Annotated in this window: 56 protein-coding genes and 1 pseudogene (1 of these 57 cut by a window edge); 34 read left to right on the forward strand and 23 right to left on the reverse strand. The window is 73.7% G+C overall.

The window, feature by feature from the left end; genetic code table 11:
* Positions 1-28: 28 nt before the first annotated feature.
* From ACFY00_RS24355 to ACFY00_RS24365, 3 genes are all read right to left on the reverse strand, one after another.
* Positions 29-370 (reverse strand): hypothetical protein, encoded by a 342-nt coding sequence (locus ACFY00_RS24355; RefSeq protein ID WP_388033652.1) that lies wholly within the window; start codon positions 368-370, stop codon positions 29-31.
* A gap of 247 nt (positions 371-617) precedes the next feature.
* Entirely contained in the window at positions 618-1,256 is a 639-nt protein-coding gene (locus ACFY00_RS24360; protein ID WP_388033653.1) for an HAD-IA family hydrolase, read from the reverse strand.
* Positions 1,257-1,286: 30 nt separating this feature from the next.
* Positions 1,287-2,489: a helix-turn-helix transcriptional regulator gene (locus tag ACFY00_RS24365; protein ID WP_388033654.1), complete on the reverse strand. Its 1,203-nt coding sequence runs from the start codon at positions 2,487-2,489 to the stop codon at positions 1,287-1,289.
* Positions 2,490-2,696: 207 nt separating this feature from the next.
* Between ACFY00_RS24365 and ACFY00_RS24370 the strand changes: the two genes are divergently transcribed.
* Positions 2,697-3,164 carry a hypothetical protein gene (locus tag ACFY00_RS24370; protein WP_388033655.1) on the forward strand — a complete coding sequence of 156 codons (468 nt, stop codon included), beginning with the start codon at positions 2,697-2,699 and terminating at the stop codon, positions 3,162-3,164.
* Between the two features lie 811 nt (positions 3,165-3,975).
* Here ACFY00_RS24370 and ACFY00_RS24375 read toward each other — a convergent pair.
* Positions 3,976-4,881, reverse strand: a complete 906-nt coding sequence (locus ACFY00_RS24375; RefSeq protein ID WP_388033656.1) for a helix-turn-helix transcriptional regulator — start codon at positions 4,879-4,881, stop codon at positions 3,976-3,978.
* Between the two features lie 176 nt (positions 4,882-5,057).
* Here ACFY00_RS24375 and ACFY00_RS24380 point away from each other — a divergent pair, with 176 nt between their 5' ends.
* Positions 5,058-5,618: a quercetin 2,3-dioxygenase gene (locus ACFY00_RS24380; protein WP_388033657.1), complete on the forward strand. Its 561-nt coding sequence runs from the start codon at positions 5,058-5,060 to the stop codon at positions 5,616-5,618.
* A 228-nt stretch (positions 5,619-5,846) separates the two neighbouring features.
* Positions 5,847-6,779, forward strand: a complete 933-nt coding sequence (locus ACFY00_RS24385; RefSeq protein ID WP_388033658.1) for an alpha/beta hydrolase fold domain-containing protein — start codon at positions 5,847-5,849, stop codon at positions 6,777-6,779.
* Positions 6,780-6,906: 127 nt separating this feature from the next.
* Here the strand turns inward: ACFY00_RS24385 and ACFY00_RS24390 are convergent, their stop codons facing one another.
* Positions 6,907-7,176, reverse strand: coding sequence for a hypothetical protein (locus ACFY00_RS24390; protein WP_388033659.1), 270 nt, complete (start codon positions 7,174-7,176; stop codon positions 6,907-6,909).
* Positions 7,177-7,371: 195 nt separating this feature from the next.
* Between ACFY00_RS24390 and ACFY00_RS24395 the strand changes: the two genes are divergently transcribed.
* The 3 genes from ACFY00_RS24395 to ACFY00_RS24405 all read left to right on the forward strand — a co-directional run bounded on the left by ACFY00_RS24395 (position 7,372) and on the right by ACFY00_RS24405 (position 10,029).
* A complete protein-coding gene (locus ACFY00_RS24395) occupies positions 7,372-7,908 on the forward strand; it encodes a phosphatase PAP2 family protein (protein WP_388033660.1) in 537 nt (178 codons plus the stop codon).
* 314 nt (positions 7,909-8,222) lie between these two features.
* Complete coding sequence (locus tag ACFY00_RS24400; RefSeq protein WP_388033661.1) at positions 8,223-9,122, forward strand: LPXTG cell wall anchor domain-containing protein; 900 nt, start codon at positions 8,223-8,225, stop codon at positions 9,120-9,122.
* A 91-nt stretch (positions 9,123-9,213) separates the two neighbouring features.
* Positions 9,214-10,029: a peptidoglycan-binding protein gene (locus ACFY00_RS24405; RefSeq protein WP_388033662.1), complete on the forward strand. Its 816-nt coding sequence runs from the start codon at positions 9,214-9,216 to the stop codon at positions 10,027-10,029.
* Between the two features lie 68 nt (positions 10,030-10,097).
* Here the strand turns inward: ACFY00_RS24405 and ACFY00_RS24410 are convergent, their stop codons facing one another.
* Entirely contained in the window at positions 10,098-10,553 is a 456-nt protein-coding gene (locus ACFY00_RS24410; RefSeq protein ID WP_388033663.1) for an Lrp/AsnC family transcriptional regulator, read from the reverse strand.
* Between the two features lie 105 nt (positions 10,554-10,658).
* Here ACFY00_RS24410 and ACFY00_RS24415 point away from each other — a divergent pair, with 105 nt between their 5' ends.
* The 12 genes and pseudogenes from ACFY00_RS24415 (at position 10,659) to ACFY00_RS24470 (ending at position 20,652) form a co-directional block, all read left to right on the forward strand.
* A complete protein-coding gene (locus ACFY00_RS24415) occupies positions 10,659-11,984 on the forward strand; it encodes an APC family permease (protein ID WP_388033664.1) in 1,326 nt (441 codons plus the stop codon).
* A 101-nt stretch (positions 11,985-12,085) separates the two neighbouring features.
* Positions 12,086-12,841 (forward strand): annotated as a pseudogene (locus ACFY00_RS24420) (alpha/beta fold hydrolase); the annotation flags it as partial.
* Positions 12,842-12,850: 9 nt separating this feature from the next.
* Complete coding sequence (locus tag ACFY00_RS24425) at positions 12,851-13,423, forward strand: DinB family protein (RefSeq protein ID WP_388033721.1); 573 nt, start codon at positions 12,851-12,853, stop codon at positions 13,421-13,423.
* A 480-nt stretch (positions 13,424-13,903) separates the two neighbouring features.
* Entirely contained in the window at positions 13,904-14,770 is an 867-nt protein-coding gene (locus ACFY00_RS24430; RefSeq protein ID WP_388033665.1) for a serine O-acetyltransferase, read from the forward strand.
* Between the two features lie 19 nt (positions 14,771-14,789).
* Entirely contained in the window at positions 14,790-14,969 is a 180-nt protein-coding gene (locus ACFY00_RS24435) for a hypothetical protein (RefSeq protein ID WP_388033666.1), read from the forward strand.
* Between the two features lie 149 nt (positions 14,970-15,118).
* Positions 15,119-16,078, forward strand: coding sequence for a DMT family transporter (locus tag ACFY00_RS24440; protein WP_388033667.1), 960 nt, complete (start codon positions 15,119-15,121; stop codon positions 16,076-16,078).
* A gap of 2 nt (positions 16,079-16,080) precedes the next feature.
* Positions 16,081-16,551 (forward strand): Mov34/MPN/PAD-1 family protein, encoded by a 471-nt coding sequence (locus tag ACFY00_RS24445; protein WP_388033668.1) that lies wholly within the window; start codon positions 16,081-16,083, stop codon positions 16,549-16,551.
* Between the two features lie 48 nt (positions 16,552-16,599).
* Positions 16,600-16,866 (forward strand): hypothetical protein, encoded by a 267-nt coding sequence (locus tag ACFY00_RS24450; protein ID WP_388033669.1) that lies wholly within the window; start codon positions 16,600-16,602, stop codon positions 16,864-16,866.
* Positions 16,863-17,822 carry a PLP-dependent cysteine synthase family protein gene (locus ACFY00_RS24455; protein WP_388033670.1) on the forward strand — a complete coding sequence of 320 codons (960 nt, stop codon included), beginning with the start codon at positions 16,863-16,865 and terminating at the stop codon, positions 17,820-17,822. Before ACFY00_RS24450 ends, ACFY00_RS24455 begins: the two co-directional genes overlap by 4 nt.
* Entirely contained in the window at positions 17,819-18,550 is a 732-nt protein-coding gene (locus ACFY00_RS24460; protein ID WP_388033671.1) for an alanyl-tRNA editing protein, read from the forward strand. Before ACFY00_RS24455 ends, ACFY00_RS24460 begins: the two co-directional genes overlap by 4 nt.
* Positions 18,551-18,617: 67 nt before the next feature.
* Positions 18,618-19,556, forward strand: a complete 939-nt coding sequence (locus tag ACFY00_RS24465) for a LysR family transcriptional regulator (protein ID WP_388033672.1) — start codon at positions 18,618-18,620, stop codon at positions 19,554-19,556.
* 70 nt (positions 19,557-19,626) lie between these two features.
* Positions 19,627-20,652: a threonine/serine dehydratase gene (locus ACFY00_RS24470; protein WP_388033673.1), complete on the forward strand. Its 1,026-nt coding sequence runs from the start codon at positions 19,627-19,629 to the stop codon at positions 20,650-20,652.
* A gap of 97 nt (positions 20,653-20,749) precedes the next feature.
* Here ACFY00_RS24470 and ACFY00_RS24475 read toward each other — a convergent pair whose 3' ends face one another.
* From ACFY00_RS24475 to lysA, 4 genes are all read right to left on the reverse strand, one after another.
* Positions 20,750-21,892, reverse strand: a complete 1,143-nt coding sequence (locus tag ACFY00_RS24475) for a hypothetical protein (RefSeq protein ID WP_388033674.1) — start codon at positions 21,890-21,892, stop codon at positions 20,750-20,752.
* Between the two features lie 262 nt (positions 21,893-22,154).
* Positions 22,155-22,646, reverse strand: coding sequence for a hypothetical protein (locus ACFY00_RS24480; RefSeq protein ID WP_388033675.1), 492 nt, complete (start codon positions 22,644-22,646; stop codon positions 22,155-22,157).
* 150 nt (positions 22,647-22,796) lie between these two features.
* Entirely contained in the window at positions 22,797-24,266 is a 1,470-nt protein-coding gene (locus tag ACFY00_RS24485; RefSeq protein WP_388033676.1) for an APC family permease, read from the reverse strand.
* A 135-nt stretch (positions 24,267-24,401) separates the two neighbouring features.
* The gene (lysA, locus tag ACFY00_RS24490) at positions 24,402-25,682 is read right to left on the reverse strand and encodes a diaminopimelate decarboxylase (RefSeq protein ID WP_388033677.1); all 1,281 of its coding nucleotides are present in this window, start codon (positions 25,680-25,682) and stop codon (positions 24,402-24,404) included.
* Positions 25,683-25,806: 124 nt separating this feature from the next.
* On the opposite strand from lysA, the gene ACFY00_RS24495 reads away from it, so the two are divergent.
* Both ACFY00_RS24495 and ACFY00_RS24500 read left to right on the forward strand, forming a co-directional pair.
* Positions 25,807-27,021 carry a PucR family transcriptional regulator gene (locus ACFY00_RS24495; protein ID WP_388033678.1) on the forward strand — a complete coding sequence of 405 codons (1,215 nt, stop codon included), beginning with the start codon at positions 25,807-25,809 and terminating at the stop codon, positions 27,019-27,021.
* Positions 27,022-27,414: 393 nt separating this feature from the next.
* Entirely contained in the window at positions 27,415-27,807 is a 393-nt protein-coding gene (locus ACFY00_RS24500; protein WP_388033679.1) for an STAS domain-containing protein, read from the forward strand.
* 155 nt (positions 27,808-27,962) lie between these two features.
* Here the strand turns inward: ACFY00_RS24500 and ACFY00_RS24505 are convergent, their stop codons facing one another.
* Together ACFY00_RS24505 and ACFY00_RS24510 are read right to left on the reverse strand one after the other, a co-directional pair.
* Entirely contained in the window at positions 27,963-29,069 is a 1,107-nt protein-coding gene (locus ACFY00_RS24505) for a hypothetical protein (RefSeq protein ID WP_388033680.1), read from the reverse strand.
* A 385-nt stretch (positions 29,070-29,454) separates the two neighbouring features.
* Positions 29,455-30,234 (reverse strand): DUF1963 domain-containing protein, encoded by a 780-nt coding sequence (locus ACFY00_RS24510; RefSeq protein WP_388033681.1) that lies wholly within the window; start codon positions 30,232-30,234, stop codon positions 29,455-29,457.
* Positions 30,235-30,526: 292 nt separating this feature from the next.
* On the opposite strand from ACFY00_RS24510, the gene ACFY00_RS24515 reads away from it, so the two are divergent.
* A complete protein-coding gene (locus tag ACFY00_RS24515; protein WP_388033682.1) occupies positions 30,527-30,751 on the forward strand; it encodes a hypothetical protein in 225 nt (74 codons plus the stop codon).
* Positions 30,752-30,937: 186 nt separating this feature from the next.
* Here ACFY00_RS24515 and ACFY00_RS24520 read toward each other — a convergent pair whose 3' ends face one another.
* Entirely contained in the window at positions 30,938-31,345 is a 408-nt protein-coding gene (locus tag ACFY00_RS24520) for an STAS domain-containing protein (RefSeq protein WP_388033683.1), read from the reverse strand.
* Between the two features lie 158 nt (positions 31,346-31,503).
* Positions 31,504-32,019: a MarR family transcriptional regulator gene (locus ACFY00_RS24525; RefSeq protein ID WP_388033684.1), complete on the reverse strand. Its 516-nt coding sequence runs from the start codon at positions 32,017-32,019 to the stop codon at positions 31,504-31,506.
* A gap of 95 nt (positions 32,020-32,114) precedes the next feature.
* On the opposite strand from ACFY00_RS24525, the gene ACFY00_RS24530 reads away from it, so the two are divergent.
* The 3 genes from ACFY00_RS24530 to ACFY00_RS24540 all read left to right on the forward strand — a co-directional run bounded on the left by ACFY00_RS24530 (position 32,115) and on the right by ACFY00_RS24540 (position 35,440).
* Positions 32,115-33,308 (forward strand): PP2C family protein-serine/threonine phosphatase, encoded by a 1,194-nt coding sequence (locus ACFY00_RS24530; protein ID WP_388033685.1) that lies wholly within the window; start codon positions 32,115-32,117, stop codon positions 33,306-33,308.
* A gap of 369 nt (positions 33,309-33,677) precedes the next feature.
* Entirely contained in the window at positions 33,678-35,003 is a 1,326-nt protein-coding gene (locus tag ACFY00_RS24535) for an SGNH/GDSL hydrolase family protein (protein ID WP_388033722.1), read from the forward strand.
* Between the two features lie 59 nt (positions 35,004-35,062).
* Positions 35,063-35,440: a nuclear transport factor 2 family protein gene (locus ACFY00_RS24540; protein WP_388033686.1), complete on the forward strand. Its 378-nt coding sequence runs from the start codon at positions 35,063-35,065 to the stop codon at positions 35,438-35,440.
* A 53-nt stretch (positions 35,441-35,493) separates the two neighbouring features.
* Here the strand turns inward: ACFY00_RS24540 and mmsB are convergent, their stop codons facing one another.
* The 6 genes from mmsB to ACFY00_RS24570 all read right to left on the reverse strand — a co-directional run bounded on the left by mmsB (position 35,494) and on the right by ACFY00_RS24570 (position 43,106).
* Positions 35,494-36,729, reverse strand: coding sequence for a multiple monosaccharide ABC transporter permease (gene mmsB, locus ACFY00_RS24545; RefSeq protein WP_388033687.1), 1,236 nt, complete (start codon positions 36,727-36,729; stop codon positions 35,494-35,496).
* A gap of 3 nt (positions 36,730-36,732) precedes the next feature.
* A complete protein-coding gene (gene mmsA, locus ACFY00_RS24550; RefSeq protein WP_388033688.1) occupies positions 36,733-38,280 on the reverse strand; it encodes a multiple monosaccharide ABC transporter ATP-binding protein in 1,548 nt (515 codons plus the stop codon).
* Positions 38,281-38,487: 207 nt separating this feature from the next.
* Positions 38,488-39,585 carry a multiple monosaccharide ABC transporter substrate-binding protein gene (gene chvE / locus ACFY00_RS24555; RefSeq protein ID WP_388033689.1) on the reverse strand — a complete coding sequence of 366 codons (1,098 nt, stop codon included), beginning with the start codon at positions 39,583-39,585 and terminating at the stop codon, positions 38,488-38,490.
* 435 nt (positions 39,586-40,020) lie between these two features.
* The gene (locus ACFY00_RS24560; RefSeq protein ID WP_388033690.1) at positions 40,021-41,751 is read right to left on the reverse strand and encodes a purine-cytosine permease family protein; all 1,731 of its coding nucleotides are present in this window, start codon (positions 41,749-41,751) and stop codon (positions 40,021-40,023) included.
* A 119-nt stretch (positions 41,752-41,870) separates the two neighbouring features.
* The gene (locus tag ACFY00_RS24565) at positions 41,871-42,032 is read right to left on the reverse strand and encodes a GntR family transcriptional regulator (protein ID WP_388033691.1); all 162 of its coding nucleotides are present in this window, start codon (positions 42,030-42,032) and stop codon (positions 41,871-41,873) included.
* 87 nt (positions 42,033-42,119) lie between these two features.
* On the reverse strand, positions 42,120-43,106 hold the full coding sequence (locus tag ACFY00_RS24570; protein WP_388033692.1) for an alpha/beta fold hydrolase: 987 nt from the start codon (positions 43,104-43,106) through the stop codon (positions 42,120-42,122).
* A 174-nt stretch (positions 43,107-43,280) separates the two neighbouring features.
* On the opposite strand from ACFY00_RS24570, the gene ACFY00_RS24575 reads away from it, so the two are divergent.
* Positions 43,281-43,907, forward strand: a complete 627-nt coding sequence (locus ACFY00_RS24575; protein WP_388033723.1) for a helix-turn-helix domain-containing protein — start codon at positions 43,281-43,283, stop codon at positions 43,905-43,907.
* Between the two features lie 26 nt (positions 43,908-43,933).
* On the opposite strand, the gene ACFY00_RS24580 is transcribed toward ACFY00_RS24575, so the two are convergent.
* Positions 43,934-45,121 carry a GDSL-type esterase/lipase family protein gene (locus ACFY00_RS24580; protein WP_388033693.1) on the reverse strand — a complete coding sequence of 396 codons (1,188 nt, stop codon included), beginning with the start codon at positions 45,119-45,121 and terminating at the stop codon, positions 43,934-43,936.
* Between the two features lie 106 nt (positions 45,122-45,227).
* Positions 45,228-45,797: a TetR/AcrR family transcriptional regulator gene (locus ACFY00_RS24585; protein ID WP_388033694.1), complete on the reverse strand. Its 570-nt coding sequence runs from the start codon at positions 45,795-45,797 to the stop codon at positions 45,228-45,230.
* Between the two features lie 137 nt (positions 45,798-45,934).
* On the opposite strand from ACFY00_RS24585, the gene ACFY00_RS24590 reads away from it, so the two are divergent.
* Entirely contained in the window at positions 45,935-46,987 is a 1,053-nt protein-coding gene (locus tag ACFY00_RS24590; RefSeq protein WP_388033695.1) for a serine aminopeptidase domain-containing protein, read from the forward strand.
* 93 nt (positions 46,988-47,080) lie between these two features.
* Here the strand turns inward: ACFY00_RS24590 and ACFY00_RS24595 are convergent, their stop codons facing one another.
* Positions 47,081-47,833 carry a GNAT family N-acetyltransferase gene (locus ACFY00_RS24595; RefSeq protein WP_388033696.1) on the reverse strand — a complete coding sequence of 251 codons (753 nt, stop codon included), beginning with the start codon at positions 47,831-47,833 and terminating at the stop codon, positions 47,081-47,083.
* 20 nt (positions 47,834-47,853) lie between these two features.
* Here ACFY00_RS24595 and ACFY00_RS24600 point away from each other — a divergent pair, with 20 nt between their 5' ends.
* From ACFY00_RS24600 to ACFY00_RS24635, 8 genes are all read left to right on the forward strand, one after another.
* Positions 47,854-48,108 carry a hypothetical protein gene (locus ACFY00_RS24600; RefSeq protein WP_388033697.1) on the forward strand — a complete coding sequence of 85 codons (255 nt, stop codon included), beginning with the start codon at positions 47,854-47,856 and terminating at the stop codon, positions 48,106-48,108.
* A gap of 156 nt (positions 48,109-48,264) precedes the next feature.
* Positions 48,265-49,188 (forward strand): CPBP family intramembrane glutamic endopeptidase, encoded by a 924-nt coding sequence (locus ACFY00_RS24605; protein ID WP_388033698.1) that lies wholly within the window; start codon positions 48,265-48,267, stop codon positions 49,186-49,188.
* Positions 49,189-49,213: 25 nt separating this feature from the next.
* Positions 49,214-50,512 carry a sensor histidine kinase gene (locus ACFY00_RS24610; protein ID WP_388033699.1) on the forward strand — a complete coding sequence of 433 codons (1,299 nt, stop codon included), beginning with the start codon at positions 49,214-49,216 and terminating at the stop codon, positions 50,510-50,512.
* A complete protein-coding gene (locus ACFY00_RS24615) occupies positions 50,505-51,197 on the forward strand; it encodes a response regulator (protein WP_388033700.1) in 693 nt (230 codons plus the stop codon). Before ACFY00_RS24610 ends, ACFY00_RS24615 begins: the two co-directional genes overlap by 8 nt.
* 225 nt (positions 51,198-51,422) lie before the next feature.
* Positions 51,423-52,598, forward strand: coding sequence for a lytic polysaccharide monooxygenase (locus ACFY00_RS24620; RefSeq protein ID WP_388033701.1), 1,176 nt, complete (start codon positions 51,423-51,425; stop codon positions 52,596-52,598).
* A gap of 99 nt (positions 52,599-52,697) precedes the next feature.
* A complete protein-coding gene (locus ACFY00_RS24625; RefSeq protein ID WP_388033702.1) occupies positions 52,698-53,999 on the forward strand; it encodes a cellulose-binding domain-containing protein in 1,302 nt (433 codons plus the stop codon).
* Positions 54,000-54,382: 383 nt separating this feature from the next.
* A complete protein-coding gene (locus ACFY00_RS24630) occupies positions 54,383-54,796 on the forward strand; it encodes a hypothetical protein (protein ID WP_388033703.1) in 414 nt (137 codons plus the stop codon).
* On the forward strand, positions 54,793-55,547 hold the 5' portion of the coding sequence (locus ACFY00_RS24635) for an acyl-CoA dehydrogenase family protein (RefSeq protein WP_388033704.1). Its footprint extends 376 nt past the window's final position; 755 of the gene's 1,131 nt are visible here — the first part of the coding sequence; the start codon lies at positions 54,793-54,795; its stop codon lies off the right edge, out of view. Before ACFY00_RS24630 ends, ACFY00_RS24635 begins: the two co-directional genes overlap by 4 nt.

The following is a 55,547-nucleotide window of genomic DNA, read 5'->3' on the forward strand; positions in this document are numbered from 1 at the left end:
GCCACAAACGGGTTCCGTCGCGGTTCTTCTACCGTCCCGGGGTGTTGGGCATCCGGGCACCCAGCGGCGACCTGGTGCTGGACGCAACGGTGACGGAGGGTGCCGTCGGTGCGTCGAGGAGCCCGGCGGTCAGGAACCAGCCCAGCTCGCCGAGGCCCACGGCCAACCGCTCCCATTCCTCGGGGCTGGAGGCCACCATCGATCGGGTTCGCGTCACCACGCCCCGGGCGGCACCCGCCGCGAGTGCCTCCTCCACGGCGCGCCAGCCCGTCCGCTGCTCCAGCGGGAGCTGCAATCCCGCGTCGGTGAACACCGCGGCCACCACCCACTCGCGGGTCTCCGCGTACCGGCGACAGTGGGTCTCCAGCACGCGGTCCGGGTCTCCGCCCGGAGAGGCGATGTAGATCGCCACGGGGACACGGCCCGGCGATCGAGGTGCATCCGAAGGCATGCCTCTACTGTCCCGCTTACCCCTGTCCGGACGAACCGGCGAGCCGTACGACTTTTGAAGATCGCGGAGGGGTGAAGTCGTACGGCGCGTAGGAGTCCGGTTGCGGCACGGGGGAGTTCGCGTACGGGGCGTGGGACTCCGCTGCACATCGACCGCGAACTGAACCTCAGAGGCGGGTGACCGGGCTCGGCTCCACGGCATCGAGGCCCAGCAGTCGGGCAACGCGGGCGGCGGTTCCGGGGCCGTCGGCAAGCACGGTCGTGATCCCCAGTGCCTCGGCGGGCGCCAGGTTCTGCCGGTGATCGTCCACGAACACGCAGTCGGAGCCGGCCAGGCCCATCCGTTCCAGCGTCCGCCGGTAGATCGCCGGGTCAGGCTTCGCGAGCCCCTCGATTCCGCTGATGACCCGCACGTCGAACAGGTTCCAAACCCCCGTCGACTCGTACGGGTGGTACGGGTCGAAGCCGTAGCTGTTCGACAACAGGGCGGTCACGACCCCTGCGGACCGAGCCCGTTCCACCAGTTCCACCATCTCGGCCACGGCCCGCACCCCGCTGTGGGCGCGCCCCATCAAGTTGTCGCCGGCAACGCCCATGAGCGCCGCGGTCCGAGCGTTCCACTCGGCCTGCTCCATGCGGCCCAGCTCCAGCTCCACGTACAGCGCCCGGCCCGCCGGATCGTCCTCCAGCATTCGCCGCCAGGCGTCGTCAGGCAGCCCCTCGCTGGCACACCACGCCCGGGCGGACTCGCCGATCGGGGTGGTCACGACTCCGGCGAAGTCGAGGATCAGGCCGCGGTAGGACAACGTGCGCTCCCAGGCTGAGGGATCCGGTGCTCACCGGAGGGTCGGCGAGGTCCCCAGGATCTCAGACAGCTTCCGGATCCGGGAGTTCCCGGCGCGGCTGGCCCTTTCGATGATCACTCCGGGAATCGCCTGGTGCTTGGCCCACTCCGGGTGTGCCGAGCAGACCTCCAGCAGTGTGTCCAGGGACGTGTCCCACTGGCGCGAGTCGCACTGTGCCAGCGCGATGTCCAGTTGCATCCGGTTGTGCGCTGCTTGCGTCAGTCCGGATGCGTCGAACCGCCGGGAGATGTCCAGCGCCTTGCCGGCGTTCCCCAAGGTGACGTTGATTCCCACGGCTTGGGCGCCCGCGTAGGACGGCCCGAACTGCATCCCGTTGCCGAAGACGTCGCGGCCCAGACGCGCGGCCACCGCATGGGCCTGGGAGAGGAGGTCCGCCGCACGGTCGGAGTCTCCGAGCCTGGAGGCCGCGACCGCTCCGAAGATGATGTTCTTCCCGTAGGCGGCGAGCAGGGCGGGATCCATCTCGGAGAACCGCGGCTCTGCACGCACCGCTGCGGCCTCGGCCTCCCGAAGTGCCTGCTCCACCCGGGCGTCCCGCAACAGCACCCGCGCTCGTGCGGACCCCAGCATGCTCCGTCGCACCGGGTCCGCCGCCAGGTCGGCGTGCCGGATGGCATGCCCGACCGAGGCGTACGCCAAGTCCCGTGCGCCGAGGAAGTTGGCGATCAGACCAGCCGCCCGGAAGGCGTCCGACAGCAGGCCGTTCGCTGCTGCTTCCCGGCCGGCCGGGGCCGCCTGGGCGAACCGGGCCGCCGACTGCAGGAACGGGACGACCAGCGAACCCGCCTCGGCGTAGTCCCCGCGCCAGTACACCCGCCACATCCGGTCAGCAGCCTCGACAAGATCGGCTTGCCCGGGAGAGACACCTTCAGCCGGTTCGGCGAGCACACCCGCGGCGGTGTCGTGGACCGTCCTGGAGAGTTCCCGCAGCATCGAACGACCGTCGCGCCCCATCCCCCGCCGGGGAGCCTGGTGTCCGAGGATCACGGACACGTCCGAATGCAGTGCCTCCGCGAGGCGGAGCAGCGTCGGCAGCGACACGTTCCTGTCCTGCTCGGCCTTCTGGATCGTGTGCTTCGACAGGCCGCTGCGTTCCGCCAGGCTGGTCTGGGTTTCCTTCCCGCGGAGCATCTTGATCCGCTCGCCCGTGGTGAAGTCCTGCCACTGACTCATCGCTCGTCCTCTCCACTACGTTCGGACTCGGACCGTACCCGCCAACTCCCTTGGCTGACGGGGTTTCTGCCAAAAGGGACGCTTGCGAAGCAGACTTGGCCTCGCGAAGATCCGCGCCCAAGTCAGTTGGATGCACGGAGAGTTGCACTGATGGCCGGAAGCAGGCCAGGGCAGGGGAACGAGCCTCGGGACAGCCGTCTCCAGGAGATGGACGGCGAGGTCGGTGTCGCCGGGGTGGGCCGCGGGGTGGAGGAAGCGGCGGCCGGGCTGGGAATCGTCAAGGTGCAGGACGAGGGTTCGGCGGACCGGTTCCGCCACATGAAGGTGCTCGCCCTGCACCCGCAGTTCGAGACCGTCTTCCACCTCGAGGACGGCAGGAGCCTCACCAGCGCGGAGGTGTGGATCCCCCGGCCCGGCCCGGAGCGGATCACGGTCCGGTTCCGCGGCGTCGACGTCTTCCGCACCCCCGCCCTCCACCTGCTGGACCGGCTGGAGGCGATGGGCCTCACCGTCCTCCGGGAGCCCGACCACGCCTACGTGCCCGGGTTGTCCCTCGGCCTCACCCGTACCACCGGCCACGACGTCCCCCTCGGCACGGACGGTGAACCGCTCTACTTCCAGGCGGTTCTGACCGGCCCGACGGGCTGTTACGACTACAAGCTCAAGGCCGCCTGAGCTCGACCCTGTCGAGGATCTCGGTGCTCGGCCGCAGGTGATCATGGTGGTGCGCCGGTCTCGCGGGGTGCACGATGACCGCGGGATTCTGCGGAGTGCGATGTCGGTCCGTCCCCGTCCTGGCGCCGAGGTTCGGGAGTTGACGGCGCGGACGGCCCGGGTCGGCGATCTCCAGCTTGTCTCATAGGAATATGTATTAATAACTGGCTTGAAGCATGACCGACCGTACGAAGGGCGGCACCGTGGTGCCCTCCCTGCCCGGCCGACCCCTTTTCTCGTGGTCGTCGTCCTTCCGCGACCGGTGACGGGGGCCAGGCGGCGGGCGACGACTTCATCACCGTCCGGGAGGGCGCTCCTTCGCCCGCTCTTCCTACCCGGAGCCTTCCGCAGGCCCGACCGGCACGTTGCCACCAGCCCGCGGGGCTTCTTCTGCGAGCACACCCCGGCAGGAGCCGGGTCGTGGCCCTCGCGGTTCTGACGCACCGGCAGGTGGCGGAAGGAGCTGGTCGCACGAGGCGGCGCGGCTGCTCGGCCACGGGATTCCACCGCCCACGCTGATCCCGCTCGCGCGGCCCCTGCCCGGTTCGGCGTGAGCGGCCCCGGGGGAGCTGTCGTCGCGGTGCTCGCCCGGGGACTGCTCAACCTGTCGGCGACACCGCGTCACCGGAGTCTGCGCTCTACGGCCGGCAACGGCTCGGAAGCGCGTCAGCGTCCACGGACTTCGCGCGGCCCCGACCGGAGGGGGGTGCCCTCCTGGGCTGTTCGGCTCTGCTGGGTCGACGGCCCGGTCCCGTGGTCGGCCGGTTCGGGCTCAGGCCCTGGTCAGGGTGCGGAACTCCGAGGGTGTCATGCCGGTGCGGTGGCGGAAGAAGGCGCTGAACGCGGTCGGGTGGGTGAAGCCGATGCGCTTGCCGATGGTGTTCTGCGGGAGCGAGGTGTAGATCAGCAGGCGCTTGGCCTCCAGCAGGACGCGGTCGTCGATGTACTGCTTCGCCCCGCATCCCCGTGCCTGCCTGGTCGCGCGGGTGATCGTGCGCGGGCTGTAGCCGAGTCGGGCCGCGTAGCTCTCCAGCCGGTGGGTGCGGGTGAAGTCCTCCTCGACGGCCCGGCGGAACCTGTCGAACAGTTCGTCGCTTCCTGACCGGCCCTGCCGGTGCGGGTCGACGAGGTGGGCCAGTCGCATGACGATCACCGATAGGAGGCTGCGCAGGGTCTCCAGGTGGGACTCCAGGGGCAGGCCGACCAGGTCGCGGTGTTCCGCGGCCAGGACGTCGAGGAGGCGCAGCAGGGTCTCCTGGCGCGGCGCGTCGGGCCTGATGAGGCGGGACGGCGCGTGCTCGGCCTCGCGGATCGCGCGGTGGGCGACCTCGCCGAGGAAGCCGGTGGGGAAGATCAGTGCGGTTCCGTCGCCGTCGCTGGTGGTCCTCAGCGAGTCCAGGACTTGGCCGGGGTGGATCCAGAGCCAGTCCCCGGGCTCCGCGGTGTGCGCGGTGAAGTCGAGCGAGCACGACAGGGCGCCGCTGCGCACCGCGACGAGCAGGTGGAAGGCGGGGCGGGCGGGCAGCGCCGGCAAGGGTGGAGAGGCGCCGGGCGCCGCGGTGAGGTCGCGCAGCGCGGCGACGTTCAGGCCGGGCGGCATGCCGGGCGCGGGACGGTACGGGACCGCGGGCGGGCCGTACGGCCGGTGCCCGGTGGCATCGTGTCCGTTTTTCTTCATCGTGCGGCCGAGTGTATGCCGCCCGCCCCGGTGCGCGAGGCCTAGGTTGGGAGGTGCTCCGCGGGGGTGCGAACCGCCTGAGCCGCCACCTGTCCGCCGCCTCGGGGCCGTCCGCCCCGTCGGCGTCACCTCCCCTCCTGCCCTGCCGGTTCCCGGGCTGGAAAGAAAGGGCCCTGATGACCTTCCAGTTCTCCACCCGTCACCGCGAGCACTCCCACATCCCGCCGGGAGCGGGGAGGCCGTACTTCATCGAGAAGGGCCTGGGGGACCGCGCCCACCTGTTCAACGACGTCTTCACCGTCTACGCCGGGGGCGAGCAGACCGAGAACACCTTCAACTTCTTCACCTGCGAGGGGCCGAAGGGCGAAGTCATCCCGGCGCACTCGCACGCGGACACCTACGAGGTCTTCTTCGTCACGGACGGCGCGGTGCGCCTGTTCGTGGAGGACACCGAAGGCGAACAGCACGAACGGTTGCTGACCAGCGGGGACTTCGGGTTCGTACCGAAGAACTGCCCGCACGCCTACCGCATCGAACGCCACCACAGCAAGATCGTCGGCGTGGCGGCCGGGCCGGGCGGCACCTTCGAGCGGTTCTTCGAGAACCTCGGGACGCCCACCGACGCGATCGGCCTGCCGTCCGTCCCCTTCGTGCCGGAGCCGCACAAGTTCGGCACCGTGCCGCAGCAGTACGACGTGACCTTCCTGCCCGACCACCAGTGGCGCTCCCTCGGCTAGGCCCTGTCCGGCCTAGGCCCCTCGACGGCCACGCGCGCCCGGAGCTGACGGTCCGTCGGCACCGCCACTCGACGCCGGTGGTCCGTCCCTCCGCTCCCGCCGTGCGGCCGTTTTTCTTCATACGGCCTCTCCGTCCGCTGGGAGCGGTCGCGTGTCGGGCCGCCGGTGCCCGACGCTCCTGCCGCGACCCGTCCCGCGCACGCCCGCCGAACAGGAAGGACCCCCACCATGCCGGAGGGCCGCCCCGCGCCCTTTCCGTTCCACCTGCTGGCGCCGCCCGACCCCGCCGCGCTCCCGCTGCCCCGTCCGGTCCGCCCGGCCGAGGGTGTCCGGCTGCTGCGCGACGCGCTCTACCGCCTGCCGGAGGGCTGCCGTCCCCTGACGGTGGATCTGTGGCTGCCCGAGAGCGCCCCGGAGCCGGTACCCCTCGTCGTGTTCGTGCACGGCGGGGGCTGGCGGACGGGACGCAAGGACGACCCGGGCCCCAGGCTCCGCGAGTGGGAGCCCGGCCCGTTCGCCCGGTTCGCGCAGCAGGGCTTCGCCGTCGCCTGCCCGCAGTACCGCCTCAGCGGCGAGGCCCGCTACCCCGCGCAGAGCGACGACCTCGCCGCGGCACTCGCCTGGCTCCACGCCCGCGCCGGCGAACTGGGCCTGGACACCGGGCGGACCGTGCTGTGGGGCGAGTCCGCGGGCGGGCACCTGGCGGCCCTCGCCGCACTCTCACCCCCCGCGGCCGGTACGGGCGCCACGATCACGGGCTGCGTGACCTGGTACGCCCCGACGGACCTGACGCACCTCGGCGAGGACCTCTCCGGGATCGGCCGCCCCGCCGCCGACGACTCCCGCTCGCGCGAGGCCCTCCTGCTCGGCGGCCCCCCGCACCGCAGGCAGGAAGCCGCGCGGGCCGCCAGCCCGGTCTCGCACGCGAGTCCTGCCGCGCCACCGTTCCTGCTGCTGCACGGAACGGACGACTCCCTGGTGCCCGCCCGCCAGTCCGTCCGCCTCGCCGAAGCCCTCCGGGAGCACGGCCACCGGCCGGAGCTGCGCCTGGTCCCCGGCGCGAACCACCTCTGGGTGGGCCTGAGCGACGAGGGGGTCCGGGACTGCTACGCCCGCACCCTCGACTTCGCCCGCCAGTGCACCGTCTCCCGCCGGGACTGAACCGGGACTGAACCGGCGACGCGCCGCCGGCGTCGGCGTCCGCGCTTTCGAGGCCGGGGCGGCACGGGCGACCACGGGCTCCTTGCCCGGCGACCGCTGGGCGAGGAGCCGGCGCGCCCGGGGGCGGTTACGGGGTGGCGGCGGCTGCGGCTTCGTTCGTGCCGGTGGTGGCTTCGTCGATCTGTTCGTCCTGTTTGACCTCGACGCGGGCGGCCTGCCAGCTGGAGAAGTGGCCGACGAAGTTCGCCCACACCGACATGAGTGCGATCCACAGGATCGACGTCTTGAGGCCGGTCAGCACGGTGATCGGGATCAGGACGGCCCAGACGAGGGTGGACCAGCCGTGGAAGGCCCGGAGGAAGGGTGGTCGGCCGAACAGCGCGGTGAACTTGCCCATGGGTGGCGGGCTCCCTTCCAGGCTCGGCTGACGGTGCAGCGTCGACTGCCCCGCGCCCGACCGAACATTCGTCCGCATGCCGAGTGCTGACCGAAGCTTTGCCTCTTCGCGGTCCGACGGCCCGGTCGCCCGACACCTCCCGCGCCGCGGCGCCCGCCTGCATGAACGCCCGTTCCGTCGGGCAGGCGCGGCCGCATGAACCCCCTTGCCGAAGCCGATCTCACCGCCGTGCGCCGCGCCGCCTCCTGGCACCGCCGCCCGCTGCGGCGGATCCTGCTCGCGGGACAGGAGGCAGCCGACCACGGCACGCTGTGGTGGGCCACGGCGGCCCTCGCGGCCGCGACCACCGGTCGCCCGGGCCGGCGCCGGTGGGCCGTTGAGGCGCTCGCCGCCATGCTCACCGCGCAACTGCTGTCCAACGGCATCGCCAAGCACCTGGTCCACCGCCGCCGACCACCCGCCCGCCTCCTGCGCCCCGAGGACGTGCATGCCCGCCCCGGCAGCTCCTCGTTCCCCTCCGGGCACGCCGCCGCGGCTGCGGCCTTCGCCGCCGCCACCCTCCGCCACTCGCTGCCCTGGGGCGCGGCGGCGTCGGCGGCCGCGCTCACGGTGGCCACGGCCCGCGTCCACACCGGCGCCCACTACCCCAGTGACGTCGCCGCCGGTGGCGCGCTCGGAGTGGCGGCCGCCGCGCTCACCCACCGCACCCTCTGGCGCCGCCTCCGGCCCTGAGGGGGCCGCCGACCACCCGCCCGCCTCCTGCGCCCCGGCCGGTCGCTGTGCGTTGCCGTTGCGGGTGTCCGCTAGGTGGGCCTTCGCCCCTTTCGTCGGTGGATTTGTCCAAAGCGTAGTGCTCGGCGGGTCGTTGAGTGGTCCAGGCCATTGACGCGCTACGGGCTTTTGGTGACGATGCGTGATGCCCTCCGGTGGTGGACGGCCACCGGGTCCACCCCCGCCCAGGTCCACATCCCCTTCCTCGCGCGGTGACACCGCTTCCGGCCGGTGGGCCCCTCGTTCCCCAGCACCGTGAGAAAGAGCGTCCGTCCATGCCCAGGCGCACCGCCGCGTTCCTCCTGTCCGTCCCCGCCGCTGCCGCCGTCCTGCTCACCGGGGCGGGAGGGGCCGGCGCCGATGACGGCCACGGCGGGCGGGCACCGCAGAAGCCCCCGTACAGTGCGCCGCCCGTCCTGCCGGGCGGTGCCGCCCCGGCCAAGGCCCCGTGCGCCTTCTCCGCCGCTGGGAAGACCTGGACGCCCGCCCAGGGGATCGCCTCCCTCACCCCCTCCGCCCAGGGCCGCATCAGCATCGACGTCCACGGCAAGGGCGGCACGTGCACCGTCGCGCTCGCCTCCTACCGGGCGCACGGGGCGACGTTCGCCACCTCGGGCCTGCAGCAGATCACCGACTTCGCCACCGTCACGGTCGCCGACGGCCGCACCGCCACCCTGGACGTCGCCGTCCCCGCCGCCGGGTGCTTCACGCAGATCGACCTGTACACCGGCTCCACCCGCTACGACGGCGCCACCGGGCCGGACCACGGCCCCGCCCCCCAGGGCCCGAACGGCATCGTCATCGGGGACAGGATGATCGCCTCCTGGAACGGCCCCGAGGACGGCAAGGACTGCCTGACCGTCCCGGCCTCGCCCGCCCCCGGCGCCGGCGCCTCCACCCCGGCACCCGCCGACACCCCCTCCTCCAGCGCTCCCGTCACCGCCCCGGCGCCCGCCCCCAGCGCCGGCGCCTCCACCTCGGCACCCGCCGACGCCCCCACCACCCCGCCTTCGTCGGCGTCGGCATCCGTGCCCGCCCCCGGCGGTGACAGCCACCTGGCCTCCACCGGCAGCAGCGGCACCGGCACGCTGGCCGCCACCGGGGCCGTCCTGCTGCTGGGCGGCGCGGGCGCCGTGTTCGCCGTGCGCCGACGCAACACCGCCCGCCACCGGTAACCGTCCCGCCACCGAGCCCGGCGGCGCGGCCCTCCGCCGCCCGCCGGGCCCCGCGTGCCGAGACGGCACCGCAGACGAGGAGCACAGCGCGATGCGACCCGTGCCGCCCACCGGCCGGCCGGAGCAGGACGAGACCGGCGGGGAGGTCGCCCTGGTCCGCCCCTACGCGCCCCCGGGGCCGCCGCTCGCCGACCCGGCAGCCCTCCCGCCGCCGCCCCTCGCCGCGGCCCCGGCCGACGGCCCGCACCCCGGCGGCGCCGGGCCCGCGCGCCCCTCCGCGCCGCGGGCGCGCCGCCGCCGCGGACCGCGTGCGGTCCACTGGCTGCCCGCAGCGGCAGCGGCCGTCGGCCTGCTCGCCTGGGCACTGCCGTCCGCGCCGCCGACGACCCCGGACCCGGCGGCCCGCTCCACCGACCGCCCGACCCCCGAGGCCTCCGCCCCCGCATCCCCGGGGGAGAGCGCGCCGACACGACCCGCCCAGCCTTCGGGGCCCGGCCACAGCGGATCCGCACCGGCCACCGGGCCCGCAGTCGGTGCGACGACCACCGTCACCTCCCGGCCCCTCCCGTCCGGCGCCTCCGCCGACCCGGCCGCCTTCGGCACCCCGAGCGGCCCCGGCGCCTCCGCGACCGCTCCGGCCTCCGCCACTGCGACGCCGTCCCAGCCTCCCGCTTCCACGCCGTCCCCGACCGCCGGCCCGACCCTGCGCCGGGGTGACCGGGGCCCGGAGGTGGCGCGGCTGCAGAGCCTGCTGTACCGGCAGGGCAAGACGTACGTCACCAGCAGCGGCACCTACGACAAGGCCACCGAACGCGCGGTCCGGGAGACCCAGCAGGAGTACGGCATCACCACCGACCCGCCCGGCTGCTACGGCCCCGCCACCAGGGCCGCGATCGACCACGGCTGACCGCGCCCCGCCCGCGTCCCGGTCGGGGGAGCCGGGCGCGGCGGCCCGGCGGCAGCCCGGCGGTGGTCTCAGGTGGCGGGGGTGACGACGGGTGAGCTGACGTGCTGGTAGATGACGGAGCTGCGGAAGTTGACCACCTCGCGGCGTTCGCTGAAGCGGTCCATCAGGAAGGTGTGCAACCGGTCGATGTCGGGGAGGGCGACGTGCAGCAGGAAGTCGTCGCCGCCCGCGACGACGAAGACGGACAGCACCTCGGGCAGCCCCGCCGCGTACGCCTTGAAGCTCTCGATCACCTGGCGGTTCAGCGGGCGCACCTGGAAGGCGACGAACGCCTGGACGGAGCGGTTCAGGGCGGGCAGGTCGACCGCCGCGTGGTAGCCGGTGATGACGCCGCGGTTGCGCAGCAGGCGGACCCGCTCCAGGCAGGTGGAGGGGGCGATGCCCAGGATGCGGGCGAGCTCGCGGTTGGTGATCCGCGCATCCCGCTGCAAATGGTCCACGATTCGCGCATCAAGTTCGTCCATGGCGGCCATTGTGCCCTTCTCGCCGAACATGGTTCGGCATCACGGTGACGACTCCGTTCAGCGTTCTACGTTCCGTCCGGATCGCCGGACGGAGGAGGAGCGCTGATGGAGCGGCGGGCGGGGCTGGGCGTGGGGGCGGGGGCGGCGCTGTGCGTCGGGGCGGTGCTGGGGCCGGGTGCGTTGACACTGGCGTCGGTCGCGGCGGCGGCCGCCGGCCCGGCGTCGCTGCTGGCCTGGGCGGCGCTGATCGCGCTCGCCCTGCCGACGGCGCTGACCCTCGCCGCGCTCGCCGCCCGCCACCCGGGGGCGGGCGGCGTCGCGGACTTCGCCGAGCGGGCGTTCGGGCCCACCGCGGGGGTTGCGGTGGGCTGGTGGTTCACCTGCGCGGTGCTGCTGGGCGTGCCCGCCGCGGCCCTGATCGGCGGGGCGTACACCGCCACCGCGCTCGGGGCCGGGCCCGGGACGGCGCGGACCGCCGCGCTCGCCGCCCTCGCCGCGGCGTACGCGGCCAACGGCGCCGGGGTGCGGGTCTCGGCGAAGGCACAACTGCTCCTGGTGGGCGCGCTCGTCGCGCTGCTCGGCGCGTCCCTGCTGCTCACCGCCCCGCAGGTGCGGCGCGGCGCGTTCACGCCGTTCCTGCCGCACGGCTGGCCGTCCGTCGGCACCGCCGCCGGGCTGCTGTTCTTCGCCTTCGCGGGCTGGGAGGCGGTCACCCACCTGTCGGGCGAATTCACGCGGCCCCGCCACGCCCTGCCGCGGGCCGTCCTGCTGGCGTGGACGGTCGTCGCCGTGCTGCAGTTCGGGCTCGCGGCCGTCACCGTCGGGGCCCTGGGGGAGCGGGCCGGATCGACCGTCACCCCGCTGCTGTCCCTCCTCCGAGAGCGGCTCGGGGACGGTGCCCGGCCGGTCGTGGTCGTGGTCGCCCTGCTGTTCACCTTCGGCGCCGCCAACGCCTACCTCACCTCCGGAACGGCCCTCGGCACCGAACTGGCCCAGCGCTCCGCCTTCCCCCGCCCCCTGGCGGCCCACCCGCGACGCACCCTGACCACCCTGACCGCCGGTTGCGCCACGGTGGTCCTCGCCGCGACCAGCGGTCTGACCGGCCTGGCCGCGCTGCTGCGGGCCACCTCGGCCTGCCTGGCGGCCGTCACCCTGGTCGGCCTGCTCGCCGCAGCCGTCCTGCTGCCCGCCCGCCTGCCGCGGGCGGGCGCACTCGGGTCCGCGGCGGCGACCGCGGCCGTGCTGCTGTGCTGCGGGCGCCACCTGCTGCTGCCCGCCGCGCTGGCCGCCGCCGCACTGCTCCTGCGCCGCCCGCGCCGCACCGGGCGGCCCGGTCCGGCGCGACCCGCCGGACCCCGTGCACGCACCGTCGCCACCACCGGAGGCCCACCGCGCACCGCCCCCGGGCGCCGAGCGGCACCGCCCGAGTGATCGGCCGCCCGGCCCGGTCCGCCGCGCACCGCGGTCCGCCGGTCCGCCGGGCCCGCACACCACGCATCCCTCTGCTGTCCGCAACCGAAAGGCACCCCCTGATGACCGTCACGCTCACCTGGGACGAGGCCGGCCCCGCCGACGGCCCGCCCGTCGTCCTCGTCCACGGCCACCCCTTCGACCGCACCCTGTGGGCCCCGCAGGCCAGGACGCTGGCCGAAGCCGGGTACCGCGTCCTCACCCCGGACCTGCGCGGCTACGGCCGCAGCCCGATCACCCCCGGCCCGGTGCTGCTGTCCGACCACGCCGCCGACCTCGTCGCACTGCTGGACCGCCTCGGCATCGAACGGGCCGTCATCGGCGGGGTCTCGATGGGCGGGCAGATCGCCCTCGCCCTCCAGCAGGACCACCCGCAGCGGGTGGCCGGCCTCGTCCTGTGCGGCACCACCAGCGCCCCCGACAGCGCGCGGGCCCGCGCCCTGCGCCTGGCCACGGCACAGCGGCTGCTGGACGAAGGCATGAGCGGCTACGCGCACGAGATGATCGCCACCATGTTCGCCGCGGCCGACGGCGCGCCGCCACCGGCCGCGGCCGAGGTACTGGCCGTGATGTGCGCGACCGACCCGCGCGGCGCCGCCGCGTCGCTGCGCGGCCGGGCCCAACGCCCCGACTACGGGCCGGTGCTGGCCGCCGCGACCGTCCCGGTGCTGATCCTGGTCGGCACCGAGGACGTCCACACCCCCGTCTCCGATGCCCGCGCCATGCAGCACCTGGCCCCGCACGCCCGGCTCGCCGTCATCGCCGACGCGGGCCACCTGCCCGGAGTGGAACGCCCCGCGGAGGTCGACGCCCACCTGCTCGACTTCCTGCGCACGGAGTTCCCCGACCGCCCGCAGCCCGCCCGGCGGGCCGGAACGCACCCCGTCGCCGGACCCGACCCGCGCTTCCGCGCACCCGCCACCGGGGACGAACGCACGGTGCTGCTCGGTCTCCTGGACGACCAGCGCACCACCCTCCGGCTCAAGTGCGCGGGCCTGACCGCGGAGCTGGCCGAGCGTGCCGCGCCCCCCTCCACGCTCTCCCTGCTCGGGCTGGTCCGGCACCTCGCCGACGTCGAACGCCGCTGGTTCCGGCAGGTCCTGGCCGGGCAGGACGCACCGCCCCGGTTCAGCTCGCCGGCCGATCCCGACGGCGACTTCGACGGGGCCCGCCCCGACCCGCGGTCCGTCACCGCCGCCTGGCAGGCCTGGCACGCGGAGGTGGCCTTCGCCGAACGGTTCGCCCGGGAGGCCCCGCACCTCGACGTTGAGGGCCACGACCCCTGGCGCGGACGGGTCTCCCTGCGCTGGGTCCTGGTCCACCTGGTCGAGGAGTACGCCCGGCACAACGGGCACGCCGACCTGCTGCGCGAACGCATCGACGGCACCAGGGGCCTGTGAGGAGCTGCGGCCCCCGCCGGGGACGGGCACGCCTCCCCCGCCCAGCAGTCGGTCACCGTGAACCCCGTTCCGACCTTCCTCGTGCATTTAACAACCGGACCGCGTCGGCGGAAAGGACTTCCCGGGCGCGTCTCGATGGGTGAGACCCGTTGAATGCGCCTTATGGAATCCAGAAGGGAATCTAATGAGTGTGTGATACGGGTCACATGGCCTGGCCTTCCTTGCCCGGGGCTTCGAATCATGTCTACCGTTGCCGCGAGACGTTGGACCCCCGGGGTCGACTCGAGGCATCCTGCGCATACAGGGGGATTGGCAATGCCAGATATCGGCTTGCCTCCTGCTCCCGGTGTCCCGTGGAATTCCGGAGATGCCGAGCTGGAGGACGAAGGAAACTGTACCGGCGTAATTCTCGACGAATTGACGGCGCTTCTTCGACCCTACGGAACCCTCTCCAGGTTCCACCGGTTCCTCGGTGACCGGATGGAGGAGGCGGCCGCCTCGGCGAGCATGGACCTGCTCGCACTCACCGCCCGCGACCCGGCGAGCGGCGGATCGTGGCGGTACGTGTTGGAGAGCTATGCGGCCTACCGGGCGGTGCTGGCCCACCGGCTCGCGCACGCCGCGTACCGGGCCGCCGAGCAGGTCGCCATGTCCAAGGGCCGGTCCGACCTGCGGATCCTGGCCCGGTCCATCTCCGAGGTCGCCAAGGTCGCCACCGGGGTGGAGATCCACCCCGCCGCGGAGATCGGGCAGCGCTTCGTGCTCGATCACGGCGTGGGCACGGTCATCGGCGAGACCACGGTCATCGGCGACGACTGCTACATCCTCCAGGGCGTCGTCATAGGGGCCGTCGGAATCTCCGGGAATTCCGCCGGAAAACGGCATCCGAGCATCGGGGACCGGGTGGAGATCGGCGCCTTCGCGCGGATCCTCGGGCCGGTCTCGATCGGTTCGGACTGCCTGATCAGCCCGCACGCCCTGGTTCTCACCGATGTTCCGGGGAATTCCCGGGTCCGGCTGGTCAACCAGTGCCAGGTGCAGAGCCGGAGCTCCCGGACCTCGGTGTTCGCGGTGATCCCCACCGGGCCGGACGGCCTGGAGATCCACGGCGTCGACCTCATGGACTCCCGGGTCGACCTCATCGACCGCAGCGGTGCCAGCGTCGCGGACATCTCCCTGCAGGTCGTCGAGCGGGACCACGCCCGGATGGCGGTGCGCTTCGTCGGCGACCGCATCCCGTGCCGCGAGATCCTCAGACTCACCGGAGGGGACGGCACCTGCGTGCTGCTCACCCAGATGGACTCGACCTGGCGTCGCCTCTCGCCGACCGCTGCGACCAGTGTGTGACGCGCCCCGGGAGTTTCCCTTGCCCCTGCCGCCCCCGATCGAGCCCGCCGCCGGGGTGGGCACGCCCGGCACCGTCGAGGCGGAGTCCGCGGGCTCCGCGGACGCGGTGCGTCCGGGCGGCGGCGCGATCGGCCTGGACCCGGTCGCCCGGATCGAGCCGAACGAGCCCGTCCGCCGAACCGGCTCGGGCGGAATATGAAATGGCTTCTTATGGCACTCATAAGCGACCGTCGATTTACGACCAACGTGCGTGCGAACCTTGTGGATTGACGGAATGCATTGCTAGCATCCGATTATTCGGCGGGGGCTGCGCGAGCTGCCTGCGGTGCACTTTTGGAGAGTGATCGGATGGAAACTGTTCCTCGCCCCCAGGTCGACGACGTGGAGCGGGCGGCGACCTCCAGGGCCACTCCGGGCAGCTTCCGGCTCGCGGCGACGTACCTCTTCGTCTGCCTGATCTGGGGGACCACCTGGTACGGGATGAAACTGAGCGTCGAGAGCATTCCGCCGATCACGGCGGCCGGGCTCCGCTTCTGCATCGCCTTTCCTTTCCTGGCGGTCGCGGTACTGGTGTCCCGCGGGGCGAGTTTCCGTTTCCCGACGGGAAAGAAATGGCTGCTCCCCTTCGTCAGCCTGGTCTACATCGCGATTCCGTACAGCCTGATCAACTACGGTGAGCAGCACGTCAGCTCCGGTTTCGCCTCACTGCTCTTCGCGTCGGTGACCGTTTTCCTGCTGGTGTTCTCCCGGATCATCTCGCGCATCACGGTGAGCGGACGGCAATGGGCGGGCGTCGTGGCCGGGCTGGTGTGCCTGGTGGTGCTGATCCTGCACACCAACGGCGACCTGAGCGCCGAGAACCTGCTCGCTCCCGCCGCCGTGCTGGCCGCGGCCGTGCTGCACGCGATGACCTACGCGACGCTCGCCCGCCACGCCGGCGAGATCGACGTGCTGACGGTGGAGGTGCTGCCGATCGGGTGCGGCGGGGTGTCGCTGCTGCTGCTCGGGATCCTCTCCGAGCACCCCGACTTCGGCGCGATCACCGGAGCGTCCTGGGCCGGCGTCCTCTACCTGGGCATCGTCGCCTCCGTGGTGGGCTTCGCGGCCTACTTCTACCTGCTCAAGTACGTCAACGCGGTGACACTGTCGTTCGTCTTCGTCTTCTTCCCGGTGATCGCCGTGCTGGTCTCGTCCGTCGTCGAGCACTCCGCGTTCGACCTGCTCGCGCTGCTGCTCGCCGCGGGAATGCTCGGCTCGTTCGCACTGACGAAGAAGCGCGCCGCGGACGCGGCGGGGAAGGGGAACTGACCGTGGACAACACCGTCAACGGAGCCGAGGGACTGCTCACCGAGCAGAACCTCGCGGTGATCCACCAGCACGCCATTGAAGAATTCCCGCGCGAGGCCTGCGGTTTCATCCTGGCGAGCGGGGTCCGCAGGGCCAGGAACGTCATCGACGAGCTGCACGCGGCGGACCCGGACTCCTACGAGCGCACCTCCGCCACCGGATACGCCCTCGGCATCGAGGACGCGATCTTCCTGGACGCGAGCTTCGACACGGACGATCCGGTCCTGGTGATCTACCACTCCCACCCGAACGGCCGCGCCTACTTCAGCGAAGAGGACGTGCGCCGCGCGCTGTTGGACGGCCGGCCCGTCTACCCGGGAGTGCTGCAACTGGTCGTCGGCGTCGAGGGCGGGAGCGTCCGCGAGGCCAGGCTGTTCGACTTCGCCGACGGCGCGTACCGCGAGATCTCGTACCCGGGTGCCGTTCCGGCCTGACCGGAGCGTCCCGCAACCGTCACCGTCCCCCCAAGGAGGAACCCGATCATGCCTGCTGTAGTCATGGTGAAGACCCTCGCCAACCTCGCCGGTGTGGACTCCCGGCTCGACCTGCCCGGCAGCACGGTCAACGAGGTGCTGACCCACCTGTGCAGCCACCACCACAGCCTCACCGACCACCTGCTCTACTCGAACGGGAAGTTGAAGGGGCACGTCCTGCTGTCCGTCGGCGATGAGCGGGTCGGGCTCGACCACCCGATCCGCGACGAGGACGAGCTGCGGATCCTGCTGGCGACCGCGGGTGGTTGTCGATGACCACCTCCCGCGGCGGCGGTGTCCGGGCGTCGGTCCTGGAGGCCGTCGGCAGCACGCCGCTGGTGGCCCTGGACCGGCTCGCCGCCGGCACCGGCTGCCGGATCGTGCTCAAGACGGAGCACCTCAACCCGGGGGGCAGCCACAAGGCCCGGATCGCGCTGAACATGGTCCTGGCGGCCGAGCGCGAGGGCGTCCTGGTGCGCGGTTCGGGCCAGACGATCGTCGAACCCACCGGCGGCAACACCGGGATGGGCATCGCGATGGCCGGCGCGGTCCTCGGCTACCGGGTCGTCCTGGTCATCCCGGACAACTACAGCAAGGACAAGCAGCGGGTCCTCGCCGCGATGGGCGCGGAGATCCTGCTGTCCGACAGCTCCACCGGCAACAACTCGCACGGCGAGCTGGCCAACCGGCTGGTCCTCGAGAACCCGACCTGGGTACTGCTCAACCAGGGCGCCAACCCGAACAACCCGGACGCCCACCGCAACGCCACGGCCCTGGAGATCCTCGACGACCTCGACGGCGAACCGGTGGACCACATGGTCGCCGGCATCGGAACCGGCGGCCACATCACCGGGGTCGGCGAGATCCTCCGCAAGGAGATGCCGGACCTGCGGGTGCACGGCGTGCAGCCCGAGGGCTGCGACCTGTTCGCCGGGACGTTCCGCCGGCACCGCGTCCAGGGGCTCTCGGTCGGCTACGTCCCGCCCGTCCTGAACCGCGACGTCGTGGACGACATGATCACGGTCGGCGAGAGCGAGGCCGTCGAGTGCATGAAGCTCCTGATGCGCACCGAGGGCATCGCGGCCGGCCCGTCGACCGGGGCGAACATCGCGGCCGCGCTGCGGCTGGCCCGGTCGCTGGACGGGCCCGCGACCATCCTCACCTTCGCCTACGACGGCGCCCACGACTACCTCGACCTCCTCTCCGATCCGACCGATGCGGTGGTGTCATGACGGAACAACAGGGCGGCACGACCCGGCTGGACTGGGAGGACCAGGCACTGCGCGAGTGGGAGGCGGTCGTCATCGGCAGCGACGCCGAGGGGGTCGTCCTGGACCGGTCCGCGTTCTACCCCGGCGGCGGGGGCCAACCCCCGGACCACGGCGTGCTGCTGTGGCAGGGCGTGCAGACCCGCATCGTGGGGGCCCGCTCGGGCGACGACCTCTACCTGATCCCGGCCGAAGGCGACCCCGTTCCCCCGGCGGGCACGGTGGTGCGGGCGGCGCTGGACGACGAGCGCCGCACCCTGCTGATGCGCACCCACTCGGCGCTCCACCTGCTGTCGGGCGTGGTGTACCGGGACTTCGGGGCGCTGGTCACCGGCTGCAACATGGAACCGGGCGAGGGGCGGATGGACTTCAGCCTGCACGAGATCCCCCCGGACCTCAAGGAGCGGTTGACCGAGGCGTGCACGGTGGAGATCGGCGCGGACCGCCGGATCGACGCCCGGATCCTCCCGTCCGCGGAGGCCTTCCGGATCCCCGGGCTGATCCGGACCGCCACCAACCTGCTGCCGCCGGACATCGAGGAGGTCCGGATCATCGACATCGTCGGTCTCGACACCCAGGCGGACGGCGGCACGCACGTCGCGTCCACCAAGCAGATCGGCCGGATGGAAGTCGTGAAGATCCAGGCGAAGGGCAAGGGCGGCCGCCGGGTGCGCGTCCGGATCCTGGACTGAGAGTCAACTTGCTTCACGACTTGACAGATTGACGGTGGGTCACTCCTGGCCGTGCTTATACTCGGGCGTGATCGAGGCACGTCATCTTCGGGTGTTGCACGTCGTGGCGGGCGTCGGCTCCTTCTCGGGCGCCGCACGCGCACTCGGCTGTACCCAGCCCGCTGTCAGCCAGCAGATGAAAGCGCTGGAACAGGCAGCGGGCACACCGCTGTTCGTGCGCCAGGGCCGGGAGATGTGGCTGACCGAGGCGGGCCGGGCGCTGGCCCGCCACGCCACCGGCATCCTCGCGGGGCTGTCCGCCGCCGAGGAGGAGCTGGCCGCGATCGCCGGGCTGCGCAAGGGCCGGGTCAGGCTGGCCTCCTTCCCGTCCGCCAACGCCCGGATCGTTCCCGCCGCCGTCGCCTCCATGCTCGAACTGCACCCCGGGGCGCGGGTCTCCCTGACGGAGGCGGAACCGCCGCACTCGCTCGCGCTGCTGCGCGCCGGCGACTGCGAGATCGCCCTCGCGTTCCGGTACACCGACGAGGCGGTCCGCGCAGGGCGACCCGCCGCTCCCGCGGAGGCCGAGTGGGAGGACCTGGTGGTCCAACGGCTGCTCACCGAGCGCTTGGTGGCCCTGCTCCCGGACCGGCACCGGCTGGCGGCGGGGGCCGCGCAGGGCCGCACCGTCGACCTCACGGACCTCGCCGAGGAGGCCTGGATCGCGGGCTGCCCGCGCTGCCGCAGCCACCTGGTGGACGTCTGCGAGAGGGCCGGGTTCAGCCCCCGGATCGAGTTCGCGACCGACGACGCGCAGGCCGTCGCGGGCCTGGTCGGCGCCGGGCTCGGTGTCACCGTCCTGCCCGAACTCGCCCTGCGGCCGACGCGGTTGGAGGGCGTGACGGTGGCGGAGCTGCGCTCCTCACCGGGCCGCGAGATCGCCGCGCTCACCCTCCCCGACCTGGTCCGGGTGCCCGTCATCGGAGCCATGCTGGGCAGGCTGGAGCACGCCACCAGACTGCCCTGAACTCACCAGGACGGGTGATCGGCCGAGCGTTCCGGGGCCTCGCGCACCCGCCCTGTGCTTGGCTGGCGCCATGCGGGCCGGACGGCCCGCCGACTGCCTGGAGAGCGCGCACATGGTCACGCCGTCGATCGCCGACATCTTCCGAGCCCGTCTGCTCCAGAAGCCGTACCTGTCGCCGACGCCGTTGGCCTCGTACCCGCTGCTCGACCGGAGCACCGGCATGTCCGTGCTGGTCAAGCACGAGAACCTGCAGCCGACGGGCGCGTTCAAGGTGCGCGGCGGCATCACGCTGCTGGGCGGGATGGATCCGCGGGAGCGCGCCCGGGGCGTGGTCGGCTACTCCACGGGCAACCACGCGCAGTCGCTGGCGTACGCCGCCGCGCGGTTCGGGGCGCCCTGCACGATCGTCATGCCGCAGGACTCCAACCCGGTGAAGACCGCGGCGGTGCGGCGACTCGGCGCCGACCTCGTCGAGTTCGGCGCCACCTTCGACGAGGCACGGGTGCACGCCGAGGAACTGGCCGTGGCACGTGGCATGCGGCTGGTCAGCGCGGGTGACGAGCCCGACCTGATCGCCGGGGTGGCCACCGCCTACCTGGAGATCTTCGAGCAGGAGCCGGAGCTGGACGTGGTGGTGGTGCCGGTCGGTGGTGGCAGTGGCGCGGCTGCGGCCTGCCTGGTGGCGTCGGTGGTCCGCCCGGAGTGCCGGGTGGTCGCCGTCCAGTCGCGACGGTCCCCGGCGGCCCACGACTCGTGGCACGCCGGCCGGTGTCTGCGCCGCCCGAACGAGACCGGGGCGGAGGGGCTGGCCACCGGATCGGGATTCGAGCTGCCCCAGTCGCTGATGCGCAAGTACCTGGCCGACTTCGTGCTGGTGGACGACGAGGAGATCCGGGCGGCCCAGTGGGCCCTGATCCGCGACGCCCGGACGGTCGCCGAGGCGGCCGGCGCGGCCCCGCTGGCGGCGCTGCCGGCCCTGCGCGAGAGCGTCGGCGGGGGTCGGGTGGCCGTCGTCGTCTCGGGCGGGAACGTGAGCGAGGCGGAGCTGCGGGCCTGTGTGCGCGCGTCCGTGTCCGAGGGCGGCGCGGTGGCGTAGTGCGGGGTGCGAGGCCCCGCCGAGACGGCGGACGGGCCGGTCGGCGGAGCCTTCGGAACGGTCCGATCGGACCACGCGGCACCGCGGCCGACCGCGGTCAGATGAGGCGGTCGCGGTGGGCGGTGGCGGTTTCGCGGACGAGCTGGGCGAAGCGTCGGCGGCTGCGGCGTTGGTGTTCCTCGGCGTCGCCGAGGTCCTCGTCCTCGTCGTCTTCGGGTTCGGTGGAGGCGTTGTGCAGGAGCCAGCAGCCGTGGATGCCGGTGAGGAGGTCTTCGAGGAGGTCGCGGGCGGGGCGTTTGGGGTCGAGGGGGGTGAGGCGGACGGCGACGTCGTCTAGGTCGGGGTCGGCTTCGCCGGTGTGTTCGGCGACGGTCTCCTCGAAGTCTTCCTCGAGGTCTTTCAGTTGGTCGCGCAGGGTGACGGGGTCGAGGAGGAGGCCGTCGGTGATGTGCATGGCGTGGCGGACGAGGGCGGTGACGGTCTCGTGCGGGGTGGCGCCGTCCTGGAGGAGGCCGAGGACGAGGGTGGGGGTCTCGTGGGGGAGGGATTCGATGGTGTCGGCTTCGAGGACGACCTGGGTGGGGTCCTGGCCGGAGGTTCCGGCGGCGACCTCGGCCGCGGCGGCGAGCCAGTGGGTCGCGGCGACGGCGGCGGCGGTGGGGTCGACGGTGGAGAACAGGGCGGTGGGGCCGAAGGGGTCCTGCTGGAGGAGGTGGTCGGCGGCGGCGACCTGGACGGGGGAGGCGTCCTCGCGGCTGAGGAGGACGGCCTGCTGGGCGCGACCGGTGAGGTCGCCGAGTTCGGCGTTCTCCACGGCGGCGAGTTCGAGGGCGGCTTCGGCCAGGACGGTGCTCGTCAGGGCCGCGTCCCGGAGGTGGTGGAGGGCGCGTCCGATGCGGTGGGCGGATTCGACCAGGCGGTTGTAGGAGATGAGCATGGTGCCGCCGTGGGGCAGGTGCGGTTCGGTGATCGCGCCGGGGACCTCGCCGAAGGCTTCGCGTTCCTGCTCGCGGCGCCGGGCCTCGCTGTCGGGTTCCGGGGTGCCGGCGGCGCTGGCCGGGTGGGTGTAGGTGCGCCACGCGGCGTCGGAGAGCTGGGTGAGCGAGCGGGCCAGGGCCAGCAGGGCGGAGGTGCCCGCGCCGTCCGGCAGGGTGGCGATGCGCTGGGAGAGGTCGCCCTCGCCGGTGCCCCACGAGGCGATCAGTTGACGCTGGTCGAGGTCGACGCTGTAACGCGTCATGGGCGTTGCCTCCGGTGCCTGTGCTGGGGACTGCGGGCGTCGGACAAGTCTGACGCACCGGCAGGAGGCGGGGGCGGCGAATCGCACCGGGCGGTGTGACTGTTCGAACAGGAGCCCCCACCGCGCAGCCGCTGGTGCCGCGCGGGGGGGCGTCTGCACGGGCCCGGAAGGCCGCCGCCGACCGGGCCTTGGCGGAAGGGCCCGTCGGGCGGCCGGTACACCGCTCCGGGTGAGCGCTCCCCGTCCCGTCCCGCTGCCGCCGTTACGGCGTGGTCGGCGGGAGGGTCGAGTGGTCCCCGTCGAAGCAGGCGGGCTGGTCGGGCGTCGAGGTGAAGTGGCCCGCTCCGCTGACCATGAGCAGGGTGATGCCGTGCGAACCGCCGGTGCCCCAGCCGAGTTCGGTGATGCGGTGGCACAGCGCCCGGGTCTGCTCCGGGTCGGTGTCGGGGGTGACGCGGACGTCGAGGGCCTTCCACCCGTCGGGGGTCGGGCCACTGGCCATGAAGGAGAGGGAGCCCTCGGCGACGTGCGGCAGGCAGCGGACCTCCTCCGGCAGCGGCCCCTTCCAGTTGCCCTGGTAGCTCTCGGTGGGGCTCGGTGCGGCGCCGCACGCGGGCCCGGGAGCACCGGAGACGGAGGCGGAGGTGGGGGCGGGGGCCGAAGGGGGCCCGCCGGCCTGCGGCTCGGTGGCGGTGGTGCAGCCGGTGACGGCGAAGGCTGCCACGGCGAGGGCCGCGGCGAGACGTCCGGACAATCGTCCTCCCCTGGTCGAACCCACACCGTACCGGCCGCCGCAAGTGGATTGTTCGGGCCGTCGCACGCCCCGCTCGCACGGGCCGGGGCGCGGGTTCCTCGACCTCCTCGCCGGGCCCGCCACCGCCACCGCCCCCCCGCGGAGCCGCTGTCAGTCGACGGGCAGCGGCTCCCGCGCGGCGGCCGGCTGCCCGCCGCGCGCGAGGCGCGAGTGGTGGCGGCTGTAGCCGAAGTAGACGCCCAGGGCCAGCAGCAGCCAGAGCGCGAAGAGCACGAAGGTGTCGACCGGCAGGTTCCAGATCAGGTAGAGGCAGAAGAGCATCGAGGCGACGGGCACGACGGGGTAGCCCGGCACCTTGAAGCCGCGCGGCAGGTGGGGCTCGCGCACCCGCAGCACGACCACGCCGACGGAGACCACCGCGAAGGCGACCAGCGTGCCCATGCTGGTGAGGTTGGCCAGCCAGTCCAGCGGGACGAAGGCGGCCAGCAGCGCGATGAACGCGCCGACGATCAGGGTGTTGCCGACGGGGGTGCCGCTGCGCGGGTCCACCTTGCGGAAGACGGGCGGCAGCAGGCCGTCGCGGCTCATGGAGTAGAGGATGCGGGTCTGGCCGTAGATGACGACCAGGGTGACGCTGACGATGGAGAGCACCGCACCGGCGGAGAGCAGCACGCCGGGCCAGTTCCGGCCGGTCACCTGCTGCAGGATCGCGGAGAGGCCGGCGTCCTGGCCCTCGAAGAGCGTCCACCGCTGCGCGCCGACGCCGACCAGGGCCACCAGGCAGTAGAAGGTGGTGACCACGAGCAGCGCGCCGATGATCGCCCGGGGCAGCGTCCGCTGCGGGTTCTTGACCTCCTCCCCGGCGGTGGAGACGGCGTCGAGACCGATGAAGGAGAAGAAGACCGAGGAGGCCGCCGCGCTGATCCCGGCGATGCCGAGCGGCGCGAAGGGGTGCAGGTTGGCGGAGCTGAAACCGGTGACGCCGACGACGACGAAGAGCAGCAGCACGCCGAGCTTGATCAGCACCATGACGGTGTTGACGACCGCCGACTCCTTGGCCCCGCGCATCAGCAGCAGGCAGCACAGGGCGACGAGGACGACGCCCGGCAGGTTGACGTAGCCGCCCGCGCCCGGCGGCGCGGACAGCGCGTCGGGCATGGTGAAGCCGAACAGCCGCTGCGTCAGGTCGTTGAGGTACTGGCCCCAACTGACGGCGATCGCCGCCCCCGAGACCGCGTACTCCAGCAGCAGGCAGGCGCCGACCACCCACGCCACCAGCTCGCCGAGCGTGGCGTAGGCGTAGGAGTAGGACGAGCCGGAGACCGGCACGGCCGAGGTGAGCTCGGCGTAGCAGAGCGCGGTCAGCGCGGCGGTGACCGCGCCGAAGACGAAGGAGAGGACGACGGCGGGCCCCGCCTGCGGGACGGCGGTGCTGAGGGTGAAGAAGATCCCGGTGCCGATGGTCGCGCCGACGCCGATCATCGTGAGCTGGAAGGTGCCCACGGTGCGGCGCAGCCCGCCGCCGTGGTGGTGATCGGCCTGTTCGGAGTCGGCCCGGAAGGCCGAGACCGGCTTGCGGCGCAGCAGTTGCTGTCGGAGTCCCGCGTCGTTCGGGGGCATGGCAGGTGACCTCTCGCTGGGTCTGGTGGGCAGGGTGGGCCGGGCCCCGGACGGGTGGGGTGCGGGGCACCGGGTTGCGGGCGGGTCGCGCTGCGGCACGACGCGCTACGGCAGGTCGCGCTGCGGCACGTCGCGCTACGGCAGGTCGCGCTGCATCAGGTCGGCGTAGGTCTCGCGACGGACGACGGCGCGGTGCGCGCCGTCGCGCACGAGGACGACCGGGGGGCGGCGCGCGCCGTTGTAGTTGTTGCTGAGCGCGTAGGTGTACGCGCCGGTCACCGGCACGGCGACCAGGTCGCCGACCCGCGGGTCCTGCAGCGGGACGTCGGCGCTGAGGGTGTCGCCGGACTCGCAGTGCCGCCCGACCAGGCGGCAGGGCTCGCCCTCCCCGGTGGGCCGGGTGGCGACGGCGGCCTCGAAGCGCTGCTGGTAGAGGGAGACCTCCAGGTTGTCGCCCATGCCCCCGTCGACCGCGACGAAGGTGTGGCCCCCGCCGCGCTTGACCGAGACCACCCGGTAGAGCGAGACGCCCGCCTCGGCGACCACGGAGCGACCCGGCTCGATCAGGATCCGGGCCCCGGCGGGCAGCACCCGCTTCGCGACGTCGACCATGGCGTCGAGGTACTCCTCGACCGTCGGCGGGTGGTCGCCGTAGGTGTAGCGGGAGCCGAGGCCGCCGCCCAGGTCGTAGACGGCGAACTCGCCCAGCGCGGCCACGGCCTCCACCGCCCGGGCGAAGGGCGCGGTGTCGAGGATCTGCGAACCGACGTGCACGTGGACGCCGTCCAGGCGGAGCCGGTCGCTGCCGCGCAGCCGGGCGATCGCCTCCCGCGCCTGCGGGAGGAGCAGGCCGAACTTGGAGCCGCTCTGGCCGGTGGAGACCGCCGCGTGCGTGTCGGGCCGGATGTCGGGGGTCACCCGCACCAGCACGCCCTGCTCGCCGCCGGTGGTGGCGAGGATCGCCTCCAGTTTGTCGATGTCGTCGAAGTTGTCGACCACGACCGTGCCCGCGCCCGCCTCGACCGCGAGCCGCAGCTCCTCCTCGGTCTTGGCGTTGCCGTGCACGACCAGGCCGGCCGGATCGGCTCCGGCGGCCAGCGCGAGGGTCAGCTCGCCGCCGCCCGCGACGTCGATGCCGAGCCCCTCCTCGGTGAGCAGGCGGTAGACGGCGGTGCAGGGGAAGGCCTTGGAGGCGAAGGTGGCGCGGGAGTTCGGCCAGCGGGCGGCCAGGCCGTCGGCGTAGCGGCGGGCGCGGGCCCGGATCGCGGCCTCGTCGACGATCAGCGCGGGGGTGCCGTACGCCTCGGCCAGCTCGGCCACGGGGACGCCGCCCAGGACCAGCGCGCCCGAGCTGTCCACGGCCGTCCCGGGCGGAAAGAGTCCGAGGAGTTGCTGCCCTGCCTGCGTCGCCGCCATGCCCGTTCCTTGCTGTCGTGCCGGTCCGTCTGTTCCGCCTGCTGCCACTCCCCCCGTGAGTGCTCGCCTCATGTTCGGCCCCGCGCCGACGTCAGTCATTGGCGCTTTCGCCTAAGATCAACGGATGAAGATGGCGAATCTGCCGACCCACGGTGGCACGAGCGAGGAGTTGTACGCCCTCGCCGACGCGATCGGGGCGGTCACCGGCGGGGCCGTGGCGATCGAGGACCTGGACCACCGGGTCCTCGCCTACTCGACCCTGCCCGGCCAGCAGATCGACGAGCACCGGCGCCGGGGCATCCTGGAGCGCCGGGTCCCGCACCAGCCCGAGCAGTCGGCCCACTACCGGGAGGTGCTCGCCGCCCCGGGCGTGGTCCGGCTGCCGATCCTGGACGAGTCCGAGCTGCCGCGCGCGGCGGTCGCGATCCGGGCCGGGCAGCGCCCCCTCGGCACGATCTGGGCCATCGAGGGCACGTCCCCGATCGACGACGCGGGCGAGCGCGCGATGCTCGACGGGGCCCGGCTGGCCGCCCTGCACATGCTGCGCCGCCGCAGCGCGGCCGAGCTGGACCTCCAGGCGCGCGAGGAGGCGCTGCGCGCCGCGCTCCGCGGACGGCGCTCCGCCCGCGAGGCCCGCTTCGAGCTGGGCCTGCCGGGCCGGCGTCCCCTCGCCCTGGTCGGCTTCGCGCCGCTCGCCGACCCCGGCCTGCCCGGCGACGACCTGCTGGTCCGCCTCGCCGCCGCGTCCACCCGGCACTGGCCGGCGGTGCACGCGGAGGCGTCGGTGGCGACCGTCGGCCGCACGGTCTACGTGCTGCTGCCGCTGGACGACGAGGCCTCCGCCTTCGCGACCGCGCGCCGCCTCGGCGAGCAGGCCACCGCCGTCCTCGCCCGCAGCATCGAGCCGCCGCTGCGCGCCGCCGCCTCCCGGATCGCCTCCGGTCCGGAGGAGCTGCCGGACCTGCGCGCCGAGGTGGACGACATCCTCCGGGTCACCACCGCCGACCCGGGCGCCCCGGCCTTCGCGACGCTGGGCGACACCCACGCGCGGGTCCTGCTCGCCCACGTCGCCGACGAACTGGCGCGCCGCCCCCGGCTGAGGCACCCCGGCATCGACGCCATGATGGACCACGACCGCGCCAAGGGCACCGCCTTCGCCGCCTCGGTCACGGCCTGGCTGGACGCCGTCGGCAACATCGGCGAGGCGGCGGCCCGGCTGACCATCCACCCCAACACGCTCAAGTACCGCCTGCGGCGGGCGGGCGACCTCTTCGGCCTCGACCTGGAGCACCCGGACGACCGCCTCTCCTGCTGGCTCCAGCTCCGGACGGCCCGCTGACTCCGGTCGCCGAGGGCCGGGAGCCGGTCCCCGGTCGGCCTCCCCGGGGTGAAAGTCCGCCTCGCGGGGTCAGGTTCTTCCGCTCTCGTGCCGAAGGGGTGCGTAGGCAGAAGGAGGGGTGGTCGTGGGGTACGTGCTGCTGAGCCTCGGACTGGTCTGTTCCGCGGCGGCGCTGGTCGTCTTCCTGGCTGCGGCGCGGGCGGGCAGCCGCAGCGAGGAGGACGCGGAGGACGGTCCCGGCTGAGTCGGCCGCCGGGCCCCGGGCGCCCTGTCGGGTGCTCAGGAACGGTGCGGCGTCGGATCGGTGACGGTTCGGCAGCGGAGCGTGGACCTCCGGGTCGCCGGGCGGGACGATCACGTGCATCATCACCACGGCCCGGAGGGAGCGCACCCGTGGCGCCGGCGCAGGAGGACCTGCACATCAGCGCGATCGAACTGCCGGGCCGCGTCCGGGTGGTGCGGCTGGAGGGCGAGACGGACGCGGTCCAGCAGCCGCGGCTGCGCGCGGCCATGTCGGCGGCGGTGCGCAGCGGGGTGGCGGGGGTGGTGGTCGACCTGTCCCGGTTGCGGTTCTGCGACTCCTGCGGGCTGCGGGAGTTGGTCCTGGCCCACGGCAATCCCGAGGGCGTCGTGGTGGTGCTGGCCGCGCCGACGGCGCAGTTCCTGCGGCTGGCGGAGATCACCGGCGTCGACCAGGTGGTGGCGATCCGGCCCACGGTCGCGGCGGCGCTGACGACCGCCCTGGCCGCGGCGGCGCGGCGGGGCCCGGACCTCCCGCCGCAGTGAGCGTCGCAGTGAGCGCCGCGGAGGGCTCCCGAACCCGCCGCCCCGGCCGCGCGGCCCCGGGGACGCCCACCTCGTGCCCGGCCCCGGAACCCCTCGCCCTCGGGATGAGGTGTCACGGCAGGAGGGGCGCCGGGGGTCGGTGCCCCGCGGCAGGGTCAGAGCCTGCGGAGGAACGAACCGAGGGACTTCGCCGCGGCGTCGGCCAGGTCGGTGAGGGCCCGGCCGAGCTGGTCCAGCTCGGGGGAGAGGGAGCCCGTCCCCTGCCGGTCCTCGGTCTCGGTCTCGCCCTCGGTCTCGGCGGACTCGCCCCGGTAGCCGACCGCTCCCTCGTCGACGCGCTGGGACCAGCCGAGGAAGGAACTGCCGTCCTCCGTCAGCCCGATGGAGGCCGAGCAGGCCCGCTGGTCGGTCCAGGCGAGGCGGTCGAAGGGGGTGTCCTCGCCCACGGCGAGGTGGAACGTGAGCGGGCCGCCCGGGTGCCAGCGGCCGCCCCAGCCGGCCTCGGTGGAGAAGGTGCGGGTGGCGGCCGGGTCGGCGTCGCCGGGGAAGGACTGACGGTCGGTCAGGGTTCCGCGCAGTTCGTACCAGTGGCCGTCGGCGTCGCGGGCGTGGCCGTGGAAGGTGGTCAGCTCCAGCGCGAACACGACGGACGCCTCCGCGCCGGACCGCACCCGCCAGTCGAGTCGGGCCGGCATCGCCCCCTCGCCGGAGTCGAGGTGCAGCCGCCAGGGGGCGGCGGGCTCCCACGCCTGCGCGCCCGGGGCCCGGCGGTCCGTGCGGTAGGTCAGCAGCGAGCGGCCCGTGGAGTCGGCGAGCCAGGCGCGTTCGGCCTGGTCGCGGTCCCAGACGGGCTCGGCCAGCACCCGGTACAGCCACAGGCGCGAGCGGGCGTCGGCGGAGCTGCGGAGCGTCAGGGTGTTGGTCGCGCCCGGGACGAGCAGGTCGGCGGGGACGGCGAGGACCAACTGCTGCGGGAGGTCCCCGCCGCCGGGTATGCGGTGGTCGCCGACGATCGCCCTGGAGTTGACGGCGACGTGGAGCGGCGCGAAGCCGGGCCGGGGGCCCAGCTTGGAGACGAGGGCGCGGATCTTCACCGTGAGCTCGTCCGTCACGCCCTCCGGCGGGACGTGGAACTCGACGGTGACCGTGGCCCCGGCGTCGAGCGCGAGGTGGTCGCGGGCGAAGTCGGCCCGCTCGGCGGTGACCACGGCGTTGCCGGTCCGGGGGACGGCGGTGGAGAAGTCGACGAAGACGGGCTGCACGTGGGCTCCTCGAGGCGGCCGCGGGGCACGGGTGGTTGGACTCCGGATGATGCCACGGCCCGGTGACGCCCGGCCGCCGCGGGCGGACAGTGCCACGTCCCGGGCGGCCGTCAGGACGGCAGCAGGCACGGCTGCCGGGGCGCGGCGCGGCGAGGACACCGGGTTCGGTCCTGGAGGTGGGGCCGACCGCGCCCCGAGGCGGACCCACCTCGCGGTCCCCGTCCCTTCGCCGACCGCAGCGTCGGGCGTGGCGTCGGGCGTGGTGGGCCACCCTCACCCGGTCCTCCGGGCCGTCCGCCTGCCGCTCCGGTACGTCTTGGTCCACCCGTGGTGGTGTTCGCGGTGGGGGCGGGTCCGGCGCGAGGTCAGGGGGTAGTGGTGGCGGTCAGGCCATCTCGACGTAGCGGTGGACGCGGTCGAAGCGCAGGTCCGCCGCATCCTGGCGGCGGATCACCCAGTGGGCCACGCCGGAGTCCAGTTCCGGGACGTCGTCGCCGCACCGCCAGGTGGCCAGCAGGACCCAGTCGTCGGTGTCCCCGGGGGTGCGGGCGTCGTGGACGGGGTCGTTCTGCGGCGAGACCGGGCGGCCGCCGAGTTGGAGGGTCCAGGGCGGGCGGTGGCCGCCCAGCCGCTCCCAGGCGGTGTCGAGCTCGTCGGCGAGTTCGGACTGCTCGTCCTCCGGGAAGTCCCCCCAGCGGTCGAGGGCGAAGCTCTCCGGCATCGGTGCGCTCGGCTGGTGCCAGGCGGTGCGCAGTTCGCGCGGCGGGTACGGTTCGTGCGAGCCGTCCTCGGCGGGGCGCGGGGCGGTCGGGGTCCCGGCGGGGACGTACAGCACCGCGTCGGCCGCCTGCCGTCCGGGGCCGCGGACCTCGGTGCCGGAGAAGAGCAGCAGGTGGCCGTCGGCGGGCAGCGGGAGGCCGGTCGCGCCGGGCGGCAGGGCCGCGAGGTCGACGGAGGCCACGAGGGGCTCGGACGGCCTCGGCACGCCGTCCGGCAGCAGGGGGTCGCCGCCGATCCGGGCCACGAGGGGGCCGTCCCCGCCCTCCGCCAGGTAGACCGCCGGGCGGAGGGCGCGGATCCACTCCTCCACCTCCTCCGGCGGCAGGTCCTGGGCGGCCGCCTCGGCCCGGAAGCGGTCGATCCTGTTCGTGTGCGCGTCAGTCATCTGATCATCCTAGTAGCCCCGTGAGCGGGCCCCGGTGCTGCCAACTGGCTTGCGGACGGGGCGGCTTGGCGTGAGAGGCCGTGCCCTGCGCCGGGGCCGGGCCGGGGCGGGCCGGGCCGGGTGGACGCGGGGGAACGGATCGTCGAGAGGGCGTGGCTCGGACGTCAGTGCGCCGGTCCGCGCCGAACCGGGCCGACACGATCGGTGCGGGCTGCGGTGCGGGTGCGGTGACACGGCCGAGCACGTTCCGCTCCTGGTGACCCTCGGCTGGGTGAGCGGCGGAGAAGCGCACGTGAGCGAGATCGTCCACGGCCGCGCCCACCTCGGCGACGAGTGCCGGGCGCGGATCCGGGAAGGGCTCTGGAGCGTCCTGCAGGCGGGCCTGGCCGGCACCGCGGACGAGGCCGGGACGGCCGCCGACGTCCTGGAGCGGAGCGAGATCCACGAGGCCCGGTCGGCCTTCCACCAGGACCTACTCCGTCGGCGGGCCCGGGCCGGGACGAAACGCGGGCGTTGACGGCGCCGGGGCTCCGGCGGTGTCGAGGGCCTGGTGGGGGAGGCCTGTCGCGGCGCAGACGGGGTAGGCGGGTGCCGAACGCCGGAGCGGAGCGAGAGGAGCGGGTCGATGAGGCCGGACGTGGTGGCGCCCGCCCCGCCCGGTGCGACCGGGCGGGGCGGCGGGAGTTCAGGGCCTCGCGGGAGTTCAGTGCCCCGCGCTGATCGCGGGCGTGTCGATCTGCGGTTCCGGCTGCGGCTCCGGGCGAGGGCGGGCGACCGGTGCCACCAGGCCCAGGACGGCGGCGGTGCCGGTGAGGGCCGCCAGCCGGACGAGCCGCGGGGAGGGCTTCTCCAGGTGGAAGGTGCCGCCGGCGTCGGTGATCCGCCGCCGGGCGCGCAGGAGGGCGCCGAGCCCGGCGCAGTCGCAGAAGGACAGGTCGGAAGCCTCGATGATCATGATGCGGGGTCGGCCCAGGAAGGCCGTTCGGACGGCGGCTTCGAGGTCGGGGACGGTGTCCAGGTCGAGCTCGCCGGACAGGTGCAGGTGCGCGACGGTCGCGTGAACGGTGACTGCTGCGGTCAGCTGCGTCGGTGGTGCCGGTTGTTCGGCCATGCAGGCCTCCCTTCACCGGGCGGTGCGCGCAGCACTGCCCGGGACCGCGAGTTGCGGTCCCTCCACCCTAGAGGCAACATTTGCTCTTCGACAACATTCCATGTCCGGCAACGATTTTCGGGTCGTCGCCCGGGGTCGGTGCGGCGGGGCCCGGCGGCTCAGGCCGTCAGCGGGGTCGGCGCGACCTCGGCGCCTCCCGTGGGGCCTCCCACGGCGTCTCCCGCGGCGCGGCGGGCCGCGCTGGTCCGGAAGGCGTTCAGCCCCGTCAGCAGCGCACCGCGCTCGGCCGGGGACATCCCGTCGAGCACCGCCGCGAGTGCCTGCTCACGCGCGGTGCGCAGGTCGGCCAGGAAGGCCAGCCCGGTCGGCGTCAGGTGCAGCTCCAGCTCGCGTCGGCTGGTGGTGCTGGCCGTGCGCTGGACCAGCCCGGCCGCCTCCAGGCGGTCGCACAGCCGACTGACCGACGAGGGACGCGAGTCCAGGATCTCGCTGAGCGTGCGGAGGTTGATGCCGTCGCTCTCCGCCAGCACGTAGAGGACGCGCAGCTGGGAGACGGACACCGGCCTGGATTCCAGCTCGCGCCCGCCGCCCCAGAGCACCTCCAGCAGTTCCACCACCGACGACACGGTCGCCGCGCCGTCGGCGCGGTGCGGGAGCGGGGGGACGAGGACCATGGGTCCATCCTGACACCCCCCTCCAAACCCACCACAACCCGTCGGCACGATCGAACACGGATCGATCGGCGCCGCAGAGGAGAAGGAGCACCCAGGTGACGGAGAACCTGTCCGCGGTGGAGCGCGCCCTGCGCACCGCCGCCCCGTACGCACTGCTGGACGCGGTGCGGGAGAACCTCGTCCGGCTGTACGGCGCGTCGAGGGTCGAACTGCAGCTCGCCGACTACAGCCTGACCGTGCTCCAACGGGTCACCGACCTGCCGCACACCGCCCGGCCGGTCCCGGTGCACACCAGCGCCCCCGGACGGGCCTTCGGCTCCCAGCAGCCCTTCACCGAGACCGGCCCGGACGGTAGACCGGCGGTGCTGCACCTGCCGGTGACCGTGCGCGGCGACCGCCTCGGCGTCCTGAGCCTCGACGTGGACGGCGTCCACCTCACGCCGCAGCGGCAGGAGGAGCTCCGCGAGATCGCCGAGATGCTCGGCCACCACCTCGTGGTCGCCGAGCGGGACACCGACCTCTACCTCCAGGCCCGCCGCAAGAACCGCCTCACCCTGGCCGCCGAGATGCAGTGGCAACTGCTGCCGGCCCGGGCCTGCGCCCGGGAGGAGTACGCCATCGGCGCCCAGCTGGAACCCGCCTACGCCATCCGCGGCGACAACTTCGACTGGTCCGCCACCGAGGACCGGCTCACCCTGACCATCACCAACGGCATGGGGGAGGGCATCGACGCCTCGCTGCTCACCAACCTCGCCGTCAACGCGCTGCGCAACGCGCGCCGGGCCGGCGTCGACATCGCCGACCAGGCCGCGCTGGCCGACCAGGCCGTGTACGGGCAGTACCGGGGCGAGGCGTACGTCTCCGTGCTGCTGCTGGAGTTCCACCTGGACACCGGCCTGGTCGAGATCGTCGACGCGGGCTCCCCGCAACTGCTCCGGCTGCGGGACGGCGCCGTCCGGCACATCCCCTTCGAGGCGCAACTGCCGCTCGGCCTGGCCGACGGCACCCCGTACCGGGCGCAGCGCATCCGGGTGGAGCGTGGCGACCGGCTGGTCTTCGTCAGCGACGGCGTGCACGCCGCCGCCTCGACCTCCGGCGAGGAGTACGGCGCGGCCAGGCTGCCCCGCGCCATCCAGGAGACCCGGCTGCTGCCCGCCGCCGAGGTGCCCCGGGCGATCCTGACCGCCCTCGCCGCCCACCGCGGCGACGACGCCCGGGACGACGCCCTCGTCGTCTGCCTCGACTGGACCGGCCGACACCCCGCCCCGGCCGACGCCCCGCCCGCCTGACGCCCCGCCCGGCTGATGCCCGGGGCTGGCGGCCGCAGGGGAGCGTGGCGGAGCAGCCCGGAAGGGGGCTCGGCCGGTCCCGGGACGCGCAACCGTGGTGCCGTCCCGTGCAGTTGCTCCGTCGGTGGTGCCGGGTCGACTCGGCGTGCGGCGTCCGGAGGGTCCGGATCCGGTCCGTTCTGCTGGCTGAAACATTCGAAAAACTGTCGCAACTCCCAGGGTCCAATGGCCTGTTGGCTCGGTTACGCTACCGCAGTCCGCCGGGTGGAGCCGGGCCCGGCGGGCTTCGAAAATTTTCGGAACAGCTTGAGGAGAGGGCCGTACGTGAAAACCACCGCACTGCGCCGATGGGCGACGACCACCGTGGCCGTGGCCGCCACCGTGACCCTCACCGTGACGGCCGCCGCGTTCGGCGGGGCCCTGGCCGACCGCGTCGGGGCCGGAGCACCCGCCACCGCCCAGCAGGCCTCCGCGGCGGACGGAGCGGCCGCGGCGGGGCCCGGGCACGAGCACTGGGTGGACACCTGGACCTCGATGCCGCAGCTGACCGAGCCGGGCAACATGCCGCCGGCCCCGTACACCCAGGACGGCGCGGTGTTCGCCGACACCACGCTGCGGCAGACCGTGCACGTCACCCTCGGCGGCCGCACCCTGCGGCTGCACCTCAGCAACGCGTTCGGCGGCACCGCCCTGCCCGTGACGGCCGTCTCGGTGGCCCGCCCGGCCGACGGCCGCTCCGGGGCGCGGGCGATCGTGCCCGGCAGCGCGCGGCCGGTGACGTTCGGCGGGCGCCCCGGGGTCACCGTGCCGGTCGGCGCGCAGATGGTCGCCGACCCGCTGGACTTCCCGGTCGCCGCGGGCGAGACCCTCACCGTCACGATGTACCTGGCCACCGGCCAGCACTCGACGAACATCACCTCGCACCCCGGTTCGCGCACCACCTCGTACATGCTGCGCGGCGACCACCTCGACGACGCCGACCTGGACGGCGCGGCCTCGGTCAACCACTGGTACTTCCTGAGCGCCGTCGAGGTGCAGGCCCCGGCCACCGACCGGGCGACCGTCGTCCTGGGCGACTCCCTCGCGGACGGCCGCGGCTCCACCGACAACGGCGACAACCGCTGGCCCGACCGGCTGCGGGCCCGGCTGGCCCGGCGCGCCGACACCGCGGGCACCGCGGTGCTCAACCAGGCCGCGGGCGGCAACCGGGTCCTCAACGACGGGCTGGGCCCCAACGCCCTGTCCCGGCTGGACCGCGACGTGTTCGCGCAGCCCGGCGTCACCTCGCTGATCGTCTCCGAGGGCGTCAACGACCTCGGCACCGCCGACGCCACGGCGGCGGCCCAGCAGGCCGTCACCGCGGACCTGATCGACGCGTACCGGCAGATCGTGCTGCGCGCCCACGCGCAGGGCATCCGCGTCTACGGCGCCACCCTCACGCCCTTCGGCGGGAGCCAGTACGACGACGCCGCGGGGCTGCGGGAGGCGTCGCGGCAGGCGGTCAACGACTGGATCCGCACCAGCGGGCAGTTCGACGCGGTGCTGGACTTCGACCGCGCGGCCGGTGACCCGCAGGCTCCCCGGCGGCTCCGCTCCGACCTGGACGTCGGCGACCACCTGCACTTCAACCCCACCGGCTACCAGGCCCTCGCCGACGCCGTCCCGCTCCGCCTCTTCGGCCCCGGGGCCCGCTGACGGAGGGCGAGGGCGGCTGGCGGGACGGGCGCACGCGCGGCGGCTGGTATGACTGGACCATGCAGGAAGAGACCGCACGCTCCGCGATCGACACGTTCATCTCCGCGTTCAACGCCCCGGAGGACAGCCATGTGACCGCCCTGCTCTCCCGGGCCCTGACCTCGGACGTGGTCTTCTGGGGGCCGTTGGGCCGCAGCGAGGGGATCGCGGCGGTCGAGCGCTTCGTGCTGGACCTCCGCCGCCACCCGGCGGGGGCCGGCACGATGGCGCGCTGCTCGGAGGTGGACGTGCCGGGCGAGTGGGCCCGGTACCGGTGGACCTTCGCCACGCCGGACGGGGGCCTCCGGCTGGCCGGGACGGACGTCGTCCACCTGCGGCGCGGCCTCATCGACCAGGTCGTCGTCTTCGCGGGGGAGATCGCGCCGCTCGCCCCCTGAGCCGCCCTCCTCGGTTCGGGGGACGGCTCGGGGGGCGAGCGGGTGAGGAGGCGTCAGGAGCCCGCCTTGCGCTTGTTGTAGACGTCGAAGCCGACCGCGGCGAGCAGCACCAGGCCCTTGATCACCTGCTGGTAGTCGGTGCCGATGCCGACCAGCGACATGCCGTTGTTGAGGACGCCGAGCACCAGGCCGCCGATGATCGCGCCGAGCACGGTGCCGACGCCGCCGGAGGCCGAGGCGCCGCCGATGAACGCGGCGGCGATCGCCTCCAGTTCGAAGTTGATGCCGGCCTGCGGCGTCCCGGCGTTGAGGCGGGCGGCGAAGACCAGCCCGGCCAGGGCGGCCAGCACGCCCATGGTGACGAAGGCGAGGAAGACCACCCGCTTGCTCTTCACGCCCGACAGCTTGGCCGCCGCCTCGTTGCCGCCGATGGCGTAGGTGTGCCGCCCGATGATCGAGTTGCGCATCAGGTACCCGAAGCCGAACAGCAGCACGGCCAGGATCAGCAGCACGATCGGGAAGCCGTGGTAGCTGGCCAGCAGCAGCGTGAAGACCACCACCGCGGCGGTCACGGCCGCCAGCTTCGCCAGGAAGAGCCCCGTCGGCAGGAGTTCCAGGCCGTACGAGGCGGCCTGGCGGCGGCCGCGGACCTCCTGCAGGAGCGCGACGGCGAGGACGGCGGCGCCCAGCAGCAGGGTCAGGTTGTGGTAGTTGGTGTGCGGCCCGACCTCGGGCAGGAAACCGCTGCCGATCTTCTGGAAGCCCTTGGGGAACGGGGCGATCGACTGGCCCTGCAGCATGATCTGGGTGCCGCCGCGGAAGACCAGCATGCCCGCCAGCGTCACGATGAACGACGGGATGCCGACGTAGGAGATCCAGAAGCCCTGCCAGGCACCGGCCGCCGCGCCGATCAGCAGGCAGGCGACCAGCGCCACCGGCCAGGGCAGGTGGTGCCTGACCATCATGACGGCCGCCGCCGCGCCGGTGAAGGCGGCCAGCGAGCCGACCGACAGGTCGATGTGCCCGGCGATGATGACGATCATCATGCCGATGGCCAGGATCAGGATGTAACTGTTCTGCTGGATCAGGTTGGTGACGTTCAGCGGCTGGAGCAGGATGCCGTCCGTCCAGATCTGGAACAGCACCACGATCAGCGCGAGGGCGACCAGCATGCCGTACTGGCGCACGTTGCCGCGCAGCGCCCGGGCGAGGACGTCGCGGACGGGCGTCCGCCCGGCCGCCTCGGGGGCGGCCTTCCTGGTCTGGGGGGTGGTCCCGGTCTGGGCCATGCGTTACACCTGCTCGTTCTGGATCGCGGCGCTCACGGTCATGAGGCGCATGAGGGATTCCTGGGTGGCGTCCGCCCGCCGCACCTCACCGGTCAGCCGTCCCTCGGCCATGGTGTAGATGCGGTCGCACAGGCCCAGCAGTTCGGGGAGTTCGGAGGAGATGACCAGCACCGCCTTGCCCTGGGCGGCCAGGTCGGCGATCACGGTGTAGATCTCCGCCTTGGCGCCGACGTCGATGCCGCGGGTCGGCTCGTCGAGGATCAGCACCTCGGGCTCGGCGAAGATCCACTTGCTGAGGACGACCTTCTGCTGGTTGCCGCCGCTGAGCTTGCCGGTCTCCATGAACACCGAGGGGGCCTTGATGTTCATGGACGCGCGGAAGCGCTCGGCGACCCGGGTCTCCTCGTGCTCGTTGATCCAGCCGCGGCGGGAGACCTTGCCGAGCGCGCCCAGCGAGATGTTGCGGCTGATGTCGTCCGCGAGGTTGAGGCCGAGCTGCTTGCGGTCCTCGGTGACGTACGCGATGCCGTGGCCGATCGCCTCGGAGACGGTGCGGGTGCGCACCTCCCGGCCGTTGACCAGCACCCGGCCGCCGGTCCACCGCCCGTAGGAGCGGCCGAAGACGCTCATCGCCAGCTCGGTGCGGCCGGCCCCCATCAGCCCGGCGATGCCGACGATCTCGCCGCGCCGCACGTGCAGCGAGACGCCGTCGACCACGTTGCGGTGGTGGTCGATCGGGTGCTGGACCGTCCAGTCCTCGACGGCCAGCGCGACCTCGCCGACCTCCGGGGTGCGCTCGGGGTAGCGGTGCTCCAGGTCGCGGCCGACCATGCCGCGGATGATCCGGTCCTCGGAGATGCCCTCGGCGCCGACGGCGAGCGTCTCGATGGTGCGCCCGTCGCGCAGGATGGTGACGGAGTCGGCGACCTTGGCGATCTCGTTCAGCTTGTGCGAGATGAGGATGCAGGCGATGCCCTGCGCCTTGAGCTCCAGGATCAGCTCCAGCAGCTTGCGGCTGTCCTCGTCGTTCAGCGCGGCGGTCGGCTCGTCCAGGATGAGGAGTTCGACCTCCTTGGCGAGCGCCTTGGCGATCTCGACCAGCTGCTGCTTGCCCACGCCGAGGTCGGCGACCCGGGTCTGCGGGTGCTCGTGCAGGCCGACGCGGCGCAGCAGCTCACCGGCGTGGGTGAGCGTCCGGTGCCAGCTGATGATCCCGCGGCGGGCGTGCTCGTTGCCGAGGAAGACGTTCTCCGCGATGGACAGGTACGGCACCAGGGCGAGTTCCTGGTGGATGATGACGATCCCGCGCCGCTCGCTGGCGCGGATGTCCCGGAACCGGCAGGGCTCGCCCTTGAACAGGATCTCGCCCTCGTAGGAGCCGTGCGGGTAGACCCCGCTCAGCACCTTCATCAGGGTGGACTTGCCCGCGCCGTTCTCGCCGCAGATCGCGTGGACCTCGCCGGCGGCGACGGTGAGGTTGACGTCCGACAGCGCTCTGACCCCGGGGAAGGTCTTGGTGATCGCGCGCATCTCTAGGACGGGTCCGGCCATGGTGCTTTCCGTTTCGGCTGGGGGCGGGGGGGGGGGGGGGGGGGGGGGGGGGGGGGGCCCGCGGGGCCCCCCGGCCCCCCGCCCCCCCCCGGGCCCGCCCGCCGCCCCCCCCCCCCCCCCCCCCCCCCCCCCCCCCCCCCCCCCCCCCCCCCCCCCCCCCCCCCCCCCCCCCCCGGCTGGTGCGGGCGGTGCGGGTACCCGCGGGCGCTACTTGAGCTGGTCCGCGGTGTACTGGCCGCCGTCGACGAGCACCTTCTGGTAGTTGTCCTTGTCCACGCTCACGGGCTGGAGCAGGTAGGCCGGGACGACCTTGGCGCCGTTGTCGTACTGGGTGGTGTCGTTGGTCTCGGGCTTGCCGCCGGTGAGCAGGGCGTCGCCCATCTGGACGGCGACCTTGGCGAGTTGGCGGGTGTCCTTGTAGACGGTCTGGGTCTGCTCCCCGGCGATGATGGACTTCACCGAGGCCAGCTCGGCGTCCTGGCCGGTGACGATCGGCAGCGGCTTGCCCGCGCCGCCGTAGCCGACGCCCTTGAGGGAGGACAGGATACCGATGGAGATGCCGTCGTACGGGGAGAGCACCGCGTCCACCCGGGCCGAGGTGTAGGACTTGCTCAGCAGGTTGTCCATCCGGGACTGCGCGAGCCCGCCGTCCCACCGCAGGGTGGCCACCTGGTTGAACGCGGTCTGACCGCTCTGCACGACCAGCTTCTTGCTGTCGATGTACGGCTTGAGGACGCTCATCGCGCCGTCGAAGAAGAAGCCGGCGTTGTTGTCGTCCGGGGAGCCCGCGAACAGCTCGACGTTGAACGGGCCCTTGCCGTCCTTGAGGCCCAACTTGTCGGCGATGTACGTGCCCTGGAGGACGCCCACCTTGAAGTTGTCGAACGTCGCGTAGTAGTCGACGTTCTTGGTGCCGCGGATCAGCCGGTCGTAGGAGATCACCGGGATGTGCGCGTCGGCGGCCTTCTGCAGCACGTCGGTGAGGGAGGAGCCGTCGATGGCCGCGACCACCAGCAGCTTGGCGCCCTTGGTGATCATGTTCTCGACCTGCGAGACCTGGTTCTCCACGACGTTGTCGCCGAACTGCAGGTCGGTCTTGTAGCCCTTGGCCTGGAACTCCTTGACCATGTTGTTGCCGTCGTTGATCCAGCGCTCGGACGACTTGGTCGGCATGGCGATGCCCACCAGGCCGCCCTTGGAGTCGCCCTTGGTCGCGCCGTCGCCGACGCCGTTCGCACTCTGGCCGCACCCGGCCAGGGTCAGCGCCAGGGCGCCTGCGGCGAGGGCCGTCGAAAGCTTGCGCACAATTCCTCCATGGGGGCGCCCGGGCCCGGACCGGCCACGGTGACGACGGAGGGCCGGGCGTGGCGACGAGCGGGTGGGCAGGGTCGGGGTGGGACCGGTCGGCGGTCGGACGGCGCGCCTCCCCCGGGGTGGGGGAGGGGGCGTCGGCCCGGGGCGGGGAGGGCCCCGGGCTCGGTGCGCGCGGTCCGCCGCTGTCCGGCGTCCTCAGAGTGTTAGCGCTAACAGAAGCAGCGTCAAGGGTCCGCGCAACACTGTCGAACGTGGCGCCGCTCGCTGGTGGAGGCTTTGTGTACGAGGCTTGACGAAGCGATTGTTAGCGCTAACAATCTGGGGGGCGCACGAGGTCCGCACACGTCCGCGCCCCGTTCCACCGAGGGGGCGGAACGGGGCGGCGGCGGACGGGACGGGCGGCCGGTGGGCCGGGCGGCCAGCGGGTCAGGCGGTGGCGGGCGAGGCGGGCAGCACGTGGGCGCCGGACCGGTCGGTGCTCAGGCACAGCGAGCAGACGACGGCGTCGTGGGCGGCGCAGGCGGCCAGGTCGGGGCGCTCGTAGGGCCGGTGGCAGACGTGGCAGTCGAGGGTGACCGCGCTCGGGTTGCCCTCGGCGTCCAGCAGCGGCTCGTCGATGCCGTCGTCCGTCCGGCGCAGGTAGTACCGGCCCCTGGTGGCGACGGCCGTCAGCGGGGTGAGGACGAACGCGATCAGCGCGGCGGCGACCGGGGAGTACGGCTGGAGGGTGTCGCCGAAGGCGTGGAAGTACATCGCGATCGACAGGCCCGAGGCGGCGGTGAAGGCGACGACGCCGACCGGGTTGACGGCGTACAGCATGCCGCGGCGGAACTCGGGGCGGAGCGGGGAGATCCGCAGCAGGTGCTTGTTGACGCCGATGTCGGTGGCCACGGTGACCACCCAGGCGATCGCGCAGTTCGAGTAGAAGCCCAGGACGCTGTTGAGGAAGCTGAACATGTCGGCCTCCATCAGGACCAGCGCGATGCCCAGGTTGACCAGGACGAAGACCATCCGCCCCGGGTAGCGGCGGGTGACCCGGGTGAAGGAGTTCGTCCAGGCCAGCGAGCCGGAGTAGGCGTTCGTCACGTTGATCTTGATCTGGCTGACCACCACGAGCGCCACGGCCAGCGGGACCACCAGCCAGGACGGCAACATCGCGTCGAAGGCGCCCTTGAACTGGCGGATCGGCTCCGGCGCCAGGCCCGGCCCGACCGCGGAGAGGATGCGCACGGCGAGGAAGACGCCGATCACCTGCTTCAGCGCGCCGACCACCACCCAACCCGGACCGGCCATGACCACCGCGGTCCACCACCCGCGCCGGTTCTCCGCCGTCCGGGGCGGCATGAAGCGCAGGTAGTCGATCTGCTCGCCGATCTGCGCGATCAGCGACAGGCAGACCCCGGCGCCCAGCAGCACGGACGCGGTGTTGACGCCCCCCTCGCCGTCGGTGCCCGCGTAGGACAGGAAGCGGTCCACGCTGCCGGGGTCGGTCCAGACCAGGTACGCCAGCGGGGAGACCATCAGGACCAGCCAGACCGGGGTGGTCCAGACCTGGAGCCTGCTCAGCGCCTTCATGCCGTAGGCGACCAGCGGGATCACCATCAGGGTGGAGAGCAGGTAGCCCAGCCAGAGCGGCAGGCCGAACCCCAGTTTCAGCCCCTGCGCCATGATCGAGCCTTCCAGGGCGAAGAAGACGAAGGTGAAGCTGGCGAAGATGACGCCGGTCAGCGCCGAGCCGTAGTAGCCGAAGCCGGAGCCCCGGGTGATCAGGTCCAGGTCGATGTTGTAGCGGGCGCCGTAGTACGCCAGCGGGTAGCCGGTCACGAAGATGACCGCGGCGGCCACGGCGATCGCCACCAGCGCGTTGCCGGTGCCGTGGACCAGGCCGATGCCGGCGCCGATCGAGAAGTCGGCCATGTAGGCGATGCCGCCGAGGGCCGTGGTGGCCACCACCATCGGGGTCCAGCGGCGGTAGGTGCGGGGCGCGAAGCGGAGGGTGTAGTCCTCCAGGGTCTCCTCGGCGGCCCGGCCGGTGGCGGTCGGTGCCGGGGCGGTGGTGGCGGCCGGTGTCGTGGTGGCCGGTGCGGTGGTGGCCGGTGCCGCCGACCGCGGAGGGCCGGGCTCGACGGTTCTCACCGGGTTCGGTTCGACGCTCATGCGGTGCCTCCTTGCCGTGCGGAAGGTGCGGAAGGGGGACGGGCGCGGGCCTGCGGGCGTGCGGGTGTGCCGTACGAGGGGTGCCGGCCGAGCAGGGGGCGGGGGCCGGGCGCGGGGGGTCAGCCGCCGTCCCTGATCGCGCCGTCGGAGCGCAGCCGCGTCAGCGCCTCCCGCACCGGTGTCCGGGAGACCCCGAACCGCCCCGCGAGCCGCTCCTGGGTGAGGCGCTCGCGGTGCGGGGGGTGCGGTGCGTCCGGAGGTGCGTACGGCCCGGTGTCCATGGCGGGAGACGCTAGGCAGCGGCCGTTTCCCCCGGGGACCTCCCGCGTGAAGCCGAGGTTTCGAAACCCCGCCGGTCCGGGGCCGGTTCAGGCCCGGAGGGTGGCGAGCCAGTCGGTCAGCAGCCGGTTGACCTCGGCGGGACGCTCCTGCTGGATCCAGTGGCCGCAGCCGTCCAGGAGGTGGCAGGAGGTCAGGCCGGGGAGGGTGGTGGGGAAGGCGGCGACGGCGTCGGACATCCAGGTGGTGGAGGCGTCCAGGGCCCCGCCGACGAACAGGGACGGCTGGCCGATCGGGGCGCCGCGGTGCGGGGCGAGGTCCGCCCAGTCCCGGTCCAGGTTGCGGTAGCGGTTGAGGGCGCCGGTGAATCCCGTGCGTTCGAACTCCCCGGTGTAGACGTCGAGTTCGGCCTCGCCCAGCCAGGCCGGGCGGACGTCCGCGGGGAAGCGGTCGCGCAGTCGGCCGCCGGGGGTGACGAAGTGCGGGTCGGGCTGGTCCGGGGCGGGCATGGTGTCGGCGGACAGCGCCGCGTAGAAGCCCGCGAGCCAGCCCCGGACGTCGGGCTCGATCTCCGCCTCGGCGCGGCCGGGCTCCTGGAAGTAGGAGACGTAGAACTCCTGCCCCGGGCCGCCGATCCGGCCGAACACCTCGGTGGGGCGGGACCCGCCGGGCGGTGCGTAGGGGACGCTCAGCAGGCCCACGGCCCGGAACACCCCGGGGTGGAGCAGGGCGGAGGTGGCGGCGATGGTGGACCCCCAGTCGTGGCCGACGATCACCGCCTCCCGCTCGCCGAGGGTGCGCACGACGGCGAGGTTGTCCGCCACCAGGTCGAGCATCCGGTAGGCCTCGACCGCCTCCGGCCGGGAGGATCGGCCGTAGCCGCGCACGTCGATCGCCACCGCCCGGTGACCGGCCGCGGCGAGGGCCGGGAGCTGGTGGCGCCAGGAGTACCAGGACTCCGGGAAGCCGTGCACGAGCAGGACGAGCGGGCCGGTGCCCTGCTCGACCAGGTGCAGGCGCCCGGCCGGGGTCCGGACGGTGCGGTGGCGGGGTGCGGCGGTCGGTTCGGGCTGCACGGGCTGCTCCTCGGTGCGCGGCGGACGGGACGCGGTGTCCCGTCGATCCTGCGGCGCGGCACCCGTCCGGCGCGACGACCGTTGCCGATCTGGCAAACTCGCAGCACAGGGTGGTGCGACGGGGCAGCGGCGCGGAGGAGGACGCAGGTGGCAGCCGACGGAACGGCGGACGCGATGGGGCCCCGGCTGCGGGCCGCGCGCGAACGCCGCGGCGTGACGCTCACCGCCGTCGGCCGCGCCACGGGCATCTCCGTCAGCACGCTGTCCCGGATCGAGACCGGCCGGCGCAGGCCCACCCTGGAGGTGCTGCTGCGCCTGGCCGAGGAGTACGAGGTCTCGCTGGACGAACTGGCCGGTCGGGCCCCCGCCCCCGCGGCCGGGCCGCCCGCCAGGGCGCCGCTGAGCTTCGGCGACGAGAAGGCGGTGCTCCCGCTGACCCGGTACGTCGGCGGCCTGCACGCCCACAAGCACGTCCTGCCCGCCCTCGACGGTCCGCCGGCGCGGCCTCGCCAGGTCTCCCACGGCGGCCACGAGTGGCTGTGCGTCCTGTACGGGCGGCTGTGGCTCGCGCTCGCCGACCGCGACCTCGTCCTGACCCCCGGCGAGGTCGCCGAGTTCGACACCCGGACCCCGCACGGAGTGGCCAACGCCGGTCCCGGCGGCCCGGTGGAGTACCTGGTCCTGTTCGGGCCGCAGGGCGAGCGGTTGCGCCCGCGCACCCCTGCCGTCCACCCGCCGCCCGCCCCGCCGGCAGGGCCGGTGCCGCCCACCGCGTCCGCACCCCGCGCGGAGCGGGCCTGACCGCGGCTCAGGCGTTCGCGGTGGGTTCAGACGTTCGTGGTGGCGAAGGGGCCCGTGGGGCCGAAGGCGAGTCGGGCGAAGTTCTCGGCGATGCGGCGGTGGCCCGCGGCGTCGGGGTGGACCTCGTCGGGCAGCGGGAGCTCGGCGTAGTCCGCCTCCCCGTAGAGCTCGCGCCCGTCGAGGTGGTGCAGGTTCGGGTCCTCGGCCGCCCGTGCCGCGACGATCCGGGCGAGTTCCGCGCGGACGGTGGTCAGGGTCAGGCGTCCGGCGGCGCGTTCGGCCGGGTCGCCGGTGGCCTTGAACTTCAGCGTGCCGTCGGCGAAGTCGGGCATGAGGGGGCCGGGGGTGTCCTCCTGGACCGGGCACAGGACGGGCGAGACGACCAGGAGCGGCGTGGTCGGGTGCCCCTCGCGCACGGTGTCGAGGAACCCGTGCACCGCGGGGGTGAAGGCGCGCAGGCGCATCGCGTCGGTGTTGACCAGGTTGATGCCGATCTTCAGGCTGATCAGGTCCGCGGGGGTGTCCCGCACGGCGCGGGCGGTGAACGGGTCGAGCAGCGCGCCGCCGCCGAAGCCCAGGTTGACCAGTTCCACCCCGCCCCGGGCCGCGGCCAGGGCCGGCCAGACGGCGGTGGGGTGGGTGGCGTTGGAGCCGTGGCTGATGGAGCTGCCGTGGTGCAGCCAGACCCGGCGGCCGCGGTCGGGCGCGGGGGTGACGGGGGCGTCGGTGCGCAGGGCGACCAGTTCGGTGGTCTCGTTGTGCGGGAGCCAGATCTCGACCTCCTTGTCGTGCGCGGGCAGGCCGGTGAAGCGGGCGGTGCCGACCGGGCCCTCGAGCAGTTCGGAGGTCTGGGCGGTCAGGTCGGTGACCAGGCGGACGTTGCCGCCGGGCACGGTGGCCTGGGCGGCGAGGCGGCCGTCGACCAGCAGGTCGTAGACGCCGTCCGCGGGGGCCGGGAAGCCCCGGTAGGCGCGCTTGGTGGGCAGCGTGTCCAGCTCGACGACGGTCGCGGCGGTGCGGAAGACCAGCCGCACGCCGGACGGCTGGGCCTCCGCCAGGGCCAGCTGCTCGTCCGGTATCTGCCGGCGCGCCGCGGCGGGCAGCCGGTGCGGGAGCAGGCCGTGCGCGGTCGGCTCCAGGTCGAGGAAGCCGCGCAGCAGCTCCGCGGTGACGGGGGTGGTGGTCAGGGCGTGGGCGGTGCTCTCGGTGCTCATGGTTCCCAGCTGGTCGATCGGGGTGCAGGGGGTGTGTCCGGACGCGCCGGGGCGCCGGGGCGCCGGGGCGCCGGGGTGCGGCGGTGCGGGGGTGTGGCCCTGCCGGTCAGGGGGTGCCGTGCAGGCGCAGCAGGGCGTCGAGGGAGTCCAGCATCCAGAGCCAGGACGCCTGCGGGTCGGGGGCGCTGTGGCTGAAACCGCCGGCCAGTTCCAGGCTGATGTAGCCGTGGAAGACGCTCCCCAGCAGCCGTACCGCGTGGGTCTGGTCCGGTTCCGCCAGGTGGTAGGCGCGCAGCAGGGCGCGCGTCATCCGGGCGTGGCGGACGCCCGCGCTGGCGGCCGCGGTCGCGGAGTCGAGCCGGAGCCGGGTGGCGTCGTAGCGGCCGGGGTGCTCCCGGGCGTACTCGCGGTAGGCGTCCGCGAAGGCGGCCAGGGCGTCCTTCCCGGCGCGCCCGGCGAGGGCCTCGGAGGCCCGGTCGGCGAGCTCCTCCAGGGCGAACAGGGCGATCCGGACCTTGAGGTCCTGCGAGCTCTTCACGTGCGAGTACAGGCTCGCGGTCTTCACGTCGAACCGCCGGGCGAGCGCCGCGACGGTCACCTGGTCGAAGCCGACCTCGTCGGCGAGCTCCGCACCCGCCCGGGTCAGCCGCTCCGGGGTCAGTCCTGCGCGAGCCATGGTCGTCCTTCCGTCGAAGCTACGTCCAGTATGAACTTGCCTATATCGTATAGGCAAATCGGTGAGTGGTGTACGTGGGTGCCGTTCTCCGCGCCCGGGGTTCCCCGGTCCGCTGCGGGTCTGGGGCGGTGTCGGGCATGATCGACGACCACGCCTCCGAACGCGCCGACCGGATCTCCCTCGACCGGGGCCGCACCGCGCACCTGCGGCTGCCCGCCGACCGGCCCGACGGCCGCCCCGTCCCGGCCGCGGTGCTGCTGCACCCGTACGGCGTCTGGGACCGCGACGCCCACCTGCCCCCCGAGGCCTCCGGGAACGGGCCGGTCCGGCTCTTCGCCGACCTCGGCGCCGCCCTGACCGCCGCCGGGACGGGCGCCCTCTGCTACGACGCCCGCTTCCTCACCGAGGAGCGGCACGGCGGCGCGGGCTCGCCCCGGTTCACCTTCACCGGGCTGGTCGACGACGCCGTCCGGGCGGTCGAGCAGGTGCGCGCCCACCCGGCGGTGGACGCCGACCGGGTGGTGCTGCTGGGCGTCTCGATGGGCGCCGAGGTCGCGCTGGCCGCCGCCGAACGCCTCGGCGGCGAGAGCCACTTGGTCCTCGTCGCGCCCAGCGCCGAGGCCCGCCCGGTGTTCCAGCGCTGGATGGGCCTGGACCGGCGGCTGGAGTGGCTGGCCGCGGGCTTCACCACCGCCGACGGCACCGTCGACCTCGCCGCCGCGCTGGCCGACACCACCGGCCGCAGCGGCTGGTGGGAGCCGTTCGACCTGGTCGAGCGCTTCGGCCCGCACGCCGACCTCGAAGTGCTGCGCGCCGAACTGGCGCTGGAGTACGACGCCTGGGAGGACGCGGCGCTCGCCGGGGACGAGGAGTCGGCGCCCGCCTCGTTCTGGCGCGACTGGTTCGCCCAGCCCGCCCCGTACCGCCGCCTGGCCGGGATCACCGGCCGGCTCGCCGTCCACGTGGGCGCCGAGGACTGGACCACCCCCACCCGGCAGGCCCACCTGCTGCACCGGGCGGCGCTGGCGCGCGGCCTGCGCTCGCAACTGCACGTCCACCCGCGGCTGGGCCACCTGATGTCGCCCCGCCGCGCGGACGGCCTGCGCACCTACGGCCCGTTCGACCCGGACTTCCAGCGGGCCCTGGTCGCCTCGGTCGACGAGGTGCTCCGCTCCGGCCCGGCGCACTGAACCCGCCCGAGGAGGCCGTCGGCTCCACCGCCGCGCGGCCACCCCAACGGCCCCTCCGGGTACCGGCCCACTGCGCCGGGTCGGCCACCGCCGTCAGAGGCGGTGCCGCACCCAGACGTTCGGTTCGACGTACACGGCGCAATCACGTTCCAGGTGGCAGTGGACGGGTGCGAGCGCGCCGGGCACGACGACCTCGCCGGGCCGGTCGAAGGGGAGACCGGTCCAGTCACGCCACTCGGCGAGGGATCCGGCGATGGTCATCGACACCGGTGCCACCTTCTCGATCACCGCTCCCGCACGGACGTGGACACGCAGCCACGGGTCGTGCGGAAGCCCGTCCTCCTCCCGCGTCCGGAAGGCGTACTCGCTCATCGGCGTGCCCGGCTCGTGATGCTTGGCGCTGGGCCGGACGGGAGCGACGACTTCGGCGAATCCGCAGTCGCGGGCGTTCTCGCGCAGGGCCGTGAGCAGACGCCCGGACAGGCCGCGGCCCTGGAGATCGGGGCGGACGGCGATCTCGATCGCGCTGACCGTGTCCGGCACCTCGCCGCGGCGGTGGTCGGCGAAAGCCCGGAGCAGCACCTCGTCCCAACCGCGCGGGGGCAGCCCACCGTCGCGCTCGGGGCCGGCCAGTCGGAACGGGACGCTGAGCGCGCGGCCGACCAACGCGCCGACGCCGTCCGTGGCGACCAGGACGTGGTCGCGGAACACCTCGGGAATCCGGCCGACACAGGCGCTGCTGACGGGGTCCTGCAGCATGAAGGTGGGCCAGCTGTCAGGCATGTCCCAGAGGGCGTCGGCCAGTTCGGGTCGCTCGGCCAGGGTGCTGACGTTCACGCGGTCCATGCGGGAAGGGTAGGGCACGCGTGGTTCGACCGCTGATCATTTCCGAACGGGCCGACGGCGGGCGTGACGTTCACGGTGCCTCATCCGCCGACCGTCGCACCCCGCCGGGCAACCCGGCTGCGGCGGCGCTGCCCCGGACGCACGTCCGCTGCGTCGACGGCCCCTCGCGGGTGCGGGTGCGGGTGCGGGAGTTGCGCGGCGGCCACGACTGCGTGGGCACCGTGCCGGGGGAGCCGGCCGAGCTGCTGCTCCGGGCCGCGGTGCGACCGTTCTGAAGCGCGGTCGGGCCGGAGCGGCGTCGGGGCGAGGGCGCTGCGCATCCCCCGTGAGAGCTACCGGGGCCGTCCCGGCGCGGGTGATTCGTGGCGGGCGGCGGCTTCCTAGCGTGGTGGTCGGGTCGGAACGGTCCGGCCGCGACAGGGGAGGGCACCATGGGGACTGCTGCACCGGACAGCACCGCTTCGGCTCCGGAGGCGAGCGGGACGGGTGAGGCGCGCGGGGCGCACAGGACAGGCGGGGCGAGCGGGGCGCGGGACGGGCGGCTCGGCCGGGTCGGCCGGGTCGTACGGTCGCCGCTCGGCTGGATGGCGACGGGGATGCTCGGCGTCGGCCTGGTCTCGGGCCTGACGGCGACCGGGCCCGGTCCGGTGCCGGTGCTGGGGGCGGTCGCGGCGGTGGCCGCGTACCGGCTGATCGGGCGGCGGGTGGCCCGGCGTCCGGTGCCGGAGGTCGCCCGGCGCGGGGCCGGGCGGGAGCTGCTGCTCGGCGGCGGGATCGGCCTGGGGTTCGTCCTCGTCGCCACCTTCCTGATCACGGTGCTCGGGGGCTACTCGTTCTCCTGGAAGGGCGGCGGCGTCCTGTCGCTGGTGGGGAGCGCGGCCGCGGTGCAGATCGGGGCCGCGGTCAGCGAGGAGCTGCTGTTCCGCGGCCTCGCCCTGCAGGCCCTGGAGCAGGTGTGGGGCAGCCGGGCGGCCCTCGCGGTGACCTCGCTGTTCTTCGGGGTGGCGCACCTGGGCACACCGGGGGCGACCGCGTGGGGCGGGCTGTCGATCGCGCTGGAGGCGGGTGCCCTGCTCGGGGCCGCGTTTCTGTGGCGGCGTAGCATCTGGTTCGTCGTGGGCCTGCACTTCGCCTGGAACACCGCGGAGCAACTGCTCGGCATCCCGGTCTCCGGGCACGCCCCCGAGGGCCTGTTCACCGTCGCCACCCACGGTTCGACCTTCCTGACCGGCGGCGGGTTCGGCCTCGAGGCGTCGGTGGTGCCCGTCCTGATCGCACTGGCCCTGGCGGCCCGGATGCTCGTCCTCGCCCGTCGCGACGGCGGAATCAAGTCCCGTCGGCGCGCCGGGCGTTGAGCACGGAACTGCGAAGGGGACGTACATGACGCGACGTCAGATGGCTTGGTGGCGCGGGCACTTGGAGAGTTTGCAGCGGCGGGTCGCCCTGCCCGGGGGCGCCTTGCCCGGGGGCGTCCCGCTCGGGGACGGCGTCCTGGCGCCGGCGCTGGCCCTGGCGGCCTTCGTGCCGACCCTGAGCGGCATCGGTGCGCAGATCGGCGACCTGCCCGAGCGGCCCGCGAGCGCGCTGGGGGTCGGGCTGGTGCTGGCCCAGGCCCTCCCGCTGGCGGTGCGCCGCAGGTGGCCCGCGGCCTGCCTGGCCGTGGTCGGGGTCGCGTTCGCGGTGCACCAGGCGCTGGGCTTCGCGACGACCTTCGCCAGCGTCGGGCTGTACCTGGCGCTGTACTCCGCCGGGGCCCACCAGCCCCGCCGCCGCCCCGTGTCGGCCGTCGCGGTGGCCGCGGGCTACGCCGCGCTGGCCGTCGTCCTGCACCGCCTCGGCTCCCCGCAGTCCGTGCCGGACTACCTGGCGTTCTTCCTGGTGCTGGCCGCGGCCGCGCTGCTGGGCGGCGCGGTGCGCACCCGGCGGACGGACGAGGCGCGGCGGCGGCGGACGGCCGCCGAGGCCGCCACCGCCGCCGAACGGGCCCGGATCGCCCGCGAGTTGCACGACGTGGTCACCCACCACGTGACGGCCATGGTGGTCCAGGCCGACGCGGCGCAGTTCCTGGTCGGCTCGGCGCCGGAGCGCGCCACGGAGGCGATGGCGGCGGTCAGCGACACCGGACGCCGGGCGCTGACCGAACTCCGGTACCTGCTGGGCGTCCTGGAGGCGACCGGTGAGGCGGCGGCCGGCCGCTCCGCGGCCGGTGGCCCCGCCGCCGATGACCCCGCGGCCGTGGACCGGGCCCCGACCCTGGGCCGGGTGGGCGACCTGGTCGAGCGGGCCCGACGGGCGGGCCAGCCGGTCGAGTTCACCCGGCAGGGCGAGCGCCGCCCGCACGGCGTGGACGTGGAACTGGCCGCGTACCGGGTGGTGCAGGAGGCCCTCACCAACGCGCTCAAGTACGCGGCCGGACGGCCGACCCGGGTCCTGCTCCGCTACGGCGCGGCGGACCTCGGAATCGAGGTGGCCACGGACGGACCCGCCTCCGCCTCCGCCGTCGCTGCTCGCGGGGCGGCCCGCGGGGCGGCCCACGGGGGTGGACGCGGGCTGGCGGGGCTGCGCGAACGGGTGCGGATGCTGGGTGGTGAACTGGAGTCAGGACCCGGGCCCGCAGGCGGTTTCACGGTCCGGGCCACCATCCCGTCCGACCCCGCCAGGAGTGACCACCGTGACTGAAGCGCCGCCCCCGATCCGGGTGCTCGTCTGCGACGACCAGGCGCTGGTGCGGACCGGCTACGTCACCATCTTCTCCGCGCAGCCCGACATGGAGGTCGTCGGGGAGGCCGAGAACGGCCACGAGGCGGTCCGGGCGGCCCGGGAACTGCGCCCGGACGTGGTCGTGATGGACATCCGGATGCCCCTGCTCGACGGCATCGAGGCGACCCGGCGACTGGCCGGACCGGAGGTGGAGGGCGCGCCGAAGGTCCTCGTCGTCACCACCTTCAACGTCGACGCCCACGTCTACGACGCGCTGCGCGCCGGGGCCAGCGGCTTCCTGCTCAAGGACGCGCCGCCGCTGGAACTCGTCAACGGCATCCGCACCGTGGCCCGCGGCGAGGCCCTGCTGGCGCCCGCCGTCACCCGCCACCTGATCGGCCACTTCGCCCGGCACCTGCGCCCGGCCGCCACCTCCCGGGCGGCCGGGCAGGACGTGGTGCGCGCGCTGACCCCCCGCGAGCTGGAGGTGTTCCGGCTGATCGCCGAGGGGTCGTCGAACGCGGAGATCGCCGCGGCGCTGTTCATCACGCCCGAGACGGTCAAGACCTACGTGTCGCGCATCCTGGCGAAGCTCGGCCTGCGCGACCGCGTCCAGGCGGTCGTCCTGGCCCACCGGGCCGGACTGGTGCCGGGCGCGCAGTGAGCCGCCCCCGTCGGGAGCAACCTGCTTTCCCCCCAAGGGACTTGATCGTTTTCAGGCTTTCAGGCCACCGGTTTACACGCCCTTGACAGGCCGTTACCTTGAGGCGTGGGAGCGCTCCCAGAAATTCCCCCGCTCATGGCATGAGCACGGCTTTTCCCCGATCAGACGGCCCGCCCGGCCGGGACGGCACGGGCGGGCCCCCTCCACCGAGGTGGTGAAAGTTTCATGTCACGACGTAAGACCCCCACCATCGTCGCGGCTCTCGCCAGCGCGGTCGCGACGGTCTGTGCGCTGCTGCTGGGCCTGCCCACGGCGCAGGCGCACGGCCTGGCGATCATGCCCGGCTCGCGCACGTACCTGTGCTACCAGGACGGGATCACCGGAACCGGCGCCCTGACGCCGACCAACCCCGCCTGCCAGGCGGCCGTCGCGCAGGGCGGCACCACGCCGCTCTACAACTGGTTCGCCGTGCTGGACTCCAACGCGGGCGGCCGCGGCCAGGGGTACGTCCCGGACGGCACCCTGTGCAGCGCCGGGAACAAGTCCCCGTACGACTTCGCCGCGTACAACGCCCCCCGCGACGACTGGCCCAAGACGCACCTGACCTCCGGCGCCACGATCGAGCTCGACTACTCCAACTGGGCTGCGCACCCCGGGGAGTTCCGGGTCTACCTGACCAAGCAGGGCTGGTCCCCCACCACCCCGCTGGCCTGGGCCGACCTGAGCCTGATCAGCACCGTCGCCAACCCGCCGCAGGTGGGCAGCCCCGGCACCGACGGCGGCCACTACTACTGGAACCAGGCCCTCCCGGCGGGCCGTAGCGGCGCCGCCCTGATGTTCATCCAGTGGGTGCGGTCGGACAGCCAGGAGAACTTCTTCTCCTGCTCCGACCTGGTCTTCGACGGCGGCCACGGCGAGGTGACGGGCATCCACCAGCCGACCTCCTCGCCGAGCCCGAGCCGGTCCGCGAGCCCCAGCCCGAGTGCCAGCGCCAGCCCGAGCACGTCGGCGAGCGCCTCGCCGTCGTCGAGCCCGTCGTCGAGCCCCTCTTCGAGCCCGTCGCCGAGCCCGTCGTCCAGCGGCTCCATGCCGAGCAGCGGCTGCATGGCCACCTACAGCGTCGTCAGCTCCTGGGGCGGCGGCTTCCAGGGGTCGGTCGAGGTGATGAACCACAACTCCACGCCGGTCAGCTCCTGGACGCTGAAGTGGCAGACGGGCGCGGGCACCACCATCACCAACCTGTGGAACGGGACGCTGACCACCTCCGGCAGTGACGTGACGGTCAAGAACGTCGCCTACAACGGCACCATCGGCGCCAACTCCAGCACCACCTTCGGCTTCACCGCCAACTCCACCGGCAACAACTTCCCGACCGGCTCCATCTCCTGCACCGCCTCGTGACCCCGCGCCCCGGGTCGGGGCCGCCGCGCACTTCGCGACGGTCCCGGCCCGGGGCCCGCACGAACCACAGAACGCACCGACGACGCAAGGAGGTTCGACATGGTGCGAAGCAACGGGCGGGTGCACGGCGGGCGGCGCGCCCCGGTGGCGGTGTTCGCCGTGCTCGCGGTGGTCCTCGGGGTGCTGGCCGGGCTCGGACAGCACCCGACTCCGGCCTGGGGCGCGGGCAGCGCCGCCTGCCAGGTCTCCTGGACGAACAACGAGTGGACCGGCGGCTTCACCGCGCAGGTGTCCGTCACCAACTCGGGCGCTGCGGTCAGCAGTTGGAAGCTGACCTGGACGTTCCCGGCCGGTCAGCAGGTCACCTCGGCCTGGAACGCGCAGGTGAGCCAGAGCGGCAGCGCCGTCACGGCGAGCAGCCTGAGCTACAACGGAGCGGTCGGCAGCGGTGGTTCGGTGTCCTTCGGGATGCAGGGCACCTGGTCGGGCAGCAACCCCGTTCCCGGCGACTTCGCCTTCAACGGGGCGTCCTGCCAAGGGGGTTCGACCTCCTCGCCCACTCCGACCCCGACCCCGAGCCCGAGTTCGAGCCCGTCCGCGAGCCCGAGCCCGTCGGCGTCCCCGAGCCCGTCGGCGTCCCCGAGTCCGTCCGCGAGCACGAGTCCCACGTTCAGCCCCAGCCCGAGCGCGAGTTCGACCGGGGGCGGGGGCACCGGCTGCTCCGGGGCGGTGGTCTGCTCGGGCTTCGAGGACCAGAACGGCAGTGCCCTGACCGGTGACTGGAAGATCGCCGCCCCCGACTGCGCGGGCGCGGGCACGGTGACGGTCGACACCTCGGTGGTCCACGGCGGCAGCCGGTCGCTGCGGGTCAACGGCCAAGCCGGTTACTGCAACCACGTGTTCGCGGCCACCACGAAGAACGTGTCCTCCGTCGGCCCGGTGGTCTACGCCCGCTACTGGGTGCGGCACACCACCGCTCTTCCGGCCGACCACATCGCGATGGTCACCATGGAGGACGCGAACAACGGCAACAAGCACCTGCGCCTGGGCGGCCAGAACGGCGCCCTGCAGTGGAACCGCGAGTCCGACGACGCCACGCTGCCCGCGCAGAGCCCGGTCGGCGTCTCGCAGAGCCTGCCGCTGCCGGTGAACCAGTGGGTCTGCGTCCGCTTCGCCGTCGACACCACCAGGCAGTCCATGGACACCTGGCTGAACGACCAACTGGTGCCCGGCCTGCACGACGACGGCGTCCCCACCGCCGACATCGACCAGCAGTGGCTCAGCCGCACCACCGCCCCCCGGCCGGTCACCCTGGACCTCGGCTGGGAGGCGTACGGGAACGGCTCCGACACGCTCTGGTACGACGACGTGGCCCTGGGGTCCTCGCCGATCGCCTGCTGAGCGAGGGGAGTCGAGGCCCTGGGTCGAGCCGGGCGCCGCGCACCCCCGCAGCGGGGGCGCGCGGCGCCCGGCTCGGGCCCGGACCGGCGAACGCTCCCGTGGGCGGAGCGTGAGGTCGGGGCGCACCGGTTTCCCGTGCGGCATCGACGGAATCGCCGCCCACCGATGCGCGGATCCCGCACGGCGCGAGAGCGGGGGAATTCCGAAGCGGTCCGGAAAATCATCCGACGAGCAGTAATTCCCATGGATAAATGGGAACTTGAATGATTTTCAAATGTGCGCGGTAAGGCTGCTTCCAGTACTCTCGGTCCGAACGAATCGCAAGAGGCGAGCCGATTCGACGATCCGGCGTGCGCGGCGGCGACCGAAGGTGGGCGAGTTCGATGAACGGTGCGGCGGCCGAACCGGAGTGGGACAACCCCTTCCTGGCCGGCTTCGCCGACTGCCGGGCCGTGCCGACGGGCTCCGCCTTCCACGCCTCGCCGCTCGGCACCAACGGCGCCGCGCACGAAAGACTGCAGGGGCCACTGACGGTGGCGTGCGGGCCGCCGACGGTGGCGTTCGGGTCGCGCCGGGCGGTGGAACTCCCGGCGGGCATGGAGAAGAACGTCGACGAACTGTGCGACCGTTTCGCGCAGGCGCTCTCCGGCGGCGTGACCGCTGATTTCCGGGCCCTGGCCGGCTACCCACCGCCGGTCGCGGCGGTGGGCGAACTGATCGGCGTGCCCCGGGCCGACCGGGAGCAGTTCCACCCCCTCGTCCGCCGTACCCGCCCCTCCCGAAGGACGTGCCCGTGAACTTCCTGCACCGCGAACGCGCCGAACTGGAAGCGCTCATGCCCGGGTTGGACCGGGCGCTGGCCCGCCACCCGCTGGCCGAACTGGAGCGCACGCCCAGCCCGGCGATCGCCGCGTTCAAGGAGGCGGGCGGCCCGGGGCTGCTGGTGCCCGCCGCGTACTCCGGCGCGGGCGCGAGCGCGCTGCAGGCCGTCCGGGTGCAGCGGGCGGTCGGCGCCCGCTGCCCCTCGCTGGCGGTGGCCACCACCATGCACCACTTCTCGGTCGCGGGCCTGGTCGAGGCCGCGAAGTACGGGGACGGCCTGGAGGGGGCGCTGCTGGAGTCGGTCGCCAAGCGGCGGCTGCTGGTGGCCTCCGCGTTCGCCGAGGGCCGGGCCGGGCAGAACATCCTCGCCCCGCACCTGGCCGCCGAGCGCCGCGGCGGGCGGATCGTGCTGAACGGCAGCAAGATGCCCTGCAGCCTCTCCCGCTCGATGGACCTGCTGACCGCCTCGGTCGCGCTGACCGGCCCGGACGGCGTCGACCGGCTGGCGGTGGCGCTGATCCCCGCCGACACCCCCGGCATCACCGTCCACCCGTTCTGGGGCACCCACCTGCTGGCCGGTGCCGAGAGCGACGAAGTCCGGCTCACCGACGTCGAGTTGGACCCGTCCATGGTGGTCCCCACCGAGGTCACCGCGGACGCCGTGCCGGACGCCCTGAACGTCGCGGGCTTCCTCTGGTTCGAACTGCTGCTGACCGCAGGCTACTT

Origin of the sequence: Kitasatospora sp. NPDC001540 (assembly GCF_042894345.1) — a bacterium.
In the GTDB taxonomy this organism is placed as follows: Bacteria; Actinomycetota; Actinomycetes; order Streptomycetales; family Streptomycetaceae; genus Kitasatospora; species Kitasatospora phosalacinea_C.

Coding starts and splice junctions, on each gene's coding strand:
- ACFY00_RS24365 (WP_388033654.1), bottom strand. CDS start 2,489: ATGAGTCAGTGGCAGGACTTCACCACGGGCGAGCGGATCAAGATGCTC.
- ACFY00_RS24370 (WP_388033655.1), top strand. CDS start 2,697: ATGGACGGCGAGGTCGGTGTCGCCGGGGTGGGCCGCGGGGTGGAGGAA.
- ACFY00_RS24375 (WP_388033656.1), bottom strand. CDS start 4,881: ATGAAGAAAAACGGACACGATGCCACCGGGCACCGGCCGTACGGCCCG.
- ACFY00_RS24380 (WP_388033657.1), top strand. CDS start 5,058: ATGACCTTCCAGTTCTCCACCCGTCACCGCGAGCACTCCCACATCCCG.
- ACFY00_RS24385 (WP_388033658.1), top strand. CDS start 5,847: ATGCCGGAGGGCCGCCCCGCGCCCTTTCCGTTCCACCTGCTGGCGCCG.
- ACFY00_RS24390 (WP_388033659.1), bottom strand. CDS start 7,176: ATGGGCAAGTTCACCGCGCTGTTCGGCCGACCACCCTTCCTCCGGGCC.
- ACFY00_RS24395 (WP_388033660.1), top strand. CDS start 7,372: ATGAACCCCCTTGCCGAAGCCGATCTCACCGCCGTGCGCCGCGCCGCC.
- ACFY00_RS24400 (WP_388033661.1), top strand. CDS start 8,223: ATGCCCAGGCGCACCGCCGCGTTCCTCCTGTCCGTCCCCGCCGCTGCC.
- ACFY00_RS24405 (WP_388033662.1), top strand. CDS start 9,214: ATGCGACCCGTGCCGCCCACCGGCCGGCCGGAGCAGGACGAGACCGGC.
- ACFY00_RS24410 (WP_388033663.1), bottom strand. CDS start 10,553: ATGGACGAACTTGATGCGCGAATCGTGGACCATTTGCAGCGGGATGCG.
- ACFY00_RS24415 (WP_388033664.1), top strand. CDS start 10,659: ATGGAGCGGCGGGCGGGGCTGGGCGTGGGGGCGGGGGCGGCGCTGTGC.
- ACFY00_RS24430 (WP_388033665.1), top strand. CDS start 13,904: ATGGAGGAGGCGGCCGCCTCGGCGAGCATGGACCTGCTCGCACTCACC.
- ACFY00_RS24440 (WP_388033667.1), top strand. CDS start 15,119: ATGGAAACTGTTCCTCGCCCCCAGGTCGACGACGTGGAGCGGGCGGCG.
- ACFY00_RS24450 (WP_388033669.1), top strand. CDS start 16,600: ATGCCTGCTGTAGTCATGGTGAAGACCCTCGCCAACCTCGCCGGTGTG.
- ACFY00_RS24455 (WP_388033670.1), top strand. CDS start 16,863: ATGACCACCTCCCGCGGCGGCGGTGTCCGGGCGTCGGTCCTGGAGGCC.
- ACFY00_RS24460 (WP_388033671.1), top strand. CDS start 17,819: ATGACGGAACAACAGGGCGGCACGACCCGGCTGGACTGGGAGGACCAG.
- ACFY00_RS24470 (WP_388033673.1), top strand. CDS start 19,627: ATGCGGGCCGGACGGCCCGCCGACTGCCTGGAGAGCGCGCACATGGTC.
- ACFY00_RS24475 (WP_388033674.1), bottom strand. CDS start 21,892: ATGACGCGTTACAGCGTCGACCTCGACCAGCGTCAACTGATCGCCTCG.
- ACFY00_RS24485 (WP_388033676.1), bottom strand. CDS start 24,266: ATGCCCCCGAACGACGCGGGACTCCGACAGCAACTGCTGCGCCGCAAG.
- lysA (WP_388033677.1), bottom strand. CDS start 25,682: ATGGCGGCGACGCAGGCAGGGCAGCAACTCCTCGGACTCTTTCCGCCC.
- ACFY00_RS24495 (WP_388033678.1), top strand. CDS start 25,807: ATGAAGATGGCGAATCTGCCGACCCACGGTGGCACGAGCGAGGAGTTG.
- ACFY00_RS24510 (WP_388033681.1), bottom strand. CDS start 30,234: ATGACTGACGCGCACACGAACAGGATCGACCGCTTCCGGGCCGAGGCG.
- ACFY00_RS24520 (WP_388033683.1), bottom strand. CDS start 31,345: ATGGCCGAACAACCGGCACCACCGACGCAGCTGACCGCAGCAGTCACC.
- ACFY00_RS24525 (WP_388033684.1), bottom strand. CDS start 32,019: ATGGTCCTCGTCCCCCCGCTCCCGCACCGCGCCGACGGCGCGGCGACC.
- ACFY00_RS24540 (WP_388033686.1), top strand. CDS start 35,063: ATGCAGGAAGAGACCGCACGCTCCGCGATCGACACGTTCATCTCCGCG.
- mmsB (WP_388033687.1), bottom strand. CDS start 36,729: ATGGCCCAGACCGGGACCACCCCCCAGACCAGGAAGGCCGCCCCCGAG.
- mmsA (WP_388033688.1), bottom strand. CDS start 38,280: ATGGCCGGACCCGTCCTAGAGATGCGCGCGATCACCAAGACCTTCCCC.
- ACFY00_RS24560 (WP_388033690.1), bottom strand. CDS start 41,751: ATGAGCGTCGAACCGAACCCGGTGAGAACCGTCGAGCCCGGCCCTCCG.
- ACFY00_RS24565 (WP_388033691.1), bottom strand. CDS start 42,032: ATGGACACCGGGCCGTACGCACCTCCGGACGCACCGCACCCCCCGCAC.
- ACFY00_RS24575 (WP_388033723.1), top strand. CDS start 43,281: ATGGGGCCCCGGCTGCGGGCCGCGCGCGAACGCCGCGGCGTGACGCTC.
- ACFY00_RS24580 (WP_388033693.1), bottom strand. CDS start 45,121: ATGAGCACCGAGAGCACCGCCCACGCCCTGACCACCACCCCCGTCACC.
- ACFY00_RS24585 (WP_388033694.1), bottom strand. CDS start 45,797: ATGGCTCGCGCAGGACTGACCCCGGAGCGGCTGACCCGGGCGGGTGCG.
- ACFY00_RS24590 (WP_388033695.1), top strand. CDS start 45,935: ATGATCGACGACCACGCCTCCGAACGCGCCGACCGGATCTCCCTCGAC.
- ACFY00_RS24595 (WP_388033696.1), bottom strand. CDS start 47,833: ATGGACCGCGTGAACGTCAGCACCCTGGCCGAGCGACCCGAACTGGCC.
- ACFY00_RS24605 (WP_388033698.1), top strand. CDS start 48,265: ATGGGGACTGCTGCACCGGACAGCACCGCTTCGGCTCCGGAGGCGAGC.
- ACFY00_RS24610 (WP_388033699.1), top strand. CDS start 49,214: ATGACGCGACGTCAGATGGCTTGGTGGCGCGGGCACTTGGAGAGTTTG.
- ACFY00_RS24620 (WP_388033701.1), top strand. CDS start 51,423: ATGTCACGACGTAAGACCCCCACCATCGTCGCGGCTCTCGCCAGCGCG.
- ACFY00_RS24625 (WP_388033702.1), top strand. CDS start 52,698: ATGGTGCGAAGCAACGGGCGGGTGCACGGCGGGCGGCGCGCCCCGGTG.
- ACFY00_RS24630 (WP_388033703.1), top strand. CDS start 54,383: ATGAACGGTGCGGCGGCCGAACCGGAGTGGGACAACCCCTTCCTGGCC.